Origin of the sequence: Micromonospora sp. NPDC049903, assembly GCF_044460945.1 — a bacterium.
GTDB lineage: Bacteria > Actinomycetota > Actinomycetes > Mycobacteriales > Micromonosporaceae > Micromonospora.
In genome coordinates, this window is the sequence record NZ_JBITKL010000016.1 from 81,153 (window position 1) to 138,152 (window position 57,000).

Annotated in this window: 53 protein-coding genes and 1 pseudogene (1 of these 54 cut by a window edge); 28 read left to right on the forward strand and 26 right to left on the reverse strand. The window is 70.7% G+C overall.

Features of this window, described 5'->3' with window-relative positions:
• From ACIBO1_RS22495 to ACIBO1_RS22505, 3 genes are all read left to right on the forward strand, one after another.
• Positions 1 to 298 (forward strand): GNAT family N-acetyltransferase (locus ACIBO1_RS22495; protein ID WP_396749591.1); only part of this gene is annotated, 298 nt, incomplete at its 5' end.
• Positions 299 to 389: 91 nt separating this feature from the next.
• Positions 390 to 1,001 (forward strand): YdeI family protein, encoded by a 612-nt coding sequence (locus ACIBO1_RS22500; RefSeq protein ID WP_396749593.1) that lies wholly within the window; start codon positions 390 to 392, stop codon positions 999 to 1,001.
• 46 nt (positions 1,002 to 1,047) lie between these two features.
• Positions 1,048 to 1,557 carry a YcxB family protein gene (locus tag ACIBO1_RS22505; protein ID WP_396749595.1) on the forward strand — a complete coding sequence of 170 codons (510 nt, stop codon included), beginning with the start codon at positions 1,048 to 1,050 and terminating at the stop codon, positions 1,555 to 1,557.
• Between the two features lie 7 nt (positions 1,558 to 1,564).
• On the opposite strand, the gene ACIBO1_RS22510 is transcribed toward ACIBO1_RS22505, so the two are convergent.
• On the reverse strand, positions 1,565 to 1,756 hold the full coding sequence (locus ACIBO1_RS22510; RefSeq protein WP_396749597.1) for a hypothetical protein: 192 nt from the start codon (positions 1,754 to 1,756) through the stop codon (positions 1,565 to 1,567).
• Positions 1,757 to 1,867: 111 nt separating this feature from the next.
• Complete coding sequence (locus ACIBO1_RS22515) at positions 1,868 to 2,338, reverse strand: hemerythrin domain-containing protein (protein ID WP_396749599.1); 471 nt, start codon at positions 2,336 to 2,338, stop codon at positions 1,868 to 1,870.
• A 124-nt stretch (positions 2,339 to 2,462) separates the two neighbouring features.
• On the opposite strand from ACIBO1_RS22515, the gene ACIBO1_RS22520 reads away from it, so the two are divergent.
• Both ACIBO1_RS22520 and rph read left to right on the forward strand, forming a co-directional pair.
• The gene (locus ACIBO1_RS22520) at positions 2,463 to 3,137 is read left to right on the forward strand and encodes a DNA polymerase beta superfamily protein (RefSeq protein WP_396749601.1); all 675 of its coding nucleotides are present in this window, start codon (positions 2,463 to 2,465) and stop codon (positions 3,135 to 3,137) included.
• Positions 3,138 to 3,477: 340 nt separating this feature from the next.
• The gene (rph, locus tag ACIBO1_RS22525) at positions 3,478 to 6,069 is read left to right on the forward strand and encodes a rifamycin-inactivating phosphotransferase (protein WP_396749603.1); all 2,592 of its coding nucleotides are present in this window, start codon (positions 3,478 to 3,480) and stop codon (positions 6,067 to 6,069) included.
• Positions 6,070 to 6,086: 17 nt separating this feature from the next.
• Here rph and ACIBO1_RS22530 read toward each other — a convergent pair whose 3' ends face one another.
• The 3 genes and pseudogenes from ACIBO1_RS22530 to ACIBO1_RS22540 form a co-directional block, all read right to left on the reverse strand.
• A complete protein-coding gene (locus ACIBO1_RS22530) occupies positions 6,087 to 6,887 on the reverse strand; it encodes an IclR family transcriptional regulator C-terminal domain-containing protein (protein ID WP_396749605.1) in 801 nt (266 codons plus the stop codon).
• Positions 6,888 to 6,970: 83 nt separating this feature from the next.
• Positions 6,971 to 7,752 (reverse strand): annotated as a pseudogene (locus tag ACIBO1_RS22535) (CoA-transferase subunit beta); the annotation flags it as partial.
• 35 nt (positions 7,753 to 7,787) lie between these two features.
• Positions 7,788 to 8,621 carry a CoA transferase subunit A gene (locus ACIBO1_RS22540; RefSeq protein ID WP_396749607.1) on the reverse strand — a complete coding sequence of 278 codons (834 nt, stop codon included), beginning with the start codon at positions 8,619 to 8,621 and terminating at the stop codon, positions 7,788 to 7,790.
• Between the two features lie 260 nt (positions 8,622 to 8,881).
• Between ACIBO1_RS22540 and pcaH the strand changes: the two genes are divergently transcribed.
• The 6 genes from pcaH (at position 8,882) to pobA (ending at position 13,675) form a co-directional block, all read left to right on the forward strand.
• On the forward strand, positions 8,882 to 9,601 hold the full coding sequence (pcaH, locus tag ACIBO1_RS22545) for a protocatechuate 3,4-dioxygenase subunit beta (protein ID WP_396749610.1): 720 nt from the start codon (positions 8,882 to 8,884) through the stop codon (positions 9,599 to 9,601).
• Entirely contained in the window at positions 9,591 to 10,145 is a 555-nt protein-coding gene (gene pcaG, locus ACIBO1_RS22550) for a protocatechuate 3,4-dioxygenase subunit alpha (RefSeq protein WP_396749612.1), read from the forward strand. Before pcaH ends, pcaG begins: the two co-directional genes overlap by 11 nt.
• Positions 10,138 to 11,289, forward strand: coding sequence for a lyase family protein (locus ACIBO1_RS22555; RefSeq protein WP_396749615.1), 1,152 nt, complete (start codon positions 10,138 to 10,140; stop codon positions 11,287 to 11,289). Before pcaG ends, ACIBO1_RS22555 begins: the two co-directional genes overlap by 8 nt.
• The gene (pcaD, locus tag ACIBO1_RS22560; protein ID WP_396749617.1) at positions 11,273 to 12,034 is read left to right on the forward strand and encodes a 3-oxoadipate enol-lactonase; all 762 of its coding nucleotides are present in this window, start codon (positions 11,273 to 11,275) and stop codon (positions 12,032 to 12,034) included. Before ACIBO1_RS22555 ends, pcaD begins: the two co-directional genes overlap by 17 nt.
• The gene (gene pcaC / locus ACIBO1_RS22565) at positions 12,034 to 12,414 is read left to right on the forward strand and encodes a 4-carboxymuconolactone decarboxylase (protein WP_396749620.1); all 381 of its coding nucleotides are present in this window, start codon (positions 12,034 to 12,036) and stop codon (positions 12,412 to 12,414) included. Before pcaD ends, pcaC begins: the two co-directional genes overlap by 1 nt.
• Before the next feature lie 91 nt (positions 12,415 to 12,505).
• Entirely contained in the window at positions 12,506 to 13,675 is a 1,170-nt protein-coding gene (pobA, locus tag ACIBO1_RS22570; RefSeq protein ID WP_396749623.1) for a 4-hydroxybenzoate 3-monooxygenase, read from the forward strand.
• A 92-nt stretch (positions 13,676 to 13,767) separates the two neighbouring features.
• Here pobA and ACIBO1_RS22575 read toward each other — a convergent pair whose 3' ends face one another.
• The 3 genes from ACIBO1_RS22575 to ACIBO1_RS22585 are packed head-to-tail and all read right to left on the reverse strand — an operon-like array spanning position 13,768 to position 15,837.
• On the reverse strand, positions 13,768 to 14,715 hold the full coding sequence (locus tag ACIBO1_RS22575) for a MerR family transcriptional regulator (protein WP_396749626.1): 948 nt from the start codon (positions 14,713 to 14,715) through the stop codon (positions 13,768 to 13,770).
• 50 nt (positions 14,716 to 14,765) lie between these two features.
• Positions 14,766 to 15,365, reverse strand: coding sequence for a DUF4291 domain-containing protein (locus tag ACIBO1_RS22580; protein ID WP_396749629.1), 600 nt, complete (start codon positions 15,363 to 15,365; stop codon positions 14,766 to 14,768).
• 58 nt (positions 15,366 to 15,423) lie between these two features.
• The gene (locus tag ACIBO1_RS22585) at positions 15,424 to 15,837 is read right to left on the reverse strand and encodes a pyridoxamine 5'-phosphate oxidase family protein (RefSeq protein ID WP_396749632.1); all 414 of its coding nucleotides are present in this window, start codon (positions 15,835 to 15,837) and stop codon (positions 15,424 to 15,426) included.
• A gap of 96 nt (positions 15,838 to 15,933) precedes the next feature.
• Here ACIBO1_RS22585 and ACIBO1_RS22590 point away from each other — a divergent pair, with 96 nt between their 5' ends.
• Both ACIBO1_RS22590 and ACIBO1_RS22595 read left to right on the forward strand, forming a co-directional pair.
• Complete coding sequence (locus tag ACIBO1_RS22590) at positions 15,934 to 16,932, forward strand: reductase (protein ID WP_396749634.1); 999 nt, start codon at positions 15,934 to 15,936, stop codon at positions 16,930 to 16,932.
• A gap of 109 nt (positions 16,933 to 17,041) precedes the next feature.
• Entirely contained in the window at positions 17,042 to 17,503 is a 462-nt protein-coding gene (locus ACIBO1_RS22595; protein ID WP_396749636.1) for a tetratricopeptide repeat protein, read from the forward strand.
• Positions 17,504 to 17,579: 76 nt separating this feature from the next.
• Here the strand turns inward: ACIBO1_RS22595 and ACIBO1_RS22600 are convergent, their stop codons facing one another.
• Positions 17,580 to 20,318 carry a helix-turn-helix transcriptional regulator gene (locus ACIBO1_RS22600; RefSeq protein WP_396749638.1) on the reverse strand — a complete coding sequence of 913 codons (2,739 nt, stop codon included), beginning with the start codon at positions 20,316 to 20,318 and terminating at the stop codon, positions 17,580 to 17,582.
• A gap of 344 nt (positions 20,319 to 20,662) precedes the next feature.
• Positions 20,663 to 21,592 (reverse strand): alpha/beta fold hydrolase, encoded by a 930-nt coding sequence (locus ACIBO1_RS22605; RefSeq protein WP_396749640.1) that lies wholly within the window; start codon positions 21,590 to 21,592, stop codon positions 20,663 to 20,665.
• A gap of 142 nt (positions 21,593 to 21,734) precedes the next feature.
• Here ACIBO1_RS22605 and ACIBO1_RS22610 point away from each other — a divergent pair, with 142 nt between their 5' ends.
• A complete protein-coding gene (locus ACIBO1_RS22610; RefSeq protein WP_396749643.1) occupies positions 21,735 to 22,316 on the forward strand; it encodes a TetR/AcrR family transcriptional regulator in 582 nt (193 codons plus the stop codon).
• 50 nt (positions 22,317 to 22,366) lie between these two features.
• Here ACIBO1_RS22610 and ACIBO1_RS22615 read toward each other — a convergent pair whose 3' ends face one another.
• The 5 genes from ACIBO1_RS22615 to ACIBO1_RS22635 form a co-directional block, all read right to left on the reverse strand.
• On the reverse strand, positions 22,367 to 22,606 hold the full coding sequence (locus ACIBO1_RS22615) for a hypothetical protein (protein WP_396749646.1): 240 nt from the start codon (positions 22,604 to 22,606) through the stop codon (positions 22,367 to 22,369).
• 103 nt (positions 22,607 to 22,709) lie between these two features.
• Complete coding sequence (locus ACIBO1_RS22620; protein WP_396749649.1) at positions 22,710 to 23,918, reverse strand: ABC transporter ATP-binding protein; 1,209 nt, start codon at positions 23,916 to 23,918, stop codon at positions 22,710 to 22,712.
• 10 nt (positions 23,919 to 23,928) lie between these two features.
• Complete coding sequence (locus ACIBO1_RS22625; protein ID WP_396749651.1) at positions 23,929 to 24,759, reverse strand: carbohydrate ABC transporter permease; 831 nt, start codon at positions 24,757 to 24,759, stop codon at positions 23,929 to 23,931.
• Position 24,760: 1 nt separating this feature from the next.
• Positions 24,761 to 25,753 (reverse strand): sugar ABC transporter permease, encoded by a 993-nt coding sequence (locus tag ACIBO1_RS22630; RefSeq protein WP_350699492.1) that lies wholly within the window; start codon positions 25,751 to 25,753, stop codon positions 24,761 to 24,763.
• Complete coding sequence (locus ACIBO1_RS22635) at positions 25,750 to 27,015, reverse strand: ABC transporter substrate-binding protein (RefSeq protein ID WP_396749653.1); 1,266 nt, start codon at positions 27,013 to 27,015, stop codon at positions 25,750 to 25,752. The genes ACIBO1_RS22630 and ACIBO1_RS22635 overlap by 4 nt, the downstream gene beginning before the upstream one ends.
• 303 nt (positions 27,016 to 27,318) lie before the next feature.
• Here ACIBO1_RS22635 and ACIBO1_RS22640 point away from each other — a divergent pair, with 303 nt between their 5' ends.
• The 4 genes from ACIBO1_RS22640 to ACIBO1_RS22655 all read left to right on the forward strand — a co-directional run bounded on the left by ACIBO1_RS22640 (position 27,319) and on the right by ACIBO1_RS22655 (position 29,779).
• Positions 27,319 to 27,897: a DsbA family protein gene (locus ACIBO1_RS22640; RefSeq protein ID WP_396749656.1), complete on the forward strand. Its 579-nt coding sequence runs from the start codon at positions 27,319 to 27,321 to the stop codon at positions 27,895 to 27,897.
• A 245-nt stretch (positions 27,898 to 28,142) separates the two neighbouring features.
• Positions 28,143 to 28,847: a VOC family protein gene (locus ACIBO1_RS22645; RefSeq protein WP_396749658.1), complete on the forward strand. Its 705-nt coding sequence runs from the start codon at positions 28,143 to 28,145 to the stop codon at positions 28,845 to 28,847.
• Between the two features lie 183 nt (positions 28,848 to 29,030).
• A complete protein-coding gene (locus tag ACIBO1_RS22650; protein ID WP_396749745.1) occupies positions 29,031 to 29,462 on the forward strand; it encodes a hypothetical protein in 432 nt (143 codons plus the stop codon).
• A gap of 47 nt (positions 29,463 to 29,509) precedes the next feature.
• A complete protein-coding gene (locus tag ACIBO1_RS22655; RefSeq protein ID WP_350699500.1) occupies positions 29,510 to 29,779 on the forward strand; it encodes a hypothetical protein in 270 nt (89 codons plus the stop codon).
• Positions 29,780 to 30,140: 361 nt separating this feature from the next.
• Here ACIBO1_RS22655 and ACIBO1_RS22660 read toward each other — a convergent pair whose 3' ends face one another.
• The 5 genes from ACIBO1_RS22660 to ACIBO1_RS22680 form a co-directional block, all read right to left on the reverse strand.
• Entirely contained in the window at positions 30,141 to 30,815 is a 675-nt protein-coding gene (locus ACIBO1_RS22660) for an HAD family hydrolase (protein ID WP_396749748.1), read from the reverse strand.
• A gap of 226 nt (positions 30,816 to 31,041) precedes the next feature.
• Complete coding sequence (locus tag ACIBO1_RS22665) at positions 31,042 to 33,738, reverse strand: RICIN domain-containing protein (protein WP_396749660.1); 2,697 nt, start codon at positions 33,736 to 33,738, stop codon at positions 31,042 to 31,044.
• A 110-nt stretch (positions 33,739 to 33,848) separates the two neighbouring features.
• Positions 33,849 to 35,267 (reverse strand): endo-1,4-beta-xylanase, encoded by a 1,419-nt coding sequence (locus tag ACIBO1_RS22670; protein ID WP_396749662.1) that lies wholly within the window; start codon positions 35,265 to 35,267, stop codon positions 33,849 to 33,851.
• Between the two features lie 411 nt (positions 35,268 to 35,678).
• On the reverse strand, positions 35,679 to 36,251 hold the full coding sequence (locus ACIBO1_RS22675) for a TetR/AcrR family transcriptional regulator (RefSeq protein WP_396749664.1): 573 nt from the start codon (positions 36,249 to 36,251) through the stop codon (positions 35,679 to 35,681).
• 70 nt (positions 36,252 to 36,321) lie between these two features.
• Positions 36,322 to 39,024 carry an MGH1-like glycoside hydrolase domain-containing protein gene (locus ACIBO1_RS22680; protein WP_396749667.1) on the reverse strand — a complete coding sequence of 901 codons (2,703 nt, stop codon included), beginning with the start codon at positions 39,022 to 39,024 and terminating at the stop codon, positions 36,322 to 36,324.
• A gap of 42 nt (positions 39,025 to 39,066) precedes the next feature.
• Here ACIBO1_RS22680 and ACIBO1_RS22685 point away from each other — a divergent pair, with 42 nt between their 5' ends.
• On the forward strand, positions 39,067 to 41,001 hold the full coding sequence (locus tag ACIBO1_RS22685; RefSeq protein ID WP_396749670.1) for an amylo-alpha-1,6-glucosidase: 1,935 nt from the start codon (positions 39,067 to 39,069) through the stop codon (positions 40,999 to 41,001).
• A 76-nt stretch (positions 41,002 to 41,077) separates the two neighbouring features.
• Here ACIBO1_RS22685 and ACIBO1_RS22690 read toward each other — a convergent pair whose 3' ends face one another.
• On the reverse strand, positions 41,078 to 42,991 hold the full coding sequence (locus ACIBO1_RS22690) for a Xaa-Pro dipeptidyl-peptidase (RefSeq protein ID WP_396749672.1): 1,914 nt from the start codon (positions 42,989 to 42,991) through the stop codon (positions 41,078 to 41,080).
• Positions 42,992 to 43,358: 367 nt separating this feature from the next.
• On the opposite strand from ACIBO1_RS22690, the gene ACIBO1_RS22695 reads away from it, so the two are divergent.
• The 3 genes from ACIBO1_RS22695 (at position 43,359) to ACIBO1_RS22705 (ending at position 47,278) form a co-directional block, all read left to right on the forward strand.
• On the forward strand, positions 43,359 to 44,675 hold the full coding sequence (locus ACIBO1_RS22695; RefSeq protein WP_396749675.1) for a glycosyltransferase family 4 protein: 1,317 nt from the start codon (positions 43,359 to 43,361) through the stop codon (positions 44,673 to 44,675).
• Positions 44,676 to 44,770: 95 nt separating this feature from the next.
• Positions 44,771 to 46,600, forward strand: coding sequence for a serine/threonine-protein kinase (locus ACIBO1_RS22700; RefSeq protein ID WP_396749677.1), 1,830 nt, complete (start codon positions 44,771 to 44,773; stop codon positions 46,598 to 46,600).
• A 90-nt stretch (positions 46,601 to 46,690) separates the two neighbouring features.
• Complete coding sequence (locus ACIBO1_RS22705; RefSeq protein ID WP_396749680.1) at positions 46,691 to 47,278, forward strand: DUF1707 domain-containing protein; 588 nt, start codon at positions 46,691 to 46,693, stop codon at positions 47,276 to 47,278.
• Here the strand turns inward: ACIBO1_RS22705 and ACIBO1_RS22710 are convergent, their stop codons facing one another.
• From ACIBO1_RS22710 to ACIBO1_RS22725, 4 genes are all read right to left on the reverse strand, one after another.
• Positions 47,279 to 48,682, reverse strand: a complete 1,404-nt coding sequence (locus tag ACIBO1_RS22710) for a TolB family protein (protein ID WP_396749682.1) — start codon at positions 48,680 to 48,682, stop codon at positions 47,279 to 47,281. It abuts the gene before it with no gap.
• Entirely contained in the window at positions 48,679 to 49,182 is a 504-nt protein-coding gene (locus ACIBO1_RS22715) for a SigE family RNA polymerase sigma factor (RefSeq protein WP_396749685.1), read from the reverse strand. The genes ACIBO1_RS22710 and ACIBO1_RS22715 overlap by 4 nt, the downstream gene beginning before the upstream one ends.
• Before the next feature lie 69 nt (positions 49,183 to 49,251).
• Positions 49,252 to 49,755 (reverse strand): DinB family protein, encoded by a 504-nt coding sequence (locus ACIBO1_RS22720; protein ID WP_396749688.1) that lies wholly within the window; start codon positions 49,753 to 49,755, stop codon positions 49,252 to 49,254.
• A 5-nt stretch (positions 49,756 to 49,760) separates the two neighbouring features.
• Positions 49,761 to 50,438 (reverse strand): SAM-dependent methyltransferase, encoded by a 678-nt coding sequence (locus ACIBO1_RS22725; protein WP_396749691.1) that lies wholly within the window; start codon positions 50,436 to 50,438, stop codon positions 49,761 to 49,763.
• Between the two features lie 125 nt (positions 50,439 to 50,563).
• Between ACIBO1_RS22725 and ACIBO1_RS22730 the strand changes: the two genes are divergently transcribed.
• Complete coding sequence (locus tag ACIBO1_RS22730) at positions 50,564 to 51,145, forward strand: helix-turn-helix domain-containing protein (protein WP_396749694.1); 582 nt, start codon at positions 50,564 to 50,566, stop codon at positions 51,143 to 51,145.
• A 58-nt stretch (positions 51,146 to 51,203) separates the two neighbouring features.
• On the opposite strand, the gene ACIBO1_RS22735 is transcribed toward ACIBO1_RS22730, so the two are convergent.
• Complete coding sequence (locus ACIBO1_RS22735) at positions 51,204 to 51,581, reverse strand: VOC family protein (protein WP_396749696.1); 378 nt, start codon at positions 51,579 to 51,581, stop codon at positions 51,204 to 51,206.
• 278 nt (positions 51,582 to 51,859) lie between these two features.
• On the opposite strand from ACIBO1_RS22735, the gene ACIBO1_RS22740 reads away from it, so the two are divergent.
• The 5 genes from ACIBO1_RS22740 to ACIBO1_RS22760 form a co-directional block, all read left to right on the forward strand.
• Positions 51,860 to 52,669 carry a metal-dependent hydrolase gene (locus ACIBO1_RS22740; protein WP_350700646.1) on the forward strand — a complete coding sequence of 270 codons (810 nt, stop codon included), beginning with the start codon at positions 51,860 to 51,862 and terminating at the stop codon, positions 52,667 to 52,669.
• Between the two features lie 286 nt (positions 52,670 to 52,955).
• A complete protein-coding gene (locus ACIBO1_RS22745; protein ID WP_396749750.1) occupies positions 52,956 to 54,053 on the forward strand; it encodes a LacI family DNA-binding transcriptional regulator in 1,098 nt (365 codons plus the stop codon).
• Between the two features lie 36 nt (positions 54,054 to 54,089).
• A complete protein-coding gene (locus ACIBO1_RS22750) occupies positions 54,090 to 55,385 on the forward strand; it encodes an ABC transporter substrate-binding protein (RefSeq protein ID WP_396749699.1) in 1,296 nt (431 codons plus the stop codon).
• Positions 55,386 to 55,455: 70 nt separating this feature from the next.
• The gene (locus ACIBO1_RS22755; protein ID WP_350700650.1) at positions 55,456 to 56,427 is read left to right on the forward strand and encodes a sugar ABC transporter permease; all 972 of its coding nucleotides are present in this window, start codon (positions 55,456 to 55,458) and stop codon (positions 56,425 to 56,427) included.
• Positions 56,427 to 57,000, forward strand: partial view of a carbohydrate ABC transporter permease gene (locus tag ACIBO1_RS22760; RefSeq protein WP_131053203.1) — the 5' portion only. Its footprint extends 311 nt past the window's final position; 574 of the gene's 885 nt are visible here — the first part of the coding sequence; it begins with the start codon at positions 56,427 to 56,429; its stop codon lies beyond the right edge, outside the window. Before ACIBO1_RS22755 ends, ACIBO1_RS22760 begins: the two co-directional genes overlap by 1 nt.

Below are 57,000 nucleotides of genomic sequence, written 5' to 3' on the forward strand. Positions count from 1 at the left end.
CCCGCCACGAGCTGGCCCGATGGCGGGAGCGGGCCGGCGACCAGATCGACGAAGGACACCACAATGGGTAACGGTCGACAGCCTCTACGACATCGAGGTCAAGCCGACGCATCGTGGTGCCGGATACGGGCGCAAGCTGCTGGCGGCCGGCGAGGACGTCGTCCGCCGGCATGGTGTCTCGGCCCTCGAACTGAACGTGTTCGGTGACAACGACCGCGCTCGGCGGCTCTATCAGAGCTCGGGCTACCGGGTGGTCACGCAGCAGATGCGCAAGACGCTGACCGGTGATGCGCGGTGAGCCGTTGCCGCGATTGCTCGCGGCGGTGCCGGCCGGCCCGACGCGACGGTAGGTGACGGTGCCACTCCGGCGAAAGGGCTAGCCTACTGACATGGCGAGCGCTGAGCTGGATGAGTTGATCGTGGCGGACGCCGAGGAGCTACGTGCGTGGTTGTCGGCTCACCACGCCACGTCGCCCGGTGTCTGGCTCGCCCTGACCAAGAAGGGTGGCACGGTCACCACTCTGACCTGGCAGCAGGCGGTCGACGAGGCCCTGTGCTTCGGCTGGATCGACGGGCAGGCTAAGAAGCGGGACGAGGAGAGCTCCTGCATCCGGTTCACTCCGCGCCGGCCGCGCAGCATCTGGTCCCAGCGCAACGTGGCGCACGTGGCGCGGTTGGAGGAGCAGGGGCGGATGCTGCCCGCCGGGCGGGCCGCCGTGGAGGCCGCGAAGGCGGACGGGCGGTGGGCCGCCGCGTACGCCCCGTCCTCGGAGGCCGAGGTGCCCGAGGACCTTCTCGCCGCGATCGCCGCCGAGCCCGCCGCCCAGGCCATGTTCGACGTGCTCACCAAGACCAACCGGTACGCGTTCGTGCACCGCCTCAACGCGGTAAAGCAGGCGCGGACCCGGGAACGGAAGATCGTCGAGTTCGTCGCGATGTTGGCCCGGCACGAGACGTTCTATCCGCAGAAGGCCAAGCCGCCGCAGTCGGCGTCCGCCTGAGCGCCTGCTGGCGGTGGCTGACGACCGGGCGCACTATCGTTGCGGCGTGCACATCCGTTTCGACATCCCCGCCGATCCCGCCTACCCCGGCCGCGTGGCCGCCGCGATGAGCCGTGACCAACTGCGCAGGTACGCCTCGGTCGGCGCGGTGCTGCTGACGGTCGGCGTGATCGGTCTGGTGGTGACGCGGGGGTCGTCGTGGGGCGAGCAGATCACGCCGTTGTGGATGGCGATGGCCATCGGTGGTCTGCTGGCGATGCTGTACTGGCCGTGGGTGCAGTGGCGGGCTCGACGCCGCTCCGGCGGCTACGCCGTGGACGGCAGCTACGACATCACCGACGAGAACATCATGATGCGCAGCGGCTCGGAGTCCGGTGGCATCGCCTGGGCGGGTGTCTCGCGGGTGAAGGACACCCCGGAGTTCTGGGTCGTGTACGTCGACCGGATGCCGGCGACGGTGATCCCCCGCCGCCTGATGTCCGCCGGGGACGCCGAGACGTTGCGAGCCTTCATGTCCGCCCGTGGGCTACTTGAGGACGATGCGCACCGGCGCTGATCCGGCGCTACCCGGAGTACTGGGCGTGCAGTTCGGCGTAGGGTCGACGCCGGTCGGGATGCCACCGGAGTCTCCCCATGCCGATCTCGGCGCAGCAGTGCGTCCCGGGTACGCGGGCTTGATGCGCCGGGCATTCCTCGGCCAGGGCGCGTACCTGCTCGGCTTCCCGCTCGAACGCTGCGCGGCTGCCGGTGAGCACCAGCGTCTCGGCGGCGATGTCCCACCGCAGATGATCGCGGAACTCCTGATGCCAGCCTCGCGAATGCTCGGCGGTGGACAGCGACGGCCACGGAGTTTCCCGGTCGCCAGGTCAGAGGGGACCCAGGACCTCGTCGGGTGAGGCGTCCAGGGAGAGTGTTTCGAGCACCTGGAGCAACTGTCGCTCCTCGTACCGGAAATGGCTCTCCATGATCGCGGCGACACCCTCCAGGTGTCGCTCCAGCTCGGCGACCGGCGCGGCTCGGTCGATGGCGGCCTGCAGGCCGCCGAGCAGATGCGCGATCATCGAATGATCCTGGCGGAGATAGCGCAGCACGGGCGCCAACTCCGGGTGGGCCGCCTCGATCGCCGGAAACAGGGTGGCGTCCTCGCCCCGATGGTGTCCGTCGAGCGCGGCGCAGAACCCGTGGCAGTAGAGCAGCAGGTCACGGGTGGCCGCCTCGCCGGATGTCCCGTCGGCGACCGCGGTGCGGACGAGGTCGAGCGCCGCGCGGAGGCGGGTGTGGACCTGGCGAAGCTCGTAGCTCCAGGCGACGAGCCTGGTCGTCTCGCGCTCAGTCACGCGAAGACGAAGGATGCGACGTGGACACCGTCGGCCTCCCTCGGTAGGGCGCCTCCATGCCTGACACGGTCTGCCACCGGCACGCGACGCTCACCGGAGCATAGTTCATGGGTAGCCTGCCGTCGTGATCGATCTTGTCGCACGGCACACCGCCCTCGCGGTCGTGGTCGGGTCGCGGGCGTACGGGCTACACGGCCCGGACTCCGACCATGACCGGCGTGGGGTGTTCGTGGCACCCACCCGTGCGTTCTGGCAGCTGGACAAGCCGCCCACCCACCTGGACGGACCGGCCGAGGAGCAGTTCTCCTGGGAGATCGAGCGGTTCTGCGTCCTGGCCCTACAGGGCAATCCGACGGTGTTGGAGGTGCTCTGGTCCCCGCTGATCGAGGCGATCACGGTCGACGGGGAGGCGTTGCTGGCGACGCGGCGGGCGTTCCTGTCGCGGCGGGTGGCCCAGACCTACGGCAACTATGCCCGGGACCAGCTCGACCGGGTGACGGCACGGCGGGAGCGGACCGGAACGACGAACCACAAGCAGGCGATGCACATGATCCGGCTACTGGTCGCCGGGGCGCACGTCCTGCGTACCGGTGAGGTCCTGGTCGATGTGCGGCACCTGCGCGAGGAACTCCTCGCGGTGCGGCGCGGGGATCGTGCCTGGGAGTCGGTCACCGCCTGGGCCGCAGATCTGCAGGCCGCCCTCGCCGACGCGGCCGTCGCCACCGCGCTGCCGGAGCAGCCCGACCGGACGGCCGTGGACCGTCTGCTCACCGCCATCCGGGAGAGGAACCTGCGATAAGCGCCGACACACTGCGGGTACTTCTCACCGGGCTCGACCTGACTCGGACCGGTCCCTGGAGACGCACCTCGCGGTGCGCGGGGTGCGTACCCGGCTGCGGTGAGTCCGGCGCCCGCTCACCTGGCCCTGCCGACGACGAAGGGCAAGGAGATCTCTCCATGCCCTTCTTAAAGATATAGCGCACCGGGGGGCTTGCGGCAAGGCCCCGGGTATGCCGCAGAATCGGCCGGCCGAGCCCACAAGCTGCGGAAACGGGGGCAGACGTGCGGGTGTTGATGTCGACTGACGGCAGTCACGGGGAGGTCGGGCCGGGGTGCCCGACGGTGTCGGAGGTGTCGCGATGACCGAGCAGTACGTGGTGGATCTTCAGGAGGTGGACGCGACGCAGATCGCGATGGTCGGTGGGAAGGGCGCGCACCTGGGTGAGTTGTCCCGCATCGACGGCGTCTGGGTGCCGGCCGGGTTCTGCGTGACCACGGACGCCTTCCAGCGGATCATGGCGGACGCACCGCTCGGCACGCTGCTCGACGATCTGGCGGGCCCGGCGGCGGACGACCGGGAGGTGATCGGCACGCACAGCGCGCGGATCCGCCGGATCATCGAGGGGGTCAGCGTCCCGGGCGAGGTCACGGCCGCGATCACCGGCGCCCTGGCGTGGTACGGGGAGCAGACCGCCTACGCCGTGCGGTCCAGCGCGACGGCCGAGGACCTGCCGTCGGCGTCGTTCGCCGGGCAGCAGGACACGTACCTGAACGTGGTGGGGCCGACGGCGGTCCTGGCGCACGTCCGGCGCTGTTGGGCGTCGCTGTTCACCGAGCGGGCCGTGGCCTACCGCCGACGCAACGGCATCGACCACCGGTCGGTGCGGATGGCGGTGGTGGTGCAGCAGATGGTCTTCCCGCAGGCGTCCGGCGTCCTGTTCACCGCCGACCCGGTCAGCGGCGACCGGACCGTCGCCACGGTGGACGCCGGCTTCGGTCTCGGTGAGGCCCTGGTCGCCGGGCTGGTGACCCCGGACGTCTATCGGGTACGCGCCGGCGAGGTCGTCGGCAGGTCGGTCGCCGCGAAGCAGTTCGCCGTGCAGGCCCTACCGACCGGCGGGACCGCGCAGGTGACCGTCGACGCGGCACGGTGTGCGCAGCCGGCGCTGACGGACCCGCAGGTCGTGGCGCTGGTGCAGCTCGGGCGACGGATCGAGGCGCACTTCGGTCGGCCGCAGGACATCGAGTGGTGCCTGGCCGACGACCGGTTGCACGTCGTGCAGAGCCGACCGATCACCACGTTGTTCCCCGTTCCCGACCGCGACGACAGCGGTAACCACGTCTGGGTCTCGGTGGGTCACCAGCAGATGATGACCGACCCGATGAAGCCGTTGGGCATCTCGGTGTGGCAGCGCACGGCCATGGCCCCGATGATCGAGGCCGGTGGCCGGCTGTTCGTCGACGCGATCCGGTTGTTGGCCGGCCCGGGCCGCGCCGCGTTCCTGGACATGATCGGCAGGTCCGACCCGTTGACCCGGGACGCGTTGCAGACCGTCCTGGACCGGGGCGACTTCGTCCCGACGGCGCCGGACGCCGCTGTCGCCGCTCCACCGGCCGGCGCAGCGCCCGCCCCGATCCCGACCGACCCGGCCGTCGTCGCCGAGCTGGTCGAGCGCAGCCAGGCGTCGATCGCGGCGCTGCGGCGGGACATCGCGACGAAGACCGGGCCCGAGCTGTTCGACTTCCTGCTGGCGGCCTTCGAGGAGCACAAGCGTGTCCTCGCCGACCCGTCGAGCGGGCAGGCGATCATGGCGGGGATGGAGGCCACCTGGTGGCTCAACGACCGGTTGTGGGAGTGGCTGGGTGAGAAGAACGCCGCCGACACGCTCACGCTGTCCGTACCCGACAACGTCACCTCGGAGATGGGCCTGGCGCTGCTCGACGTCGCGGACGTGATCCGCCCGTACCCGCAGGTGGTGGCGTTCTTGGAGGGTGTCGACGACGACAGCTTCCTGGACGGGCTGCCGGAGGTCGAGGGCGGCGGCGAGGCCCGCACCGCGATCGAGGCGTACCTGGAGCGGTACGGGATGCGGGGCGTCGGCGAGATCGACATCACCCGGCCACGGTGGCGTGAGCGTCCGAGCACCCTGCTGCCGGTGCTGTTGGACAACGTCCGCAACTTCGCTGCGGGCGAGGCCGGGCGACGCGTGGCGAACGGGCGGCAGAAGGCGCGGCAGAAGGAGCAGGAGATCCTGTCCCGGTTGCTGGCCCTGCCCGACGGGGAGGCCAAGGCCGCCGAGACCAAGCGGATGATCGACCGGGTCCGCACCTTCGTGGGGTACCGGGAGTACCCGAAGTACGACATCGTCAGCCGCTACCTCGTCTACAAGCAGGCCCTGCTGGGCGAGGCCGAGCGCCTGGTGCGGGCCGGGGTGCTCGCCGAGGCGGAGGACGTCTTCTTCCTCACGGTCGGGGAGTTCCACGAGGTGGCACGGACGCGCCGGGTGGACGCCGGGCTGATCCGGCAGCGCAGGGAGGCGTTCCGGTCGCACCACGCGCTCACTCCGCCCCGGGTGCTCACCTCCGACGGTGAGGCCCTGAGCGGGGCGTACCGGCGCGACGACGTGCCGGCCGGTGCCCTGGTCGGTCTGCCGGTCTCCACCGGGACCGTCGAGGGGCGCGCCCGGGTCGTCCTGGACCTCGGGCAGGCCGACCTCGCACCGGGCGACATCCTGGTCACCGCCTACACCGATCCCAGTTGGTCGCCGCTGTTCCTCGGCGTCGCGGGCCTGGTGACGGAGGTGGGCGGTCTGATGACCCACGGCGCGGTGATCGCCCGCGAGTACGGCCTGCCGGCCGTGGTCAGCGTCGAGGGGGCCACCCGGCTGATCCGGGACGGGCAGCGGATCCGGGTGCACGGCACCGACGGCTACGTCGAGATCCTGCCCTGACGCCGACCGCCGCCGACTCAGCCGCGAGCGGTGCCGGCCTGCGGTGGTAGCAGGCGAAGGTCGGCCTCGATGCGGGACGCGGCGGCCACCAGCGGCGGTATCAGGTCGCGTCGGATCGACTCGATGGAGTTGCGGCTGGCGTGTGCCGGGATGTTGACCGCTGCGACCACGCTTCCGTTGCGGTCCCGGATCGGTGCGGCCACCGAGCGCAATCCCTCTTCCAGCTCCTGGTCGACGATGGCGTACCCCTGGTCGCGAATCCGGGTCAGCTCGCTGCGGAGCATGGTGGCGGAGGCGATGGTGCGGGAGGTGGGCCGTTCGAAGGGGACACGCTTGAGGTGCAGTTCGAGTTCCTGTTCTGGCAGGTGGGCCAGCAGGACTCGGCCGACCGAGGTCAGGTAGGCCGGGAAGCGGGTGCCGACGGTGATCGACACCGTCATGATCCGGCTGGTCGGCACCCGGGCGACGTAGACGACGGCGTCGCCGTCGAGCACGCAGACGGAGGAGGACTCGTGTACCTCCTGGACCAGCCGTTGCAGGTGTGGTTGCGCGATCTCCGGCAGGCCGATGCTGGACAGGTACGCGTAACCCAGTTCCAGGATCTGGGGGCTGAGCCGGAACATCCGGCCGTCGCTCTGGACGTAGCCGAGATCGGTGAGGGTGAGCAGGAAGCGTCGGGCGGCGGCCCGGGTGAGGTCGCAGGCCCGGGCCACCTCGCTCAGCGTCAACTCGGGATGTGCGGCGTCGAAGGCGCGGATGACCGCCAGCCCACGTTCCAGGGACTGCACGAAGTGCGGCTCGCGGGCGGAGTCGGTCATCGATGGCCCTCCATGCAGTCCTGCTGATCCAGATCAGCGTAGCCGGGGGTGTGCCGGTCAACCGCCGCACCCGATGGTCGCGTGCGCCGCCCCACGGTCAGCCCTGGTCGGCACCCGGTCCGGCCGTCTGGAGTGCGCGCAGCGTCGCGAGTTCGACCGGCGTCGGCGCCGGCACGGTCTCCAGGGAGTCGGCCACGCGCAGCTCCCACCCCGTCTCGGCGCGTACCTGCTCGACGGTGACCCCCTGGTGCAGTTGGGTGAGGGTCAGCTCGCGGGTGACCGGATCGGGTTCCAGCACACCGAGGTCGGTGATCACACGTACGGGTCCACGCCCGCGCAGGTTGAGTCGCTCCCGGTCACCGGGCCCCTGCCCGTGCCCGACCGAGGTGATGAAGTCGACGCGTTCGACGAAGGCACGTCGGTTGTGGCGCGCGACGACGAACACCTCGCGGCACGAGGCGGCGATCTCGGGCGCGCCGCCGGCACCCGGCAGTCGCACCTTCGGGCGGTGGTAGTCGGTGCCGATCACCGTCGTGTTGATGTTGCCGTACCGGTCGATCTGGGCCGCACCGAGGAAACCGACGTCGATGCGGCCGGGCTGGAGCCAGTAGTTGAACATCTCCGGCACCGAGACCACCGTGTCCGCGGTCTCGGCCAGCACGCCGTCGCCGATCGACAGCGGCAGGTGGGTGGGCTTCGCACCGATGGTGCCGGACTCGTAGACCAACACCAGGTGGGGGGCGTGCACGCGGCGCGCCAGGTTGGCCGCGACGCTGGGGCGGCCGATGCCGACGAAGCAGCGGGCGCCGTCGTGAAGCGCCCGGGCCGCGGCGACGATCATCATCTCCTCGCCGGTCCAGGCCAGGGGCGGCGACGAGGGCTGTGCGGCAACTTCGAGGGTCATCTCGGCAGACCTCCGTCCATGCTGGTCGTCCCGTACATGTTGTCGTCGAGCCAGCTCCGAAAGGTCTCGCGGTTGCGGCTGACGGCGTCCCAGGCGACGTAGAACTCGTTGTCCCGGTCGCTGTGGTCGTGGGCGTAGGAGGGGTGCGCACCGCCCGGCACCTCGGCCACCATGGTGACCGCCCAGTGCGGGAGGACGACCGCGCCCGGGCGGTCCTCGAGCCGGTCGACGATCTTCTCCACGGTGACCAGTGCGCGGGTGGAGGCGAGGATCACCTCCTTGTGCACTCCGGTGATGCCCCAGAACTGGACATTGCCGGAGCGGTCCGCCCGTTGCGCGTGCACGATGCCGACGTCCGGGTTCAGCGCCGGCACCGCGGTCAGGGTCTCCCCGGTGAACGGGCAGGTGATCGGTTTGATCGTGTCGGTGAGTCCGACCAGATCGGTGCCCGAGTAACCCCGCAGCACCGCGAACGGAAGTCCGGACGCCCCGGCCACGTAGCGATTCGCCATGCCGGCGTGGCTGTGCTCCTCGATCTCCAACGGTGCGGGCCAGCCGCTCTGTACCGCGTCGCGGAACCGGTGCAGCGATCCCACCCCGGGGTTTCCCGCCCAGGAGAAGATCAGCTTTCGGGCACAGCCGGCGCCGATCATCTGGTCGTAGATGATGTCCGGCGTCATCCGCACCAGGGTGAGGTCGCGGCGGCGCTGGCGGATGATCTCGTGACCGGCGGCCACCGGGATGAGATGGGTGAACCCTTCCAACGCCACGACGTCGCCGTCGTGGACCAAGGCCGCGACAGCATCACGCAGACTCGCGATCTCCCCCACCCAAGCCCCCTGTGCGCTATATGAACATTGGTTCGCTCTGCGCCTACCGTACGACCCGTCGACAGTGACCGTCAAACCTGCGTGCCGAGCAGTGAGCACGCCAGGAGGGCGATGCACCAACGCTGAAGGGCGTCGGTCATTGACCAAACATGAGAAGACTCGTACGTTCCCTTTGAGAACGATCGTGCGGATAAAGCACCAGTAGCCATCCGCGTCGGTGTCGGTCAGGGTCTCGCCGTCGTCCTGGAAGGAATCGGCTGATGAGTTCTTTGGAGCTGCCCTCCTACGAGCGTCCCCGCGGTCTGCACCCACCGCTGGCCAGCCCCGGTTACGGCTCCACCCTGTTGCGGGCACCGACCCAGCCACTGGTGCCGCTCCCGCACAACCTGACCGAGGTGACCGGCCCGTTGCTGGGCGAGGGACGGGTGAGCGAGGCCGACGCCGATCTCACCCTCGCCGCCGGAGGAGAGCCGCAGGGCCAGCGGATCATCGTGCAGGGCCGGGTGCTCGACGGCGACGGCCGTCCGGTGCCGCACACGCTCGTGGAGATCTGGCAGGCGAACGCGGCCGGGCGTTACCGCCACGCCCGGGACAACTGGGCGGCGCCGCTGGATCCGCACTTCACCGGAGTGGGGCGGACACTCACCGACGAGACGGGCCACTACCGTTTCGTCACCATCCGGCCAGGTGCCTACCCCTGGGGCAACCACCACAACGCGTGGCGGCCGGCGCACATCCATCTCTCGCTGTTCGGCCGGGCGTTCACCCAGCGGCTCGTCACCCAGATGTACTTCCCGGACGACCCGCTCATCCCGCTCGACCCGATCGCCAACTCGATTCCCGACGAGAAGGCGCGGCAGCGGCTGATCTCCCGGTTCGACCTGGACGCCACCGTGCCGCACTGGGCCCTCGCGTACGAGTTCGACGTCGTGCTGCGTGGCCGCTCGGCGACCCCGATGGAGGAACCGCATGAGGACTGAGCTGACCGCCTCCCAGACCGTCGGTCCGTTCCTGCACATCGGCCTGCCCTGGCCTGACGGTCCGGACGTGGTGCCGGCTACGGCGGCCGCAGCGATCGTGATCAGCGGACGGATCGTCGACGGTGACGGCGCGCCGGTGCCGGACGCCCTGGTCGAGACGTGGCAGGCGGACTCCGACGGCAGGTTCGCGCATCCGGACGATCCGCGCGGTCCGGTCTACGGCTTCCGAGGGTTCGGCCGCTGCCCCACCGACGACAACGGTGTCTACCGAATCCGTACGGTCAAGCCGGGGCCGCTGCCGACTCCGGACGGTGACACCGAGGCGCCACACATCAACGTCTCCATCTTCGGCCGAGGTCTGCTCGACCGTCTCGTCACCCGGTTGTACTTCCCCGACGAGCCGGCCAACGCCACCGATCCGGTGCTCGCCGCACTGCCCGACCCGGCCCGCCGGGCCACCCTGATCGCGGCCACCGCCGCTGACGGCTACGTGTTCGACATCCGGCTCCGGGGCGAGCCCGAGACCGTCTTCTTCGATGTTTGACGCCCTGTTCTCCACTCCGGACGCGGTCTCGGCCACCGACTCCCAGGCGTGGCTACGGGAGATGCTCCACATCGAGGCCGCCCTGGCGCTGGCCGGGGCGGCCGTCGGGCTGATACCGCCCGATCGCGCCGCCGAGATCACCGCCGCCTGCCAACCGGAGCGGTACGACATCGCCGACCTGAGCCGGCTGGCGGTCGCCTCGGCCTCGCCGGTCGTACCCCTGGTGGCGCAGTTGCAGGCCCGGGTGCCGGAAGCCACTCGCCCTCTGGTGCACCTCGGCGCGACCAGCCAGGACGTCATGGACACCACCTTGGTGCTGGTCGCCCGCCGCTGCCTCGGTCCGCTCCTGGACGACCTGTGGGCGCTCGGTGACCGGCTCGCCGCACTCGCCGACCACCACCGGGACACCGTCCAGATCGGGCGAACGCTGCTCCAACAGGCCGTGCCGACCAGCTTCGGCCTGGTCTGCGCGGGCTGGCTGGCCGGGGTGACGGAGGCCGCCAGCGGCCTCGCCCGGGCACACGACCGACTGCCCCTGCAGTACGGCGGTGCGGTCGGTGCCCACGACGCGCTCGGTGCGCACGGTCCCCGGATGGCCACCGCGCTCGGCGAGATCCTGGAGCTGCCGGTACCGGCCCTGCCGTGGCACACCCGACGCGGCCCTGTGGTCGACCTCGCTACCGCGCTGGGCGCGGTCTGCGGGGCGCTCGCCACCATCGCCACCGCCGTCGTCCTGCTCGCGCAGAACGAGGTGGCCGAGGTGACCGAGGGCTCGCCCGGCGGTTCCTCGGCGATGCCGCACAAGCGCAACCCCGCCCTCAGCACGCTGGTCATCGCCTGCGCGCACCAGGCGCCGGGCATGGTCGCCACCATCCTGGCGAGCCAACCGGTCGAGTTGCAACGCTCCGCCGGGCGCTGGCAGGCCGAGTGGCCGGCCGTCACCTCGCTGCTGCGGCTGACCGCGGCGGCGGCTCGGCACGCGCGGACCGCCGTCGACTCGCTGCGGGTCGACGCCGCGCGGATGCACGCCACGGTGGCCGAACAGGCCGGCGGTGCGACGGCCACCTACCCGCCCGGCGTACCGGCAGCAGCCGGGCAGCTCATCGACGACGCGTTGGAGGCGTACCGTGCCGCTCGCCCATGAGGTCACCGGGCCGGCCGACGCTCCCGTGCTCGTCCTGGGCGGCTCGCTCGGCACCACCCGAGCGATGTGGCGTCCCCAGGTAGCCGCGTTGTCCCCGCGGATGCGGGTGGTGACCTTCGACCATCGTGGGCACGGAGGGTCGCCCGCCGCCATCGGGCCGACCGGCCTCGCCGACCTGGGCGCCGACGTGGTCGACCTGTTCGACCACCTCGACCTGGGCCGCGTGCACTACGCGGGTCTCTCGCTCGGCGGCATGGTCGGCATGTGGCTGGCCGCGCGCCGCCCGGCGCGGGTCGACCGGCTCGCCCTGCTCTGCACGGCCGCCCATCTGCCGCCCGCCGACGCCTGGCTGGCCCGGGCCGCCCAGGTCCGGGTGCACGGCACCGCGAGCCTGACCGACGTCCTGCTCGGTCGGTGGTTCACCGCCGGCTTCGCCGACCGTCATCCCGAGGTGGTGGCACCACTCGTCGCGGACCTGACCGCCTGTGACAGCGAGGGGTACGCGGCCTGCTGCGAAGCCATCGCCGCGATGGACCTGCGCCCACTGCTGCCGACGATCACCGCTCCGACTCTGGTGGTCGCCGGTGCGGACGACCCGGCCACCCCGCCCCGCGACGCCCGCGTCATCGCCGACGCCGTGCCCGGAGCACGGCTGGCGGTGCTGGACCGCGCGGCGCACCTGGCCAACCTGGAGCAGCCCATGCGGGTGAGCGACCTGCTGGCCGAACACTTTCTGGAGGAGTGATGGAGGAACGCCACGTGCAGGGGATGGCAGTCCGGCGGGAGGTGCTCGGCGACGCGCACGTGGACCGGGCCGTCGCCGACACCGACGGGTTCACCGCCGACTTTCAGGACCTGATCACCCGGTATGCCTGGGGTGAGATCTGGACCCGGCCGGGCCTGGACCGCCGTACCCGTAGCTGCATCACGCTGACCGCGCTGGTCGCCCACGGTCATCTCGGCGAGTTGGCGATGCACGTCCGGGCGGCGCTGCGCAACGGCCTCACCCCCGAGGAGATCAAGGAGGTGTTGCTGCAGTGCGCCGTCTACTGCGGTGTACCGGCCGCGAACGCGGCGTTCGGCGTCGCCGCGCGGGTGCTGCGTGAGGAGGCCGGCACCGGTTAGCCCGGGCCACTGTCGCAGGACCAGGTCGCGCGGGGCCCGACGCCCGGTGTGACGACATGTCAGGACGTCGGTTTCGGAAAGGGGAGAACAGGTGCGTACCCAGGTCGCGATCGTGGGGGCGGGCCCCGCTGGACTCTTGCTGTCCCACCTGCTGCATCGTCAGGGCATCGACTCGGTGGTGGTGGAGCGCCGCAGCCGCGAGTACGTCGAGCAGCGGGTCCGCGCCGGCGTGCTGGAGCAGAGCACCGTCGACCTCCTGCGCGAGATCGGGCTGGCCGACCGGCTCGACCGCGAGGGCCTGCCGCATCACGGCATCGCACTGCTCTTCGACGGCGTCTCGCATCGCATCCCGATGAGCGACCTGACCGGTGGACGGGCCATCACCGTGTACGGGCAGCAGCACGTCGTTCGGGACCTGACCGAGGCGCGGCTCGCCGGCGGCGGCCAGGTGTACTTCGAGGCCGACGACGTGACCGTACTGGACGTGACGAGCGCGACACCGCGGGTCCGGTTCACCGTCGGAGGGCGGTCGACAGAACTGGAGTGCGACGTCGTCGCCGGTTGCGACGGCTTCCACGGAGTCACGCGTGGTCTGCTGCCCGCGTCGGCACGAATCCTGGAGCGCGAGTACCCCTTCGGTTGGCTCGGTGTCCTTGCCGCCGCTTCGCCCGTCGACGACGAGCTCATCTACGCCTACCACAAGCGGGGCTTCGCGCTGGCCAGCCTCCGGTCGCCGACGATCAGCCGGCTCTATCTTCAGGTCGATCCCACCGAGGACCTCGCCGAGTGGCCGGACCAGCGCATCTGGGACGAACTCGGCACCCGGATCGGGCAAGATGGCCGGACTGTCAACGAGGGACCGATCCTGGAGAAGTCGATCGTCCCGATGCGCAGCTTCGTGTGCGAACCGATGCGACACGGGCGGCTGTTCCTCGCGGGGGACGCCGCGCACATCGTGCCGCCGACCGGGGCCAAGGGCCTGAACCTCGCGGTCCACGACGTGCACGTGCTGTCTGCCGCGCTGTCGCACTGGTACGCCACCGGCAGCGAGACCGGGCTCGACGAGTACTCGACCACCTGCCTGAACCGGGTCTGGCGGGTACAGCACTTCTCCTGGTGGATGACGTCGATGCTGCACCGCTTCCCACAGCACGACGCCTTCGAGCAACAGTTGCAGCGCGCGCAGTTGGAGTACGTGGTCTCCTCACCCGCCGCGGCGACCAGCCTCGCCGAGAACTACGTCGGGCTGCCCTGGAGCTGATTCCGAAGCGTCGCCGCTGGTCGTGTCGGCGGTGTCGCGGCGACCACGGAGACAGGCTGCACGACGACCGCTGCGCGGGCCCGAGCGCCCGGTCAGCTCAGGGCAGCGACGGCGGCGTGCAGCCAGGTCGACGCCGGGGCGTGTCCGACGGGTTGCGGCGTGCCGTTGATGGTGGCGGTCAGCGAGTGGTACCTGCCGAGCAGCGCGACATGTCGGCTCACCTGCGGCTCTGGGTCGGCGGCGGCGATCTGCCGCCGTACCTCGGTCAGATCCCGCTCACCGCCGCGACTCGCGGCCAACGCCACCCACCGCGTCGCCAACCGCCGGGCCTCGCGGGAGTCGACCGGTACGCCGGCCTCGGACGCGGCCCTGGCCTGCGCGAGGATCTCGACCTGTTCCGCGACCTCCGCCTCCGTCGCCGGGTCCTCCCGCTCGCGATCCGCCGCGCCGGCGAAGGTCGCCCCGAAGTACTGCCGGACCGCGTCCCGGAACCCGGCGTCGCGCACCATGTCGGCCAGCTCGATCCACGCGTCGAGCTGCTCGCCGGTGGGGTCCTCCGGCAGCCGGGGCCGCCACGGACGCAGGTAGTCGACGAACTCCCGCAGGTCGAGGCCGGCGGTGACCTCGGTCCAGAACTCCTCCACGAGTTGCTCACGGTCGTCGTCGGACATCGACGCCAACCGGTGCACGAGACTCACCTGCCCGGCCTCGCTGTCCTGCCGCACGACCGCCCGCAGCACCGCCCGCCGGGTACGCAGCTGACCCATCTGCCGTTCGACCAGCGCCAGATGAGCCGTCGCGAGATCCCGCACCGTGATCTCGTCGGCCAGCAACCGACGGATCTCGTCCAACCCCGCGCCCAGGTCCCGCAGCGTACGCACCAGTTCGAGGGCCGCCACACCCCGCGCGTCGTAGCACCGGTACCCGGCACCGGTGTACCCGGCCGGCGCGACGATGCCCTCGTCGGCATAGAACCGGATGGCGCTGACACTCAGACCCGTACGCCGGGCCACATCCCCGATCGACAACCACTCGTCCATGGCCACCACCCTGGCGTCTCAAGCCGCCTGAGAGTCAACAGCGGATCCGGCTAGCCGGTGGCGTTGACGACGGCGGCGATCGGCGCGGGCAGCGGATACACCTGCTCGACCGGCAACCGGGCGGCGGCGGCCCGGTCGTCGCCGCTGCGCACCAGGTCCCGGATCTGCCGCACGTCGGCGGTGACGTCGCGGATGGCCATCACCCACTCGTCGACGTACCCGGCGACAGCCGGACCGGAGAGCCCCACCTGCAACGACCGGTACGGCAGAGCCGCCAGGCGCAGGGACCGTTCCGGATCCCACTGCACCCGCACCGGACTGGACTTGAGCTGTCGCGACCAGGTTTCCCGGTCGGCGTGCAGCTCCGGGACGTAGTGACTCAGGCAGGCCCGCTCCAGCGCCCACTCGAAGCCCTCCCGGCGCAGGTCCACGGCGAGCACCCGCTCCTGGCCCTCCTTGGTGGCCCAGCCACAGCGGTACATCATCCACAGGAACGACGGCTTGATCCACGTCATCCGTTCCCGTTTGAACGGAGCCACGAAGCGGCCCGCCGCCACCGCCGGCTCCGCGATCTGCGGCGAGTACGCCTGGTAGACGGTAATGGTGTCGGCCGAGTATCGGGCGCGGATCTGACGCAGGGGTACGGACATCCGCCGATCGCCGCCGACCGACCCGAGCGCGAGCCACCGAATTCGGCGGCGCGGACCGTCACATCGAGAAGCGGTTCACCCGCTCGGGACGCAGCACGATCCGCACCACTCCCCCGCTGCGCCACTCGTCGACCAGGCTCTGACGCGTCGGGTCGCTCATGTCGTAGTACCGCTCGGCGAGCCGGGTCGCCAACTCCACGCCGCCGTCGTCGTGCAGCGTGACCGGGCCCTCCACCGACACCCAGTGCTCGGGCTCACCGGTCGGCGCGGCCACGACCACGGAGGCCCGGGGCCGTTCCCGGATACGGTCCAGCTTCGGCGCGTCCGGCAGCGAGAACATCTGCAGGTCCCCGTCGTCGGTGACCTCGAACCACACCGGGCGCGGCGCGGGCCAGCGATCGCCCCGGGGTGCCACGGTGAGGAAGGCGTGCAACGGCCGGGCGAGCAGGGCGAGATCCTCGTCGCGGAACATGACCACCAGCCTAGGACCGGTGGCGTACGCCCGCAGGCTTCTGCCGTCGGCGAAGAACCTTGGCGTGCCGCGTGCCTCGCTGCTTGGCTCGTGGACATGGAGATGCTGGTGTTGGGCGGGACGGCGTGGCTCGGGCACGAGGTGGCCCGGCAGGCGGTCGACCGGGGGTACGCGGTCACCTGCCTGGCCCGGGGCGAGAGCGGGACGGTGCCGCCCGGCGCGGTTCTCGTGGCCGCCGACCGAGGCGACCCCGCCGCGTACGACGGGCTGCGCGACCGCGACTGGGACGCCGTCGTCGAGGTGTCGTGGCAGCCGCGCTTCGTGCGGGAGGCGCTGCGCGCCCTGGGTGGCCGAGCCCGGCACTGGAGTTACGTCTCCTCGGTCAGCGCCTACGCCGAGCACGACACCCCCGGCGCCGACGAGTCGGCGGCCACGCTGCCCGCCACCAGCCGCGACACGGTCGACCGCGAGGAGTACGGCGAGGCGAAGGCGGCCTGCGAGCAGATCACCACGGGCGAGGTGGGCAACCGCGCACTGGTGGCGCGTGCCGGGTTGATCGGAGGTCCGGGCGACCAGAGCGGCCGGTCCGGCTACTGGGTCGCCCGCGCCGCCCGTGACCCCGACACACCGCTGCTGGTACCTCACGCCCCCGACCTGTCGACCCAGGTCGTCGACGTCCGCGACCTGGCCGCCTGGCTGCTCGACAGCGCCCGGGCCGGCACGGTCGGCACGTTCAACGCGGTCGGCCCGGCCGTATCCTTCGCCGAATGGGTCGCCCGGTCCCGGGCCGTGGCCGGCCACACCGGTCCGCTCGTGCACGCCGACCCCGCCTGGCTGCTGGCGCAGGGCGTGGCCGAGTACATGGGCCCGGAGTCGTTGCCGATGTGGATCGCCGACCCGGCCGCACGCGGCTGGGCGGCCCGCAGCGGCACGGCAGCCGAGGCCACCGGTCTCCGCCACCGCCCGCGGCCCGACCTGCTGGCCGACACCCTCGACTGGGAACGTGCCGAAGGGCTGCACCGGGATCGCCGCGCCGGGCTGAGCAGCGCCCGGGAAGCCGCGCTGATCGACGCCTTGCGGGGTGTCGCCGGATGAGCGGCGGCTCCGTTCGGGGCGTCGTGCGCAGAGCGATTTCCACTCCGCGCACGGGCACACCCGCATCACCTCACACCGAGAAAGACACCTCTGGCGGTACGGTGTGGCGGTGATCGTCGATCAGACGCTCGTTCGCATCAACGAGGGTGTCCAGTTGCACCACGGCCAGGGACGACGTGACGCCGCTCGCGGCCTGTTCGCGCAGATCTGGGACGAGATCGGCGGCGAACACGGCGACCCCCTGCACGTGTGCGTCCTGGCGCATTCGATGGCCGACGTGCAGGACGATCCACACCAGGAGTTGATCTGGGACGAACGGGCGCTGGCAGCGGCCGACCGGCTCACCGACGACCGGGCCGCGCAGGCCGGCGTACCGATGTCGGTTGCCGCCCTGTATCCCTCGCTGCACCTCAACCTGGGCGAGTGTCACCGCAAGCTCGGTGATCTCGGCCGTGCCCGCGAATGCCTCCAGCAGGCGCAGTCGGGTATCGGCGCGCTCGGTGACGACGACTACGGGCGACTGATCAAAGCCGGCCTGGAGCGCTTGACGCGACAGTTGGCCGCCGAGTAGCCGCAGCCTGTTGCATCCCGCAGCGTCGCTGCGAACCGTGCAGCATGGCTGCCTGGTGCGGCGGTGGCGGTGGCGGTCAATGCCGCCCGAGGAGGTCACCCACCTCGGTCCGGGACGAGACGCCCAGCTTCCGCAGGATGTTCGAGACGTGAACGGCGGCGGTTTTCGGTGAGATGTAGAGGCGCCGGGCCAGCTCGGTATTGGTCAGCCCGTCGCTGATCAGTACTGCCACCTCCCGCTCGCGGGGGGTCAGGGCGGTCGGACCTGTGACCGCGGGTGCCGCGTCGACCGGCACCATGCCCAGCTGGGCGCGGACGTGGGCGAGTTGGGCCACCCGCCAGCCACGCCATTCGGCCAGCAGGGGTGCGGCCGCCTCCACCTGCGCGGCAGCCTCCTCGCGCTGGTCGTTCGCGAGCAGACAACGGGCGGCACCCACGCGTACGGTGCCGCGGGTCGCCGGACCCAGGATGTGGGCCTCGGCGATGGACAGGTAGCTGGCCAGCGCCTCGACGTGCTGGCCGCGTGCCTCCGCGAGCTGGGCATCGACGAGCGTCCGGTAGGCGTTCCATACGCTGGCATCGAGTAGCGCGTCGGCCATCTGGTCGAGCCGGTGCGTCGGCAAGCCGATATGAAGCGCGGCAGAGATCAGATCGTGGGCCGTTTCATTGCTGCGCCACGGCTGCTCGGATAGGGCCGCGATGAGTTCCTCCAGGCTCGCTTCGGCGCGCGGGAGGTCGCCGCGACGGCAGGCGAGGTGGAACGCGAGGCTGGGAATCGTCGCCGGCCAGTTGTCGGGCAGCGCCGCCAGGTCCGTGATGAGCTGCTCAACGTGGTCCAGCTCGCCGGCCTCCAGATAGAGCCCAGCGAGGAAGACGCCGTGATAGTCGGCCCAGCGGCCCCGGCGTCGGTAGCTGCGGTCCTGCTCGCGTCCCTCCTCCAGCGCCCCGGTCGCGGCGCGCAGGTCGCCGGCCCGCACCGCCAGCCGGGCTCGGCCCTGGAAGTAGGTGGCCACCGCGAGTGACTCGAAGCCGGCCCGCTCAGCGTCAACCCGCATCCGCTCCAGTGTTTCGGCGTGCTCGACCGGCGAGGTGGGTGGCTCGCCGTGCGCCAGGGAGTCGAGGGCACGGGCAGCCAGCACCCACTCGCCCGCCTCTTCGGCCTCGTCGACGAGAGCGGACAGGATCCTGCGGCCGTCGGCGGCAGTCTGCGGGCGCTCGACAAGCGTCGCACCCTTCTCGATCAGCGCGGCCAGGCGTACGGCTGGCAGGTCGAATTCGTCCGCCAGCGCCAGCGCGCGGTCGGACCAGAGCAGCACGGCGTCGCAGTCGCCTTGCAGGTACGCCGACTGCGCGATCGCGGTCATCGCCCGCGCCTGGTCGGCACCGGGGGGAAGCTGCGCGATCAGGGTCCCGATGTCATGCGTCAACGCGCGCATCTCGTCGGTCTCGCGGGACTCCCACGCGATGCGGACCAGGAGGTACAGCGACTCAGCCCGGTCGGTCGTGGTGTCGGCGAGGTCGCGCCAGCGCCGGCCGTACCGCAGGGCGTCATCCAGCAGTCCGGCCAACCACGCCGCTCGGGCGGCGGAGGCGAGCAGGTCGGTGTCGTCGGGCATCTCGTCGAGGCCCATCTCCGCCAGTTGCAGGGCCTGGTAGGCAGACCCGATGGAGAGGTAGAGCTCAGAGCCGCGGCGGGCCGCGGCGATCATGTCGTCGTACCGGCCGGCGCCGCGAGCGTGGTGCGCCACCATGGCCGGGTCGGAGGCACCACCGTTCAGGAGTACGTCGAGTGCCCTCTCGTGAAGCCGGCGGCGCTGCCGGCCGAGCATCTGGTCGACGATCGCCTCGCGCACCAGTGCGTGCCGGAACGCGAACTCGTCGTCGCCGGACTCGACCAGGACGCCCTGGGTGACCAGGTCTCGCAACACGGCGATGAGCTCGTCCTCGCCCAGACCGGTCACGTCGGCGAGCAAGTCGAACGGGATGCGGTGGCCGAGCACGGTAGCCGCCTCGACGACGCGGTGGCTGACCGGGTCGAGGTCGTCGACCTGCCGGCGTAACACCTCGGCGAGACTCCACGGCAGCGGCTGCCCGACCAGCGCCTCCACGTCGTACCCGGGCAGCGCACGCAGCAACTCCTCCAGGAAGAACGGGTTGCCACCGGTGCGGTGGTGCAGTGCCGCCACGGCGCGCAGCGGCGCCGGAGCGCCGGTGGCCGCCGCCAGCAACGCTGCGGTCTGTGCGGGGGTGAGGCGATCCAGACGTACATGGGTGACGGTGTGTCGGCGCTCCATCCGGGCCAGCAGGCCAGCCACCGGTTGGCGGCGGGTCACCTCGTCCGGCCGGTACGTTCCGATGAGCAGCCGCGGCCCGCGCTGGTCGGCGATCCGCTCGAACAGCGCCGCGCTCTCCGAGTCGGCCCAGTGCAGGTCCTCGAAGACGATGACCGCAGGGGAGTCGCCGAGCAGGTCGGCCAGGATGGCGAGGCCGGTGTGCAGGCGCTCGACCGGGCTGCGCCGCGGGTCCGCGAGGGCCGCAAGCTGCTCCTCGTCGCTGCCTGGACGGCCGTCGATGGCGCCCAGGAGCACCTCGTACGGCCGGGACAGCGAGCCGGGTTCGGCCTGGCCGACCAGCACCACGGTCTCCGCCGACACGGTCGTCAGCAGCTCGTGCACCAGCCGGGTCTTCCCGATGCCCGGCTCACCCGCGATGAGCGCCACCGCCGGCTCACGTGCCGAAGCGAGCTGCGCCAACCGGCGCAGCTCGCTTTCCCGCCCGATCATCACTGGGCTGGCACCGCCGCGGATGGTTCGCATGACGTGAGGTTAGCGTCGGGCTGTCCACGGACGGCCAGGGTGTTACGGGCTCGGCGGGCCCGCCGGGCCCGCCGAGCGTTGGTGAGTAGGCGCTCGCAGTCGGCCTCGGCGATCAACTCGCGGCGACGATCGTTCGCCAGAGCCAGCATCGTGCCCGGGTCCATCAACATGGCTTGCCTCCTTGTCAACCGCTGATGGATCAATCGTCGGTTGACAAGAGTGCTGCCACATCGGGCAACGCTTACCTATCTTCACTGCTCACCGGGGTTTAGCGGAGTACGCGGGCCGCCTAGGCATACCTAGTGCCTGCAATCTTCGAGGGCGTCCACCAGGAGAGGCCGGCGTCAGCGGCCTCCTGCGCCGAGGAAGGTCGCGACGTCGGCGGCGATCTCGTCCGGGTGCTCGCCGTTGATGGCGTGGGAGGCGTGGGGATAGGTCTTGACGGTAGCGTCGGGCAGCACCCGCCGGGCGTACTCGGCGGCGTCGGCGGCGTCGTGCATCCGCGACTCACCGGCCAACAGGACCAGGGCGGGCACGCCGAGCTGGGCGAGCTGGTCCTCGCTCGGTCGGGCCGGGGCGGACAACTTCATCGCGTACGACTGCAGCCCTTGCTCGATCATGTCGGCCACCGGTACGTCCTCGACCGGGGCACCGTTCGCGGTCCAACTGGTGAAGCTGTCCCGCCAGGATCGGGGTGCCCAGCGGACACTCACCGGGATCGACCGCAGCACCACACCGATCGACAGGTTGGCGAAGGTGAGCACCGGATCGAGCAGGATGACCCCGGCCACCTTCTCCGGCCGGTGCAGAGCCAGGTTCATCGCCGTCCACCCGCCGAACGACAGACCGAACAGGTGGATACGCGGTTCCGGCAGGGCTCGCAGCACCTCGTGCAGCCACTGCGCATGATCCGCATCGGTGACGATCGGGCGCTGCTGCACGCTGAGCCCTGGCTCACCGAGCAGGTCGACCGTGTACACGTCGCGCAGCGTGAGCAGCGACGGCAGATTGTCCGCCCATACCGGGGACGCCGAGGATCGCCCGGGCAGCAGCAACAGAGGTGCGGCATCGGGCACGCCGCCACCTTCGAAGTGGTAGACGCGCACGACGCCATACCCGGTGCGGACGTCGAGCGTGCGGTCGGGAGCGGGCAGTTGCGCCATCGCCCGCTGGTAGGAGGCGATGAACCGGTCGTGGGCCTCGGCTGACGTGAAGTAGCCGACCGGCGAGGGGTCGCGCAGTGCATAGGCGCCGCCGGCCACGAGGACCGCCACCGCAGTTCCCGCCCAGAGGAGCGGACGGCGGCGCCGTCGCAGCCAGGTTCCGATCTTCCGTATCGTCACCCTAACCATACGGTCAGATTACTGACCTGTCGGTAGAATTTTCAACCGCACGGTTGTCTTCTACGGTGTAGGGGTGCCCGGAAAGCCGCTGACCATCACCGAGCAAGCCCGCCGTGCCCAGCTCATCGGCGTGACCATCGACCTGATCGCTCGACATGGCTACACCGGCACGTCACTGATCCGGATTGCTGAGGGCGCCGGCATCTCCAAGGCCGCAGTCCTCTATCACTACCCGTCGAAGGACGCGGTCGTGCGGGCCGCCTACGACTCGGTGCTCGAGGATCTGACGACCCGGGTCGCAGCAGCAGTCGAGGCGGCCTCCGGCGCGGCTGCCGTGGAGGCATACATCCGGTCCCTCACCGGATACCTGACCGAGCACCCGACGCACACTCGCATGATCGTCGAGGCCATCGGCAGCGCGCCGACCGTCGACGACCTACCGAACGCCCCCAGCCGACAGCAGTCCGTGGCGGCGTTGATCGCCGCCGCCCGCGACGCCGGCGACTACCGGCCCGACATCGACCCGGACGCCACTGCGGTGATCATGAACGGCGCGCTGGACGCGATCGTCTCGCAGAACCTGACCGCTCCGGACTTCGACACCGCACGGGCCGCCGAATACCTGATCGACCTGCTGCGCCGGTCTCTGCGCTAGTGCGGTCCGAGCGGGACGCTGGGCCGGCTGAAGGCGATCCCGTCGTCTGGTCAGTCGCGGACGATCGGGCGTACGTGGTTCTCGATCCCGAGTTCCACGAACACCTTCTGGAGACGCGCCAAGGCCGCAGTACGGTCCGCGCTCTCCGCGATCTCCAGGTCGAGATTGCCGCCGTGCTCGCCGGTGCCCGCGCCGGTGACCTCGCCGTCCAGCGCGAACTCCGCTGTCAACGCGTCCTCCAGGTCGTCCCGGTCGATCGGCAGCCCCGAAAAAACGATCTCGACGAACACTCTGGTCCCCCTTCGTCCGCCCGGCACTGTAGCGCCGAGGGCAGACACACCTCGTGCCCCCGACGGGTCCGTCGGGGGCACGAGGTGTGTCAGGCGTACGCGGTCAGGCGTCCAGGGTGCCGGCCGCGCGGCCCTCGTGGAGGGTGAGGTTGCGGCCGTTGGACGGGTCGAACAGGTGGATCTTCTCCAGGTTGAACCAGACCCGCCGGTTCTCGCCCTCGCTCACCGTCGACTCGGCCGACAGGCGGGTGACCAAGTTCGATCCGCCACCGGCGAAGTCGGCGGCACCGGTGTCGGCGGCCAACTCCTCCAGTTCGGCGGCGGTGGCCCGCTCCCCCTCGACGGTCAGGTAGACGTACTTGTCCGAGCCCATCGACTCGACGATGTCCACCGGCGCCTCGAACTCCATGCCCCGGCGGCGGGTCTCCTCGTCGATCAGTTCGGCGTCCTCGAAGTGCTCGGGCCGGATGCCGAGGATCAGGTCGCGGGAGGCGTCGGCGGCCTCCAGCTCACGGCGGATCCGATCGCCGATCGGCACGTCACCCAGGGCGGTACGCAGGGTGCCCTGTTCGAGGGTGGCGGGCAGGAAGTTCATCGACGGGGAGCCGATGAACCCGGCCACGAAGAGGTTGTTCGGGTTCTCGTACAACTCCTGTGGCGGGCCGACCTGCTGGACCGCCCCACCTCGCATGATCACCACGCGGTCGCCGAGGGTCATCGCCTCGGTCTGGTCGTGGGTGACGTAGACGGTGGTGGTGCCGAGCTTCTTCTGCAGGCGGGACACCACGGTCCGCATCTGCACCCGCAGCTTCGCGTCCAGGTTGGACAGTGGCTCATCCATCAGGAACGCCTTGGGCTGGCGGACGATCGCCCGCCCCATCGCGACCCGCTGCCGCTGCCCGCCGGAGAGGTTGGCCGGCCTGCGGTCCAGCAGCGACGTCAGTTCGAGCACCTTGGCCGCCTCGTCGACCTTGCGGTTGATCGTCTCCTTGTCCAGCTTCGCCAGCCGCAGCGGGAACGCCATGTTCTCCCGGACGGTCATGTTCGGGTACAGCGCGTAGGACTGGAAGACCATCGCGATGTCCCGGTCCCGGGGTGCCTTGTCGTTGACCCGTTCGCCGCCGATGCGCAGGTCACCGGAGCTGATGTCCTCCAGTCCGGCGATCATGTTGAGGGTGGTGGACTTGCCGCAGCCGGAGGGACCGACCAGGATCACGAACTCGCCGTCGGCGATCTCCAGGTCGACGTCCCGCACCGCCGTGGTGCCGTCCGGGAATTTCTTGCTCACTTTGTCGAGCACGATGTCAGCCACGAGTTATCACCTATCCCTTGACGGCGCCGGAGGTCAGGCCGGAGACGATGCGGCGTTGGAAGAAGAGGACGAACAGGATGATCGGTACGGTGATCACCACGGCGGCGGCGCAGATCGCCCCGGTGGGGTCCTCGAACTGCGACTCGCCGGTGAAGAACGACAACGCCACCGGCACCGTGCGCGAGCGTTCGGTGGAGGTCAGCGAGATGGCGAACAGGAAGTCGTTCCAGCAGAAGATGAAGACCAGGATCGCCGTGGTGAAGACCCCCGGCGCGGCGAGCGGGGCGATGACCCGCCGGAACGCCTGGCCCTGGGTGGCGCCGTCCATCTTCGCGGCCTTCTCCAGATCCCAGGGGACCTGCTTGAAGAACGCGGACAGCGTATAGATCGCCAGCGGCAGCGCGAAGGTGATGTACGGCAGGATCAGACCCGGCCAGGTGTCGAAGAGCCCCAGCTGCCGTTCGATCTCGAACAGCGGCGAGACCAGCGACACCTGCGGGAACATCGCGATCAACAGGGCGACGCCGACGAGCAGGCGCTTACCGGGGAAGTCCAGCCGGGCGATCGCGTACGCGGCCATGGTGCCGAGCACCACGGCGATCGTGGTGGCGATCAGCGCGATGCCGATGGAGTTGACCAGCGCTCGGACGAACTGGTCGGTGGCGAAGATGTTGCGGTAGTTCTCCAGCGTCCACTCGCGCGGGATGAAGTTGCCGTCGGTGAGCGTGGCCGGCGTCTTGAACGACAACGACATGATCCACAGCACCGGGATCAGGGCGAAGACGACCACGATCGTGTTCATCACGCCCCACTGGAGCTTGACCTTGGTGGTGTCGGCCATCTCAGCGCCTCTCCCCGTCGTCACTGCCGGGGGCAGCGGTACCGAACAGCTTCACGAAGATGAATGCGATGATCGCCACGGCGATGAAGATCAGCACCGACATGGTCGACCCGATGCCGAGGTTCAGGCCCCGGATCAGGTTGTTGTAGGCGATCATCGACACCGATGAGGTCTGGTTGGCCCCGTTGGTCAGCACGTAGATGTTGTCGAAGACCCGGAACGCGTCGAGGGTGCGGAACAGCAGGGCGACCAGGATCGCCGGCTTCATCACCGGCAGCATCACCTTGGTGAACCGCTGCCACGCGGTGGCCCCGTCCGTGGAGGCCGCCTTGAGCAGGTCTTCCGGCACCAGCGCCAGACCCGCCATCAGCAGCAGCGCCATGAACGGCGTGGTCTTCCAGATCTCCGCCAGCATGATGATCGCCAGCGAGCTGGCCCGTTCGGTCAGCGGTGCGCCGTCGGAGAAGAGGTTGGCCAGATAACCGGTGCCGGGCGTCCACGCGTACCGCCAGGAGAAGGCGGCGACGACCGTGACGATGCCGTACGGGATCAGCGCCGCCGTGCGCACGATGCCCCGGCCGACCAGCGTCCGGTGCATGACCAGCGCGAGACCCATGCCGAGCACCAGTTCCACGGCGACGGTGACCACCGTGATCAGCATCGTCACGCCGAACGCGGTCCACCAGAAGTCGTTGGTCAGCACGGTGACGTAGTTGTCCAGGCCGACGAACTCCCGCTCGTCGGGGAAGCGCAGGTCGAAGCGCTGCAACGACAGCCACACCGAATAGAGGATCGGATAACCGGTCACCGCGACCATGACCAGCGCGGCCGGCGCGCACAGCAGCCAGCCCAGTTTCCGCTCGGCCCGCTTGTTCTCGCTCAGCGGGGCCTTGCGGCGACGGTTGGACCGCTGCGCGGGCACCGTCGCGTGTCGGGGACCGTCGGTCGTCTCGTCGACCGTGTCGGTGCCGCTCGTCGTGCTTCGCTCGGTCACGGCAGCACTCCCCTCGACTCCAGCGCGTCCGCGACGGCGTCGCGCAGCTCGTCCGCGGTCGCGGGCGGGTCGATCGCCGACGGCGGCGACAGGATCGCCGACATCACCGTCGAGATGCTCTGGTACGCCGGGGTCAGCGGCCGGACCGCCGGGTCCCGCAGCTGTTCGAGGATGGTCTCCTTCATCGGGTACGCCTCGTCCATCTCCGGGTCGTCGTACACGCTCTCGATGGTCGGCGGCACGCCGTCGTTGATCGCCGAGAACTTCTGGCTCTCCGCGTTGCGCAGGCACTTGGCCGCCTCGAAGGATTCCGCCGGGTGCTTCGAGTGCGCGCTGACCGCGAGGTTGATCCCGCCGATGGTGACCCGGCCGGGCGTACCCTCGTCGATGCCGGGCACCCGCGCCCAGGCGACCTGCTCGGCCAACTGCGGGTTGGCCTCCTGCATGGCCGGATAGACGAACGGCCAGTTGATCTGGAAGGCGCCGTTACCGGCCTGGAAGTCCAGCCGGACCGGATCCTCCATGGCGTTGCTGAACGACGGCGAGGTCACGCCGGACGTGGCGAAGTCGCGGAGCTGCTCCAGCGCCCGCACCGCACCCTCGTCCATCGCGGCCTCGGTGCCCTCGGCGTTGAGGATGTTGCCGCCCGCGCTGGCCACCAGCGTGTTGTAGAGCACCACCAGGCCCTCGTACTGGGCGCCCATGGTCAGCACCTGATGCGGCTGGCCCTGCTCCTTGAGCCGCTGCGCCATCTGGATCATCTCGTTCCAGGTGGTCGGCGGCTCGGGCACCAGGTCCTTGCGGTACCAGAGGAGTTGGACGTTGGTGTTCTTCGGCGCACCGTAGAGCTTGTCCTCGTACCGGGCGGTCTCCAACGGTCCTTCCAGGGTGCCGTCCTCGACCTCGGCCCGATCCTGCCCGGTCCATTCCAGGATCCACTTCGCGCCGGCGAACTCCTGCGTCCAGGTGACGTCGAGGCCGAGCACGTCCATCCCGTCGTCGTCGGCCGCGAGCCGGCGCACCATCTGCACCCGCTGCTCGTCGGCCTCCCGGGGCAGCACCCGGTAGTCGATGCGGTAGCGCCCACCGGCCTGCGTGTTGCACTGGTCGACCACCTGCTGGAAGTTCTCCTCCGGCGGGTAGTAGAGGTTGATCGTGGGCACCCCGCCGTCGCCGCCGGAGGCGCAGGCAGCCATCGGTGCCAGCAACGTCAGCGCGGCGGTCGCCGCCGCGACACGTGCCCGAGGTCGGCGTCTGCTCATACCGGTACTCCGCCGCGCTCCGGGGCGCCGCCCGGCACCACGGCGCCGGGCCTGCTGTACGGCTGATCCATGACCCCTCCCTCGGTCTCGACCAACAACCCGGGAAGAGGTCTCGTGCCCCGGCGCACGACGACGCGGCCAGGGCTTCTGACCTGCCGGTTCGCCGCCCTGGCGCCTCGTGGCTGCAACACTGCCCGAGCCGGGAAGCCGCGAAACCCACCGCGTGACACGACTTAAACGTCACTTTGCGTGGTCCAGGTCACACCGGAGGCCGACCCGGACGGTGGGCGTTAGTCTCGGGCGGTGGATGCCACCTTCTTCTTCGATCCCGCCTGCCCGTGGACCTGGCGCACGTCACGCTGGCTGGTCGCCGCCGCCGAAGCCCGTGACCTGCGCATCGAGTGGCGCGCGTTCAGCCTGAGCATCCTGAGCGGGGGTCAGGCCCCACCGGAGTACGCCGAGGCGATGGCGGCGTCGAGCCGGGCGCTGCGGCTGGTGGAGGCGCTGCGCGCGGAGGACCGCCACGAGGATGCCGGCCGGTTCTACACCGAGTTGGGCACCCGTACCCATGACGCCGGCAACCCGCCCAGCGACAAGCTGGTGGCGGAGGCGGTGACGGCGGCCGGTCTCGACGACATGGCCTCCGCGCTGGACGACGACCGCTGGGACGCCGAGGTGCACGCCTCGCACGCGCTGGCGTTCGGCTCGGCCGGGCCGGACATCGGCTCGCCGGTGCTCATGGTCCCCGGCGCCGACCGGGGCCTGCACGGCCCGATCCTCACCGAGGTACCCGACCTCGACGACACCCTGCTGCTCTGGGACAGCCTGCTCCCCCTGTTCCGCATGTCGGCCTTTCACGAGGTCAAGCGCGGCCGCCGCTGACCTCTCCCCCGCCGCACACCCACCTCGCCGCCCCGCGCCGCTCGGTCACCCCGGGCGGCGCGGCCATTGTGCGAAACCCGCCCACCCCGCCCCGCCACGTCGATCATGGCCTTGTGGCACCCGAGATGTCCGGACACTCCGCATCGACGGCGACCTCAACTCCATGATCGGCCGGTCAGAGCAGGCAGCGGCGGAGACGGTGGGGCGGGGTGCGGCGGGGCGGGGTTGGGGGCAGGATCGGCGGCATGCTCGCGCGTTTCAAGGACCTCTGTCTCGACGCCACTGACCCGAACGCTCTCGGCGGGTTCTGGGCCGGGGTGCTCGGCGGAAGCCTGGTCGACACCGGGGACGGTGACGGCAGGGTCGACCCGCCGACCGGGCGGTCCTCGGCCGAGGCGATCTGGATCAACCGGGTGCCGGAGCCACGAAGCGTCAAGACCCGCGTACACCTTGATCTGTGGCTGGCCGAGCCGCAGCCGACGGCGCTGCTGGCGGCCGGGGCGCGGATCGTGCGCGAGCCCGACTCGGAGATCGACTGGTGGGTGCTGGCCGACCCGGAGGGCAACCTGTTCTGTGCCGTCCCGCCCGGCGAGGATGCCGCTCCCGGGCCCTTCGAGCTGGTGGTCGACTCCGCCGACGCGGCCGCGCAGGCCGCCTGGTGGTCCGGCGTCGTCGGCGGCGAGGTCCACCCCAGCGACGAGGGGTACGCCAAGATCGTCGGCGCGAGCGGGTTCCCGTGGGACTTCTGGATCTTCGACACCGTGCCGGAACGCAAGACGGTCAAGAACCGCATGCACTGGGACGTCGATCTCGTCGACCCCGAGCCGACCGCGCTGATCGCCGCCGGAGCGAGCCTACTGCGGGAGCCGGACGACACGGTCAGCTGGTGGGTGCTGGCCGACCCGGAGGGCAACGAATTCTGTGCGTTCGCGCCGCATCCCACCACTTGAGTGATACCGGGCGGCCGTCGGGTCGACTAGCGTGACTCCTGCCGTGCCGTCAGCGCGTACGCCGTCGCCGCCGTTACGCCACCGGCCCACCCCGATCCGCCGATCGGTGGGTTCTCGCGGGAACACCCCGTCACCGGTCCACCGGTTGGGCAGGATCGTCCCCAACGAGGAGGTGCCGTCGTGGTGCAGGACACCCGCGATCTCGCCCTGACGTTCGAGGTGAGCGGCCTGCCACCGGTCAAGACCGAGGCGCTGTCCATCTTCGCCGCCGGCCACCGGCAGGCGACGAGGGTCCGCGCCCTGCTCCAGGCCGCCTGCGAGGCGGCACAGAAGACCGGCTGGACCCCGCTGTCCGGCCCGATCGAGGTGGACCTGACGCTGCGTTGCCCGCCCGGGCACCGCACCTCCGACGCCAGCACCCTGCTGGGCGGGGTGTGTGCGGTGCTGCAGGACAAGAAGCGGGTGACCAGCATTGGCCTCGCCCACCTCGGTGTCCTGGTCGACGTCGCTCTCTACGACGACGACAAGCAGATCCGCCGGTTGTCGTACGTGGAGGAGCCGGGCGAGGACTTCTCGTACCAGATCCGCGTCGCGGCGGTGCCGAACGTGGTTTGACGGACGGTGGTGGTCGGGTACCGCTGCCGCCGACGAAGGGAGCACCGATGTCGGAGCCACATGTCACGCTGGAACCTCGTGACCCGGTCCAGGAGAAACTGCGCGGGCCCTTGGAGCAGCAGCTGACATCGGCACTCCAGGTGGCCGCCGACCGGATCCGGGACTCCTACACCGGCGAGCCGGTGGAGCAGGTATGTCAGCAGCTGCTCGACGAGACCCGCGCCGGTCTGCACCCGGACATCGCCGCAGCCTTCCAGCCCGACATGGACGAGTTCTGCCGAGTCGCCGTCGCCATCGTGCGCGGCGAGACCACCTGAGCCGGGCTCGACGACGACACGGGTCAGGACCGGACCCGCACGCTCCGGCCCTGACCCGTCCGGCGTGGGCAGCGCACCAGCCGCATGCCGGCGCGCGTGTCAGCAAGCCCCAGCACGGCAGCCGGCCCGCCAGCACTCAGCTCCACGGTGCCCCACGACCGGACCCGGTACCGCGACCCACCCCGGCGAGTCGCGGTACCTGGGGCCGAGGCTAGGCGGGTCGGGGCCGAGCCCGCCCGGGCCGGTACGGACTATTGCCAGCAGCGGGGAAAAGCGGCAGGAGCCTGTAACACCCGCCCGACGTCGAGCGCTGACTCGATCGGACCGGCCGACCAGCCCACCCGGCCACCGGCCCGCCGCTTCAGAAGTGCGTGAGCAGGTCGGGAAAAGCGCGCAGATGCAGTACGCCCTCGTCGCTCGGATCCAGCTCGTCGTGTTCCAACACCCAGGTGTTGGCGTTCGGGATGAACACCGCCCCCCAGCCGGCCGCCCGCGCCGGCAGGATGTCCGAGCGCGGCGAGTTGCCGATCATCCACGCCCGGGTCGGGTCGACGCCGTGCTCCCGGCTCAGCCGGTGATAGGTCGCCACGTTCTTCTCCGGCACGACGTGCGCCGCGGCGAAGTGGTGCAGCAACCCACACGCGTCGAGCTTGCGCTGCTGCTCCTCGCGCTCCCCCTTGGTCAGCAGCAGCAACTCGTGCCGCCCGGCCAACTCGTCCAGCGCGTCGGCCACCCCCGGCATCAGCTCGACCTGGTGGTTCACCAGCGCCACCGCCAGTTCGTCGATCTCGCGGCGCTCCGCCTCGGTGGCCGGTCGTTCCCGCAGTCGCTCCAGGCACTCCCGCAGGCTGCGCAGGAAGACCTTGCTGCCGTACCCGTGCGCGACGGCGTTAGCCCGCTCGATGTCGTCGAGCACCGCCCGTAACTGCGTCCGGTCGAGCGTCGGATGGTCCACCCAGGTGAGGAAGTCGTCGATCACCCGCTCGAAGACGACGTTGTTCTCCCAGAGCGTGTCGTCCGCGTCGAAGACGAGCACCCGGCCCGGCTCGATCAACCCGTCATGCGTCACGCCGCGACCCTAGGCAACCCGACCTCCCTCGGCCACCCGATTACCTTGCCCTGGAGGGCGGCAGCAGGCACCGATCGTGGACAGCTTCCGCCGCCCGCCGGAGGCTGTGCCCGAGTCCGCGCTCAGCCCGACGAGATGCACGCGAGGGGTCGGCCGGGGCCAGACCGGAACGTGCCTGGCCCCGGGATCGCTCTCAGCTGCGTCGACTCCACTGCTGGTTCGCGCCGCCGTTACAGGCCCAGAGGATGATCTTCGTGCCGTTGGCGGTGGCGGCGCCGTTGGCGTCGAGACAGAGCCCGGACTGGACGTTCGTGATGGTGCCGTTGGCGTTGACGTTCCACTGCTGGTTGAGCCCGCCGTGGCAGTCCCAGATGATGACCGTGGTGCCGTTGGTGGTGCCCGCTCCGTTGGCGTCCAGGCACTTCGTGCCGTACACGGTCAACTGCTTGCCGGCGGTGTGGGTCCAGCGCTGTTGGGTGCTGCCGGAGCAGTCCCAGAGTTGGGTCTGGGTGCCGTTGGTGGTGGCGCCGCCGGGGACCTCGACGCACCGGCCGGACTGGCCGCCCACGATCTGCGCGTCGGTGGCGCTGCCGGTGCCCTGCCGCCGGACGAGCGACGTCGACTCGGCCGACCGGCTGCCCTGGGCATCCACGACGAAGAGTCGGTAGTCACCCGAGGTGGTGGGCACGGCGATGGTGGTCGCGTTGCCGTCCGCCCTGGTCATCGTCGGGCCGACGGTGAAGGTGGTGGTGCCGGAGGGCGCCAGCCAGAGCGTCCTGCTCTGGTCACCCGTGCTGCGGACCGGGATCGAGGTCGTGCCGCTGGCGACGAACGTGCTGGCCGGCAGGACCAGGTCCGCCTGGGGCAGGTTGCGGGGTTGGGTGATGTCCCGGAACGCGGCTTCGAGCCCGGAGTTCACCGCGATCCCGTAGGCCGCCGCCGGCCAGACGTAGTCGGCGGAGACCAGGATGTCGTGGATGGTGCTGTTGGGCAGGTTCTTCTGGGAGACCTTGTTGATCGGACCGTACGTCTGCGTGATGCTCAGGTCGTGCTTGCGTCCGAAGTCGTCGGAGTTGATCATCCAGGTGATGTTCTTGTCCACGTTCAGGACGTTGTCCCGGAAGGTCATGTACGCCGAGCCCTCGTCCGGGTGGAGCCCGTACTTGTGGCCGGCCGGGACACCTTGCAGATAGTTGCTGTGGATCGCGGTGCCCGGCTGACTGCCCAGCGTGTAGATCGGTGCCGTGTCACTGAGTCGCTGCACCGTGTCGATGATGTGGTTGTGGCTGACGGTGTTGTTCTTCGCCGTCGTGGTGGGCCGGTTGGGCACGATCGATCCGGAGGATCCGTCGAAGTTCCACCATCCCCAGCCGAGCGTGATGCCCGCCCACGGCGTCTTCTCGATGCGGTTGTGCTGGATCGTGAGCGTGTCGGCGAAGTACGCCGCGACCGCGCCGTGCCCGTTGAACAGCACCGCGCTGTCGTGGATGTAGTTGTTCTTGATCTCGATGTTCTTCGGCGCTCCCTCGACCTGGGGCGGGTACTTCTCGCGGTTGGTCGAGGTGTGGTCGCCGACGTAGACGTGCTGCGGGTGTCCCACGGTGATCGCCGAACCGGCGACGTCGCTGGTGAGGTTGCCGATCGCCTGCGAGTTGACCACGTCGTTGACCATGTTGATGCCGTCGGCACCGGTGTGCTGGATCCGGTTGCGTTCCAGCCGGATCCCGTCGGCGTTCTGCACGTGGACGATTCCCGGGGTGACGTCCACGTTGCGGTAGTGATAGACGTGGAAGTTGCCCTTCGCGTACGCCGACGCCCCCAGGTTGCCCTGCTGTGCCTGCTTGAACACCGAACCGGCGACGGTGAACAGGTTCCAGTCGGAGTGTCGTACGGTGAGGCCCGAGAACGTGATGTTGCGGGCGCGGCTGGTGGTCGAGGTGCCGGCGATCCGCAACGCGGTCGTCACGTTGTTGGGCGCGAAGACCGTGGCGGTGGACATGTTGTCGGCGCTGGCCTTGTAGTAGTAGACCGTCCGGCTGGACTTGTCGAAATAGAACTCGCCCGGCGCGTCCAGGAACTCGTAGGCGTTCATCACCTTGTGGCTGCCGGCGACCTGGGCGTTGCCGTTGAACGCCCCCTGCGCGATGGCGGCACCCGGCTGCTGGAACAGCGCGATACGGCTCTGACCGTCAGCGCTCGTGGTCACCTGCCGGACTCCCACGATGGCGGTGGTCCAGGTGGTGGCCGTCTCGATCTCGATGTCCTCCTGGTTCCGGGAGATCGCCGGGAAGTCACCCTGGCCGTATCTGGCGCCGTCGCACTGCGAGCCGGACTCCCATGCCCAGTCGGCCTGCCCGGCGGTGATGGTGTACGTGCCGTGGCACCCCGCCGAGGTGATCGTCTTGGCGGCCATCTGGGCCCGCTGGCCGTTGACGTAGAGCGCCCGCAGCTTGTTGGCCCGGTCGAGCGGCGCCTTCCAGATGTTCCCGCTGTGCTGGGTCCAGCCGGTCACCTGCACACCGGCTTCGAGGACCGGCGTCTCGCCCGGGTACGCGGCGTACACGACCCGGTGGCCGTTGGCGCCGGAGTCGCTCGACCCGAACTCGACCGTGCTGTTCACCGGGTAGCTTCCACCGCGCAGGAGCACCTGGATGTCGCCGGTCATCGTCGCGGTCTTCGTGCGGACCACGTCCCGCGCGCGCTGGAGCGTCCGCAACGGTGACGCGATCGTGCCCGGGTTGGCGTCGTTGCCACCCGGCGCGACGTAGAGGGTCTCCTGCACCGCGGCCAGAGCCGGAGTGTGACCCGCCACCACGGCCGGCAGCGCGGCGGTGACGAGCACCGCCAGCGCGAGCAGGGAACCGTGAGCAGTACGGACGTGGGATCTCATTGCTGGACCTGCCACTTCTGGTTGTCGCCACCCCGGCCGGATCGGACGTCGCGGTGTGCACGTCCGGGCAGCGGCCGGGGTGGGCGGTGCCGAATGTCGCGACCGTCGGGTCAGAACCGGGCCCAGCGCTGGTTGGTGCCGCCGTGGCAGCTCCACACGATGACCGTCGAGCCGTTGGCGGTGCCGGCGGCGTTGACGTCCAGGCACAGGCCGGTCTGGGCATTGCTGATCGTGGCGTTGCCGTTGAGGACCCACTGTTGGTTCGCCCCACCGTGGCAGTCCCAGATCTGCACGCGGGTGCCGGCGGCGGCGTTGTTCGGCACGTCCAGACACTTGCCCATCACCTGCAACGCCCGTCCGTTCTGGGTGAACTGCTGGTTCGCCCCGGTGTGGCAGTCCCAGATGAGCATCTGGGCACCGTTGGCCGAGCTCGCGCCGTCGACGTCCAGGCACCGGCCGGATGCCTCGTTGCGCAGCCGGTTACCGGTCGGGTTCGGGGTGGTGCCGCCGTTGAGGGCGTCGAGGACCGCCGTGTACGCGGCCTTCTTGTTGCCCGCGCAGTCGAACAGCAGGGCGTTGTCGCCGCCACGCCAGGAGTCGCAGTCCCGTACGCCCCACACGGTGATGCCGGTGCAGCGTGACACCGCCAGGCAGGCGCGGGTGACGGTGGCGTAGATGTTCGCCTGGTTGGCCCCCTGGGTGACGTCCAGCTCGGTGATCTGCACGTCCACGCCCAGGTCGGCGAAGCGTTGCAGGTTGGCCTGGTAGTCACCGGCGATCGTGGTGCCGAGGTGGGACTGGAAGCCGACGCAGTCGATCGGCACGCCGCGCGCCTTGAAGTCGCGCACCATGTTGTAGATGCCGGTCGACTTCGCGTTGACCCCGTCGGTGTTGTAGTCGTTGTAGCAGAGCTTGGCACCGGGGTCGGCCGCGCGGGCGGCGCGGAACGCGGCCTCGATCCAGTCGTTGCCGGTGCGTTGCAGGTTGGAGTCACGGCGGGCGCCGCTGCCGCCGTCGGCGAACGCCTCGTTCACCACGTCCCACGAGTGGATCTGCCCCCGGAAGTGGGTGGCCACCTGGGTGACGTGGTTGATGGCGGCGTTGCGCAGGTCGCCGCCGGACAGTCCCTGCGCCCATCCGGGCTGCTGGGCGTGCCACAGCAGGGCGTGTCCCCGGACCGACATGCCTCGGGATCGGGCGTGGTTGACGATGCGGTCGCCGGCGCTGTAGTTGAACACGCCCCGCTGCGGCTCGGTCGCGTCCCACTTCATCTCGTTCTCGGCGACGAGGCTGTTGAACTCGCGGTTCAGCACGTTCATGTACGTGGTGTCGGAGAACTTGTACGTCCCGACCGCCGCGCCGAAGTAGCGGCCCCTCTCCGCCGCCGAGGTGCCCAACGTGGTGCCGGCGCTGGCCGCGCCGGCGGGCACCAACGCCGCGCCGGCCACCAGCAATCCGACCGTCAGTACACGCAGCGCCGGGGCGAAGGACCGCCGCCGAGGACCGCTCGGATGTCCGAGATTCTTCATGCTTCCAGCACCTCCACAGTCGCGTCGCGTCGATGAGTTAGCGCTAACACAACCGGGCGGCTGACGCCCTCGCCGGATGGAAGACGGGAGACGAGGGGACGCTACGCATCGATGAAGGTGAGATTGCCACAAAGTTACGGAGCACTCAAGAAGCTCTTTTCCGCGACTCACTAACTTAGACGTTTTCCTATGTAGATGGCCTAGCGGCAAGTCGATGACAGCGTTTTCGACCCCCCGACCCCGCCGTCAAGAGATCCACCGAAATAAATGGCTAAAGCCGCCGGGATCCGCGATGTTCACGCGAACATCGAGTGCACATGGACCGCCCCGGCCGGGCACCGGGAAGCCACCCGGGCCCGGCAGGTGGGACACCCGCGGGAACAGCGCCACGCCACCGGCGAGGTGAGCGGCTCAGCGCGGGCTGAAGAGGTGGTTACCGAGCAACTGCTCGCGTTGCTCCTGGGCCTCGGGACGCAACCGACCGCCCCGGGTGAGCATCACCATGCCGTGCAACAGGCTCCAACCGAGTTCGGCGAGCGTGTCGTCGTCCTGCGCGGCGGCGGACGCGGTCAGCGCCGCCCGCAGCTCGCCGAAGGCCGCCGCGACGGTCTCCGGCACCTCCTCGGCCCCGAGGGTGAGGTCCGGAGTGTGAGCGAACATCGCGTCGTAGATCTCCGGATGCGCGTAGGCGAAATCGAGATATGCCGCCATCACCGCCGGCCACACCTCGGCCGGGCAGTCGACCGCCGTACGGGCAGCGGTCAGCGCGGCGGCCAGGTCGGCGAAGCCCCGCACCGCGACGGCGGCGACCACCGCATCCCGGTCGGCGAAGCGTTCGTAGAGGGCCCCGAGGTCGACATCGGCGCGCTCGGCCAGCCGGCGGGCGGTCACCCCCGCCCAGCCCTCGGCCTCGGCCAACCGCCAGGCGGTGGTGACGATCGCGTCGCCGCCCGGCTCACCGTCTCCGTGCTCTGCTCCGGACACCCCGCCGAGGGTAGTCGCGGTGCCGCCCGGTGGACCCCTCGCGACGGAATGGCGACTCTGACCCGGCCGGTCAGCGCCGCAGCGTGAGGATGAGGTCGGCGACCAGCGCCGACCAGCCGGTCTGATGCCAGGCACCGAGCCCGGCGCCGTTGTCGCCGTGGAAGTACTCCGGGAAGGCGATCAGGTCCCGCCAGTCCGGATGGGTCTGGAACAACTGCGCCGCGCCGTAGATCGGCCGCCGCCCCCAGTCGTCGCGGGTGAACAACGCGATCAGCCGGGCGGAGAGATCGTCGGCGATCTCGTCCAGGGTCTTCTTCACCCCGGAGCGCGTCGGGTACTCCACCTGGAGGTCCTCACCGAAGAACGCCGCGTAGTCGCGCAGCGCGCTGATCAGCAGGAAGTTCGTCGGCATCCAGATCGGGCCACGCCAGTTGGAGTTGCCGCCGAACAACCCACTGGTCGACTCGGCCGGCTCGTAACCGACGCAGAACTCCTGCCCACCCAGGGTCACCGCGAACGGCTTGTCCAGATGCGCCCGCGACAACGTCCGCAGGCCGTACTCGGAGAGGAACTCGTCGGTGTCCAGCATCCGGGCGAGCACCCGGACCACCTGCTCCGGCCCGCACATGGACAGCAGCCGCTGCTGCCGCCCGTCCGGGCCGATGCGTCGGGCGCCGACCACCGAGGCGTACTCGGGGCGGTTGGTCAGGAACCAGCGCAACCGGGCACCCAGCTCCGGCAGCCGGTGCAGGGTCCGCGCGGGCAGCCGGGTGACCGCCGCCAGCGGCAGCAACCCCACCACCGAACGCACCTTCAACGGCACCTTCGTCCCGTCGGCCAGCCGCAGCACGTCATAGAAGAACGCGTCCTCGTCGTCCCAGAGCCCCTGGTCGTACGCGGCCGCGGCGATGTAGGTGAAGTGCTCGAAGAACTTCGTCGCGGTGTCCACCCAGGTGCGGTCGTGCTCGGCCAGCACGATGGCGATGTCCAGCAGGTTGAGCGCGTACATCGCCATCCAGCCGGTGCCGTCGGACTGCTCCAGCACCCCGGCCACCGGCAACGCCGCCGACCGGTCGAACGGGCCGACGTTGTCCAACCCGAGGAAACCGCCCTCGAAGACGTTGTTGCCGCCGGTGTCCTTGCGGTTGACCCACCAGGTGAAGTTCATCAGCAGCTTGTGCATCATCCGGGCCAGGAAGTCGTGGTCCCGGCTGCCGTCGATCTCGAACACCTTCAACGCCGCCCAGGCGTGCACCGGCGGGTTGACGTCGCCGAACGCCCACTCGTACGCCGGAATCTGCCCGTTGGGGTGCAGGTACCACTCGCGCAGCAGGAGCAGCAGCTGGTCCTTGGCGAAGCCGGGGTCCACCCGCGCGATGCTCACGCAGTGGAAGGCCAGGTCCCAGGCCGCGTACCAGGGGTACTCCCACGGGTCCGGCATGGAGATCACGTCGAAGCTGGTCATGTGCCACCAGGCACTGTTACGGCCGTGTCGGCGCCCGGCCGGCGGCGACGATCCCGGATCGCCCTCCAACCACCGTTTGACATCGAAGTGGTAGAACTGCTTGCCCCACATCAGCCCGGCGATGGCCTGCCGGGCGATCAACGCCTCGTCGGCGCTGGCCTTGGCCGGGATCACCCCGTCGAAGAACCGGTTCGCCTCCGCCCGCCGCGCCCACACCACGGCCTCGAAGCCGTCGCCCAGGTCCGCCGGAGGCGAGTCGACGGCACCGGGCGGCGGGGCCGTACGCGTCAGCCGCAGCCGGATCTGACGCTGCCCACCCGCCGGCACGTCCAGCACGTAGTGCAGCGCGCCCTTGGTGCCGGTCAGCTCCGGGTTCACCGTCTCGGCACCGTCGACCACGTGGTCGTTGATGCCGTCCTTCGGGTACGGCGTCCGGCTCGGCAGCCCCCACAGCCGCTCGGCGTTGGTGTCGTTGTCGCAGAGCAGCGGGGTCGGGTCGCCGTCGCCTTCGAGCCGGACCTGCCCGAGCACCCAGTGCTCACCGACGAGCCGGGCACCCTCCCCGACGATCTGCGGCACCCGGTCACCGCCGGGCAGTCCCCAGGCCCAGGTGTTGCGGAACCACAGGTGCGGCAGGACGTGCAGCCGCTCGGCCCGGTCCCCCCGGTTGACCACGGTCACCACCATGCACAGGTCCGTCGGGGTGGCCTTGGCGAAGTCGACGGTCACCGCCCAGTACCGGTCGTCGTCGAAGATGCCGGTGTCGACCAGCTCGTACTCGGTGTCGTCCCGTCCGCGCAGCCCGTTGACCGCGACCAGCTCGTCGTACGGGAAGGCGGCCTGCGGGTAGTGGTAGCGCCAGCGCATCCACGAATGGGTGGGCGTGGAGTCCTCGTACCACCAGTAGTCCTTGACGTCCTCGCCGTGGTTGCCGCCGTCACCGCCGAGACCGAACATCCGTTCCTTGAGGATCGGATCCCGCTCGTTCCACAGCGCGAGGGCGAAACAGAAGGTCTGTCGGTCGTCGCACACGCCCGCCATGCCGTCCTCGGACCACCGGTAGGCTCGGGACCGCGCGTGGTCATGGGGGAAATAGTCCCAGGCTGTGCCGTGCTCGCTGTAGTCCTCCCGTACCGTCCCCCACGCCCGCTCGGACAGATAGGGACCCCATGCACGCCAGTCCTGCTCGCCGGCATCGGCCTGGGCGAGCCGGACCCGTTCCGCGTCGGGGGCCGGGGCGGAGGACGAACCGTCAGTGATCACCTTTACATCTTCGACGCCGCTGGGGTACTTCACCACAGCGGCCATTGTCGTCGTGTCGTGTTACACCTCGCCGCCGGTGGAGGAAAGTTGATCGAGATTCGCTTCGGCTCGCAGGTCTGCGGAGAGCTGACCAGCGCCGCCGGCCGCGAGTGGTTGGTGCCCGACGGCCTCGGCGGGTACGCCATGGGCACCGTCGGCGGGCTGCGCACCCGCCGGTACCACGGGCTACTGGTGGCGCCCGGAGACACCCCGGCCGCCCGCAAGGTGGGGCTGGTCAGCCTCGACCCGGCGGTGCTGCTGCCCTCCGGCGCCCGGGTCCGCCTCGGCGCGCACGAGTGGGTCTCCGGCGACGTCGACCCGCGCGGCTTCGAGCTGCTGGAGCGCTTCGACCTGACCGACGGGCTGCCCCGGTGGCGGTGGCGCATCGGTGACGTGGTGATCGAGCGGGAGCTGGCCATGCTGCACGGCCGCTCCTGCGTGGCGGTGGTGCACCGGTTGATCAGCGGCGGCCCGGTCGAGCTGGAACTGGCGGCAGCCTGCACCTGGCGCGACGCCCACGGCGAGCGGCGCGCCGACGGTCCGCCGCTGCGGATGGACCCGGTCGACGGCGGCGCGGTCATCGAGGGCGCGTACCGGCTGTCCGGGCCCGGCTGGTCCCCGCAGGGCCACTGGTGGCGGGGCGTCTACCACCGTGAGGAGGCCGCGCGCGGCCTGCACCCGGAGGAGGACCTCTGGTACGCGGGCCAGTTCCGCGACGCCCTGCGCCACCCCGGCGACACCGTGTCGGTGCTGGCCTGGGCGCAGGACGCGGCTCCGACACCGCCACCGGCCACCGAGGTGGTCGCGGCGGCCCGCCGCCGCAACCGGGAGGTCGTCGCGTCGACCAAGCCCGCCGACGACGTCGAGGCCACCCTGGCGCTGGCCGCCGACGCGTTCATCGTGCGCACCACCGACACGCCCGTGGACGTGGTCGCCGGCTACCCGTGGTTCGGTGCCTGGTCGCGGGACACGATGATCTCCTACGAGGGCCTGTTCCTGCGGACCGGCTGGGCCGATCGCGGGCGTGAGCTGCTGCGCGCGTACGCGGCGACGCTCTCCGAGGGGATGCTGGCCAACACCGCCGACACCGGCCGGGTCGAGTACAACACCGTCGACGGCACGCTGTGGTTCCTGCACGCGGTCAGCCGGCACGTCACCGTCACCGGCGACACCGACCTCGGCGACGAACTGCTACCGGCGCTGCGCGGCGTCGTCGACGCCCACCTGGCCGGCACCCGCTACGGCATCGCCGTCGACCCGGCCGACGGGCTGCTCACCTCCGGCGCCCCCGGTGCCGCGCTGACCTGGATGGACGCCCGCGTCTACGGGGTACCGGTCACCCCGCGCCACGGCAAGCCGGTCGAGGTCAACGCGCTGTGGATCAACGGGGTGGCCGGGGTCGCCGAGCTGGCCGACCTGGCCGGGCAGGACTCCGACGGGCTGCACCGACTGCACGAACGGGCCGCCAAGGCGTTCCGGGACCGCTTCCCCACCCCGTCCGGCTGGCTGCACGACGTGGTCGACGCCCCCGCCCCGGCGTACCCGCTCGGTGGCGCGGCCTTCCACGACGACGACCTGCTGCGACCCAACCAGCTCCTGGCCTGGTCGTTGCCGTTCGCGCCGCTGGAGGCGGACCCGCGCGCGGTCGGCCTGGTCGGGGCCGGGCTGCTCACCCCGCTCGGCCCGCGCAGCCTCTCGCCCGACTGCCCCGGCTTCATCGGCCGGCACCGGGGCGGACCGGCCGAGCGGGACAGCGCCTACCACCAGGGCACCGTCTGGCCGTGGCTGATCGGCCCGTACGCCGACGCCAGCCGACGCGCCGGTCTGCCCGTCGACACGCTGTTCACCGGGTTGGAGGCGCACCTGACCGAGTACGGCCTCGGGTCGGTCAGCGAGACCGCCGACGGCCGGGCCCCGCACATCGCCACCGGCTGCCCGTTCCAGGCATGGTCGGTCGCGGAGTTGCTGCGCGCCCGCCGGTGACCCGGGTGGTGGGGCACCCGCGCGGGCGCCCCACCACGTCAGCCCAGGCCCACCGGGTCAGCCCAGGAACACCGGCTCAGCCCAGGCCCGCCGCCACGGCGGCCTGACGGCCACCGACCACCGGCAGGGTGATCCGGGTGCTGTCGAAGTGCACGGTGATCTGCGACCGGGTCTGCTTGGCCCGGCTGCTGTAGCCGGAGTAGGAGCCGAGCAGCACCACCCCGATCTGGTGGCCGGTCTCGAAGACGTAGTCCTCCGGCATCAGCGGCACGTCCACGCCGTACTTCGCGCCCGGCACCAGCGGCGTCGACACGAACAGCGAGTCGAGGTTCAGCCCGTCCACGACGCCCTTGGTCACCAACTCCTGCGGGTTGCTCGCCACGGTCTTGACGGTCTGCCGGTAGCAGCCCTCCTCCGCGTACCCGCCGAAGGTGGCCGCCTCGCCCCAGCAGTCCTCGGTGCTGCGGGTCTGGATGCCGTCGCCGCTGGTGCTGAACCGCTCCCGGGTGCCGTAGTCGACCAGCAGCCCGGCGAAGCTGGTGTCCGTACCGTCGACCGACGCCTTGATCCGCACGATCGGCGTACCGGAGATGTGCAGCGGCGCCGTCAGCGGCGCGGAGAGGAACACCAGGCGGTTCTCGGTGTTGGCCGACGAATCCGACGGGTGCCGGATCGCGGTGGCCTGACTCATCGTCGGGGTGTCCCGGAACGTCGCCGAACGGTTGCCGGGGCCCGAGCGCACCGACAGCCCACCAGGGCCACCGTCGGTGCCGGGTCGCAGGAACACCTGGGTGGGTCGGCTGCCCGGCAGCGGCCAGTCGGCGTGCGTCTCCCAGACGTCCGGCAGCCGCTCGACGTCGACCGCCGGCTCCCGCATGATCCCGTTGTCGATGCCGTGCAACCAGAAGTCGAACCAGCGGTGCAGGGTCCGCACCCACTCGGCGCGGCGGAAGTCGAACGGGTCGATGTGCCCGGTGCCGGTCAGCCAGAGCTTGCGCGTCACGTTCTGCTCGGCCAGCGCGTACCACCACTTGCTGAAGTGGTCCGCCCGGACGTTGTCGTCGTTGATGCCGTGCACCACGAAGACACTGGCTTTGACCTGGCCCGCGTGCGGCAGGTAGTCCCGTTCCGCCCAGAAGTCGTTGTAGTCGCCGGTGGCGTCGTCGCCGCCCTGGCCGAGTTGGGTCCGCACCGGGGCGCAGTACTGCCGCCGGTCCGGGTTGGTGACGTTGTTGGCCAGGCTGCCCGAGTAGTTGTTGGCCCGGGTCACCAGCCCGTTGCTGCGCGAGTAGTCGTACCAGTTGGAGATCGCCGAGATGGGCACGATGGTGGTCAGCCCGTCCACACCGGTCGCGGCGGCCGCGTTGGCCAGCGTCCCGTCGTACGACTTGCCGATCATGCCGGTCCGGCCGTTGTGCCAGTCGGCGACGACCTCGTTGCCCTCGGCGTCGACGCCCTTGCGGCGGCCGTTGAGCCAGTCGATGCCGGTCGGCGCGCTGATGTTGTCCGCCCGCCCGCCGGTCACCGGGCAGCCGGTCGAGTTGTTGGTGCCGATCATGTCCAGCAGGATCACCGCGTAGCCGCGCGGGACAAAGTAGTTGTCGTAGAACAGCGGCCAGCGGTCGTTGAGGCCGTCGCCGTCCAGGTCCGCCTTGCACTCGCTGTCGTTGCCCCGGCAGACCGTCGAGAAGTACGGGCTGGCATCCATCACCACCGGCACCCGCAGGCCCTGCTCACTGGCCCGGGGCCGGATGATGTCCATCGCCACGACGTCGAGCGCGCCGTCGGCGTCGGTGTCGACGTCGGAGGTCACGAAGATCCGTTCGCGGATCGCGTCGGCGTACCCGAACACCGGCTGGGTGACGCCGTCCGCGACGACCGGTCCCGGACCGGCGGACACCGGCTGCGCCGTCGCCGGGGTCACCGGCAGCACGGCCGCGATCACCGCGACCGCCACCGCCGGAACCCACCATCGCCTCGTGGTTCGCATCCTGCTTCTCCTTCCCGGCACCCGACGTCGACCGCCGCACACCGGAGCTGGCGGGCGGACCCAGGGCCCGTCGGTACACCGTCCGAATAGAACCTACGAAGCCGGACGTGGCAGGTCATCCGACACCTGTGGGACATACCGACGATCGACTCCTACGAATGTCGTAGAAGCGCGGGGCGCGACCCCACCGCACCCGGGCGACCCGTCCGCCGCGCACCCGCCGGCAGCCCTTTACACCACCGCAACGGCTACGTCTCCGCTGGTTATCCAGCCCCGACCAGGATTGGTCCCGATCCAGCCGCGACACCGACAGGCCCGCCGGGGGGCCTGATGCCGGCCGCGCGGGGACAACTCCAAGGGGGCGCGTATGTCACCGAACGCCGACGTGATCGACATCAACGCCGCACGCTCGCAGCGGGTGCTGATCCTGTCCTGGGAGTACCCACCCGTCCTCGTCGGCGGGCTCGGCCGCCACGTACACGCCCTCTCCGTCGCCCTGGCCGCCGCCGGCCACCAGGTCACCGTCGTCACCCGCCACGCCGACGGTGCGCCGCTGGAGGAACACGTCGACGGCGTACGCGTCGTGCGCGCCGCCGAGGACCCGGTCACCTTCCCCCTGGCCACCGGCTCCCTGCTGGCCTGGACCATGGCGTTCAACCACACCCTCACCCGCGCCGCCCTGCGCGCCGCCGACACCGACGACTACGACGTCGTCCACGCCCACGACTGGCTGGTCGCGCACACCGCGATCACCGTCGCCGAACACCTGGATCTGCCGCTGGTCACCACCATCCACGCCACCGAGGCGGGCCGGCACCAGGGCTGGCTGCCCGAGGAGATGAACCGCACCATCCACGGCGTCGAGCACTGGCTCAGCAACGCCTCCACCCGGCTGATCGCCTGCTCCGGCTACATGCGCGAGCAGATCACCACGCTGTTCGACGTCCCCGCCGGCCACGTCGACGTGGTCCCCAACGGCGTCGACGACCGGGCCTGGCGGGCCCGCCCCCGCGCGGTCGCCACCGCCCGCGCCCGCTTCGCCGGAGACGGCCCACTCGTCGGGTACGCCGGCCGGCTGGTCTACGAGAAGGGCGTGCAGCACCTGGTCGACGCCATACCCGAACTGCGGGATCGGCACCCCGGGCTGCGGGTGCTGATCGCCGGAGACGGCCCGTACCGGGGCGAGTTGGAGGAGCGCATCGGGCAGCACGGGCTCGGCAGCACCGTCCGCTTCACCGGCTTCCTGGACAACACCCAACTCCCGGCGGTGCTCGGCGCCACCGACGCCACCGTCGTCCCCAGCCTCTACGAACCCTTCGGCATGGTCGCGCTGGAAGCCGCGGCGGCCGGCGCGCCCCTGGCCGTGGCCCGCACCGGCGGCCTGGCCGAGATCGTCGAGCCAGGCGTCACCGGCGTGACCTTCCCGCACAGCGACCCGTCGGCACTGGCCGGCGCGGTCGGCCGACTTCTCGGCGACGAGGTCTTCGCCCGCCGGGTCGCCCGAGCGGCCCGCACCATGGTCGGTCGGCGGTACGGCTGGGCCACCATCGCCGCCCGCACCGCCGAGACCTACGCCGTCGCCCGCCGCGAACACGGGCCCACGCACTCCCGACACCCCGCCGTCGACCCGTCGCCGCGCCGCCGCACCATCACCATCCCCGACGGCAACCTGCTGGCCGTGTGAGGGGACGCCGGCCGACCGTCGAGACACGCGCGCGCGAAATAGGTGATCCCCGATCCGCTGGCTAATGTGTACGCCGGACGGTGGATGGGGGACACGTGCGAGCGTTGATCGCCGGCCGGTACCGACTGCTCGACCTGGTCGGTCGCGGCGGGATGGGCACCGTGTGGCGGGCCGACGACGAACTGCTGCACCGGCAGGTCGCCGTCAAGCAGGTCGTCCTGCCCGCCCGGCTCGGCGGTGACGAACTCGACCACCTGCGCGCCCGTACGCTGCGCGAGGCCCGCACCGCCGCCCGGCTCAACCACCCCAACGTGGTCCGCGTCTACGACGTGGTCTCCGACGGCGGCACACCGTGGATCGTCATGGAGTACGTGCCCTCGCGCACCCTCCAGGACGTCCTCGACACCGACGGACCACTGCCCCCGCAGCGCGCCGCCCGCATCGGCCTCGCCCTGCTGGACGCGCTGCGGGCCGCCCACGAGGCCGGCGTCCTGCACCGCGACGTCAAGCCCGCCAACGTGCTCCTCGCTCACGACGGCCGGGTGCTGCTGACCGACTTCGGGCTGGCCGTCTTCGACGGCGACGGGGCGATGACCGGCGCGGGCACCATCCTCGGCTCCCCGCAGTACGTCGCCCCCGAACGCGCCGCCGAGGGCGTGTCCAGCGCGCCGGCCGACCTCTGGTCGTTGGGTGCCACCCTCTACGCGGCCGTCGAGGGCCGCTCACCGTACGCCCGCAGCACCGCCATGGCCACCCTCAGCGCGCTGGCCTCCACGCCACCGGACCCGGCCCGGCACGCCGGACCGCTCTCGGCGGTCCTGGCCGGGCTGCTGCGCCGCGACCCCGCGCACCGCGCCGACCACCCCGAGACCCGCCGCCGACTGCTCGCCGCAGCCGGCCCCGACGAGACCCCACCGCAGACCGGTGACGAGACCGCTCCCCTGCCCACCGAACCGGACTCCCCCGGCCCCACCTCGCACGACCCCGCATCCGGACGCCGATCCGACGAGCGGGCGGACGGTGACCGGGCCGCTCCCACGACCGAGAAGCGGGACGCCGCTCCCGACGACCGGGACGACCTGCCGGACGAGCCCGCCCCACTCGAACTACCGACCCGCGCGGGCGACCCGGATCGTGAGCGGAGTGCGGTGGCGCGGCCCTGGGCGCTCGCCGCCGTCGCCGTCCTGGTGGCGATGGCCGCCGGCATCGGCACCGCGTTGACCGTGGTGGGCACCGGCGACGACCACCCGGACGCACCCCACGGGGCCACCGAATCGTGGCCCGGGACGGCCCCCTACGAGGCCGGCGGCCCGGACCCGGGACCGGGCGGACCGGGTCCGGGCGGCCCGGGTCCGCGCGACGGACGACGTCCGCCCCCACCGCCACCGGGCGGGCTGGTACCCCCGCCGCTGCCCTGCGTGCGGCCCTGGGTCGACGGCGGGCCGATCGAGACGGCCACCCCGGCGACCGACGACGAGACGTTCCGGCCGCCGACCGGCTGGGCCTGGCACACCGACCGCAGCGGCTTCCGGGTGGCCGTGCCAGAACAGTGGCGGTACTCCCGCGACGACGACGTGGCCTGCTTCCAGGATCCGGCGACCGGACGCGCGCTCACCGTCTCCCGGACCACCGACACCAGCCTCGGTCCGGTGGCGCGGCTACGGGCGGTCCGGGACCGCGAGCTTGCCGCCGGCACCCTTCCCGGATATCAGGAGTTCCGGCTCGGCCGGATGGGCGACGCCACCGCGTGGGAGTTCGGCTGGCTCACCCCGCACGGCGACCGGCTCCGCGCCACGCAGATCGTGCCGGACGGGCGGACCCGGGACCGCGCCTGGACGCTCGGCTGGATCACCCACGAGTACGACTGGGAGCCCTCGACCGCCCAGTTCGCCACCATCCGCTCCGGCTTCCGCCCCCGCCGCTGACTCCCCGGCGTCCGGGTCACCGGCTGTCCTGGAGGATCGACGGAGGCGGGGTGGGGTGGCCCGGTGCGCCACGCCGCTAGGCTCGGGGGCGTGGAACGGGAACGGCACGACGACACTGACCGGCTGCGAGTCTCCGACCGGGAGCGGGAGGAGGTCGTGGAAGTGCTCGGCAAGGCGGTGACCGAGGGCCGGATCACCCTCGACGAGTACACCGAGCGGGCCGGTGCCGCACACGCCTCGCAGACGCGGGGCGAGCTGGCCCGGCTGACCACCGACCTGCCGGATCACCCCGGCCGTAGCGTGCAGCCGGTGGGCGGGCACGCCCCGACCCCGGAGAAGCTCCTGGCGGTCTTCGGCAGCGACGTCCGCAAGGGCGCCTGGGCGGCACCGGAGCTGATCGAAGCACGGGCCGTCTTCGGTGACTGCCGGATCGAGCTGCACGAGGCCCAGCTCTCCGCCCGGGTGACCCGGATCGACGCGGACGCGATCTTCGGCAGCGTCGTCATCGTCGTGCCGGAGGGCACCGACGTACGGCTCACCGGCAGCGCGGTCTTCGGCGACAAGAAGTCGAAGCTGACCGGGCCGGTCACCCCCGGTTCCCCGGTGATCGAGGTGACCTGCCGGGCGATCTTCGGCGACGTGACCGTCCGGGCGCCCCGCAAACGCTGGTGGAGCTGATCACTTCCTGCTCGCTGCCGCCCGGGCCCGCCGGACCCGCCGGTCATCGAACCAGAGCGCCAGCCCGACCCGGCCCCGATAGGCGGCGATCCCGCCCCAGACCAGGATGATCAGCCCCGTCCACCACCAGAACCGGCCGCCCACCCCACCGGGCGGACTCGCCTCCCGCACCCGACCGCTCTCGATCACACCGTCGGCCACGTCGATCGCGAGAATCTGATCCGGAGCGGTCAGCACGGTACGCGGCTCGGCAGCACCCGGAGTCAGCGCGAGCACCCGAACGCCCCGCACGCTGCCGGACGAGGTGCGCTGGTCGATCTCCAACGGCTGGTCGAACCGGGCGGGCGACAGTGGGTTCGGGATGAAGCCCGCGACCAGCGCGGACCCGTCCGGTCCCCAGCCGAGCAGGCGGATGGTGGTCACGTCGGAGACGGCCGGCAGGTCCAGCGCTGCGGCGTCGCGGCCGGTCAGCGGATCCACCCGCCGCAGGTGCCATTCACTGCTGTCCACGCGACGGGTGGCCAGGGTCAGCCACCGACCGTCCGGCGTCCACGCTCCCTTGCCGGCCAACGTGGATTCGTAGGGCAGCGCGAACGACGACAGCCGCGTACCGTCCCGCGCGGCCACCCAGACCGTGTTGCCGACCTGGTAGGCGAGCCGGTCGCCGGCCGGCGTGAACGCGACCGGGTGAGCGAAGATCTGCTGGTGGGCCGCCTCGCGCACGCGGGTCCGCTCGCGCCCGTCGACCGAGACGATGCTGAGCACCGACCGCAGGCTCGACCGTTGCGCGTCGACGAACACGAGGTCCACCATGGCGATGTGCCGGCCGTCCGGTGCCCACCCCGCCGGGTACGCGAACGTGACGTGCTCCGAGGTGCTCTCCACATGCCGGGTGCGACCGGTGACCAGGTCGATGACGTCGACACCCGGCCGCTCCGGATCGTCGGCGGACCGGGCGATGTACCGGCCGTCCGGGGACAGCAGCACCTTCTCGCCGGCCGGCGAATGGGCTCCCATCCGCAGGATCCGATAGCGATCGGAGTCGGCACCGACCGCCCCGACGTAACCCGTCGGGTCCGGCCCGTTCAGCCGCCCTCGTTCCCCGCTGAACAGGACGGCGGCCGGGCCGAGGCGCGGTCGGTCGGTGACGTGCAGCGCACCGATCGGCGGGAGGCCGATCCGGTCCGGCAGCACACCGGCAACCCCGTCGGCCGGGTCCACGCTCGGGGCGCGCCCCACCGGCGCCACTGTCACGGCGAGCGCGACCAGGGCCAGGACCAGCGCTGCCGCGCCCCGGTTCCGGCGTCGGGTGCGTCGTGCGGTGGCCAGCGCCCGCTCGTACACCGGGTAGACCGGCGCGTCCTCCGCCGTGTCCCGCAACGCCTCACGCAGTCGGCTGGTCACCGTGCACTCCTCTCGGCCGTGTCGTCGACCAGGTCGGGGGCGATCTGCCGGAGCCGCCGCAATGCGTCATGGCCATGCCGCTTGACCGTGCCGACCGAACAGCCCAACACCTCGGCGACCCGCGCCTCCGTCAGGTCCTCGTAGAACCGCAACACGATCACCACCCGCTGACGCGGAGTGAGCTGCCGCAACGCAGCAGCGAGGCTGAGACGCAACGCGCTGGCCTCGGTGCCGTCACCGGCCGACCGCTCCGGCGGCTGCGCCTCCAACCGCTCCACCAACCGACGCCGCCGCCACCACGACACCTGCTGGTGATACATCACCCGACGCACGTACGCCTCCGGGTCACCATCGGCAACCCGCCGCCAATGCCGATACGTCCGCGCCAACGCCACCTGCAACAGATCCTCGGCAAGTTGGTGGTCCCCGGTCAGCAGATACGCCGTCCGCGACAACCCCGGCGAACGATGCACCACGAACTCGTGGAACGACTGGACCATGCCCACCCCCTCACCGCTCTAGAACGTCAGAGGGCACACCGATGGTTGGGGTCGATGGTGACGGGCCGGTCAGCGGCCGGTGGATCCGTCGATCCGTTCGCGGAGGATGTCGGCGTGGCCGGCGTGCCGACCGGTCTCCTCGATCATGTGCACCAGCACCCACCGCATCGACGGCGCCGGTCCGCGTCGAGGCGGTCGCGGGGCGGGATGGGACAGGTCCGGGCAGGCGTCGATGACCTGGTTGGCCCGCTCGACGGTGGCCCGGTATTCGGCGAGTACGCCCTCGACGGTGTCGTCGGCGGACGGCCGCATGGTCGCCCGCCAGTTGTCGACGGTCTCGCCCAGGAAGTAGAAGCGTTCGACGTGCGTGAGATGCGTGATCAACCCGAGGAGGTTGGTCCCCGAGGGCACCCCGGCCGTACGGACCTGCGGTTCGTCGACGCCGGTGACCTTGTCCGCTATCGAGGTACGCAGGTAGTCGAGGAAGCCTTGCAGGGTGGCCTTCTCGTCGGCGCCGGTCCAGGCCGGTCCGGTGTCCCGGGCGCGGGTTCGTCGTGGGCGGTCGGTCGGCACGTCCGTCACTCCGTTCCGGTGGCACGTCGGATGAGCAGGACGTGGTCGAGGACGGTCGCGACCTGCCCGGCCGGTCCGGTCGCCCGACGACGGGGCGCGTCGGCGCGCAGCACCGTCCAGTGCGCGGGGTCCAGTTCGAGGTCGGCGGCGACCTCGTGCGGGGCCGGGTGGTGGACGTCGGGGTCCTGGTTCCAGGACCAGGGGGCGGTGGAGCCGTGGTCGACGATCAGCAGGTGTCCGCCGGGGCGCAGGGCCCGTGCGGCGGTACGCAGGATCCGGCTGCGCAGCATCGCGAACGGCGTGTGGAAGTACTGGGCGGAGACGAGGTCGAACCGGCCGGCCGGGAAGCCGGTGGTCAGGTCGTGCCGTTCGGTGACGACCCGGTCGCCGAGGCCGAGCTCGCCGGCGCGGGCCCGGACCCGGTCGACGGCGGTGGCGGAGATGTCCACGGCCGTGACGTGCCACCCGTGGCGAGCCAACCAGAGGGTGTCGCCGCCGGCACCGCAGCCCAGGTCGAGGGCGTCGCCGGGACGCAGTGGCGTGGCGGTCTCGGCGAGCAGCGGGTTGGCCCGTCCGCCCCAGGTACGCCGGGAGCGGTAGTGCCGCTCCCAGAACCGAACGGCGTCGTCCGGCCCGTTCGGGTCCGATGCTTCGTGAGCGGTGCGTGCTCCGGTGGCGTCCATTGGTGCCCTTTCGTCAGGTCGGCGCGCCCGCGTCCGCCAGGACGATCGCGCGGTGCGGTGCCTCCAGCATCACCAGCACCGTTGCCCGGTTGCAATTTCTCTTGCGGATCCGCAATCATCGGGACATGGACGACTCTGCCGGGGACGTGTTGGCCGGTGTCGGGCCACGACTGCGGGCACTGCGCCGGGCGCGTCAGACCACGCTGGCAGCGCTGGCGAACGAGACCGGCCTGACCGCGAGCACCCTGTCCCGCCTCGAGAACGGCAAGCTGCGCCCGACGCTGGAGCAACTGCTGCCGCTGGCGCGGGCGTACGGCGTACCGCTGGATGATCTGGTCGCGGCGCCGCCCACCGGCGATCCGCGCATCCACCTCCGGCCGATCCGGCACGCCGGGTTGGTGCTGGTGCCGCTGACCCGGCGGGCCGGCGGCGTCCAGGCGTACAAGGTGATCCATCCGCCGGCGGGACGGGCGCCGACGACGAAACCGCAGACCCACGAGGGATACGAGTGGTTCTACGTGCTCAACGGCACCGTCCGGTTCGTCCTCGGCGATCAGGAGTTCCGGCTCGGCGTCGGCGAGGCGGCCGAGTTCGACACCCGCATCCCGCACTGGATCGGCAGCGCCGACGAGCGGCCCGCGGAACTGCTCGCGCTGTTCGGTCCGCAGGGAGAGCACGCCCATGTGACACCGGCGCACCGGACGTAGCCGGCTCGGCGCGGCATGTCGTGCGACGGTGCCGACGGTGGCTGGCCCGCCCGTCCGGTCAACCCGACGCGGGAACGGGTGAGCCGATGCGGTGCAGCGTGCCGTCCGGGTCGACGTAGGCGAACTCGCGCAGACCGTACGGGGTGTCGTGAGGCTCGCCCAGCCGGCCGTCGACACCCGAGGCGGCCCAGGCGGCATGCAGCGCGTCGGCGTCGGAGACGTACAGGTAGAGCGCCGACGCCGTGCGGGTCGGGTCGTGTTCGGCCCACTCGGTCAGGTGCCACGAGACCGAGTCCCGCTCGACGAATCCGTACCGCTCGGGCCCGGTGTGGGCGCGCACGGTGAAGCCGAGCCGCCGGTAGCGGTCCAGCGCGGCGTCCAGGTCACACACCGGCACCACCGGGGCGATCCTGTCGAAAGTGATCTCTGTGGGCATGCGGGCACCCCGTTCGGAAGCGCCGATGTGCGGCGACGACGTCCCGGAGACCGTACCGCCGGGTTACGACAGGTCGGCGGTACGCCGCGTCCCATGGCCGACACAAGCGGTTCGGTGAGCCCTTCGGCGCTGCCATACTCCCTGGTGGTCGGGCCGTTCCCCGGGCAGCGCCACGGTGCTGTCCCTTGTGGAGGCCAACGGCGCTCCCCCTGCGGCGTGGCGGAGAACTACAGTGACGTAGTTTTGGCGCTCAAGATCCCTGGGGAGGGCGAGCCGAGATGATGGGTCCGTCGCACGCGCTGTCAGGCGCGGCGGTATGGCTGAGCGGGTCCTGGGCGCTCCAGCACTTCTACGACTACGAGCAGTCGCCGCTGGCGTTGGCCGTCGGTACCGCCGTCTGCGCCGGTGCCGCGCTGCTGCCGGACATCGACCTGTCCGGCAAGGTGACCCGCAACCGGGGCGGCGCGACCGTGGCCCGCACCTTCGGTGTCTTCTCACTGTTCGTCGCCGAGGTGGTGGAGAAGATCTCGCTGGGCGTCTACTACGCCACCAAACTTAGCCGGGATCCGAAGCGCAACAACGGCCACCGGACGCTGACCCACACCATCCCGTTCACCGTGCTGGTCGGCTGGGGCACCACCACGCTCTGCGTCCAGTACGGCAAGTGGGCGGTCATCGGCATCCTGTTCTTCATGATCGGTCTGGCGCTGCGCGGCCTGTTCGACAAGTGGGCCGCGCGCGCCGGCTGGGTCATCGTCACGCTGGTCTCGGCCGGCGCCGCCGTGTTCACCGCCGTCAACCTGCCCGGTGACCGCGGCTATCCGATGATCGGGCTGGCGGTCGGAGTGGGTTCGTTCGTGCACATCCTCGGCGACATGATCACCCGAGCCGGCGTACCGATCCTGTGGCCGATTCCGATCAAACGGCGGATGTGGACACCGATCAGCCTGCCCGACAAGATCGCGATGCGGGCCGGCGGACGGACCGAGACCGTCTTCGTACGCACCGGGCTCATGGTCGTCTCGGCACTGGCCGCACTGGGCCTGGTCGCCCCCTCGGTGCTGGAGAAGTTCCACCTCGACATCTGACCGCCCGTGCGGGACGGGAACCACGCTTACTTCTCCGCCTAAGGGACGTCACCGCCAGCGCCCGCCGATCATGAAGTTGTGGCTGACGAGTCGCCCCAACACGTGGCATTTATGAGCACCACAACTCCATGATCGACGGGGAGGTGGGGGCTCCGGCGAGCACTCGGGGCCTCGACGTCGGTTTGTCATGGGGTATTGACGTGGCTGTAACACGTGACCTACCTTCTGTCGAACCGCTTAGTCGAAGCGTTTCGACGGGCTCGTGTGGGGAGGTGCCGTGGCCACCATGCAGGACGTGGCGCGCCTCGCCCGGGTCTCGGTCAGCACCGTGTCGTACGTGCTCACCGGCACCCGCCCGATCTCCCAGGCGACCCGGGACAAGGTCCTCGCGGCGATGGCCGCGCTCGACTACCAGCCCAACGCCATGGCCCGCGGCCTGGCCAGCCGCCGCAGCCGCATCCTCGGCCTGCTGCTGCCGATGGACGAGCGGGGCCTCGGCGCCACCGAGACCGCCTTCGTCACCGGCGCGGCGGCCGCCGCCGGCGCGGCCGGCTACCACCTGGTGCTCTCCCCCATCGGCGTCGGCGACCTCGACGAGCTGCGTCGGCTGGCCAGCCAGCGGATGCTCGACGGCGCGCTGCTGATGGAGGTGCAGCTGCACGACCCCCGGGTGGACGTGCTGCGGGAGGTCGGCGTACCGCTGGTGCTCATCGGCCGCACCGCGGACACCACCGAGCTGTCCTACGTGGACATCGACTTCGAGCAGACCGTCCAGGACGCCGTCGCTCACCTGGTCGACCTCGGGCACCACCGGATCGTCTACGTCAACCACTCCGCCGACACCCTCGCCGAGGGCTACGGTCCGGCTCTGCGGACCCAGGACGCGTTCACCGCCGCGATGACCGGACACGGCCTGGAACCACTGATGATCCCCGCCGAGGACAGCGCCGCCGGGGGCCGGGCCGCACTGGACACCGCGCTGCGACAGGCACCCGACCTGACCGCGATCCTGGCCATGAACGAGAACGCCGTGTTCGGCCTGCTCGGCGAGCTGGCCATCCGGGGCCGCTCGGTCCCCGACGACGTCTCGGTCGTCTCGATGGTCACCTCACCTCAGGTCGCCGAGCTGGCGACGCCCGCGCTGACCGCGATGAGCTCGCCCGGCTCCGCGGTGGGCCGGATCGCCATCGAGACGCTGCTGCGCCACGTCGACGGCGGTCGAGGCGAGATCCACCAGCAACTGCTGCCGTGCGCGCTGGAGGTCCGGGGTTCCAGCGCTCCGCCGCGCACGGCCGACACGAGTGACACGGGGGCCGGCGGCGACCAGCCGGCTCCGGACAGTGAAGCAGCCCGCCGTCGCGCTGCCACGCGACGACGGGCTTGAGGAGTACCGGCTCGATACTCAACAGGGAGACTAGCAATGCGACGATTCCGCAGCGTAGCCGTGGCGGCCACGGTGGCCGCGCTCACGGCGACGAGCCTGGCCGCCTGCGGCGGTGACGGGGACGACAGCGGGGCGAACGTCCTCAAGCTCTGGCACTACGAGAGCGCGAACAGCGCGATGGGCATCGCCTGGGACCGGGCCATCGAGATCTTCAAAGACGAACACCCCGGCGTCGAGGTGCGCTTCGAGCGCAAGGCGTTCGAGCAGATCCAGCAGAACGCCGGAATGATCATCAACTCGGCCGAGGGCCCCGACATCATGGAGTACAACAAGGGCAACGCCACCGCCGGGCTGCTCTCCTCGCAGGGCCTGCTCACCGACCTGACCGCCGAGGCCACCGAGCGCGGCTGGGACAAGGCGCTGAGCCCCAGCCTGCAGACCACCGCCCGGTACGACAAGGGAGTGATGGGCTCGGGCAACTGGTACGGCGTGCCCAATTACGGCGAGTACGTGATGGTCTACTACAACAAGGAACTCTTCACCGAGCACGGCGTCACCGTGCCGACGACGCTGGCCGAGATGACGGCCGCGATGGACACCTTCGTCGCCAAGGGCGTCACGCCGCTGGGCATGTCCGGCGCCGAGTACCCGGCCGGTCAGCTCTTCTACCAGCTCGCGCTCTCCCGTGCGGACCGCACCTTCGTGAACAACTACCAGCTCTACGCCAACCCGGTGGACTTCAAGGCCGACCCGCTCAGGTACGGCGCGGAGACCTTCGCCGAGTGGGTCGGCAAGGGCTACATCGCCAAGGACTCCGCCAGCCTCAAGGCCGAGGACATGGGTACCTCGTTCATCTCCGGCAAGGTCCCGATGATCGTCTCCGGCAGCTGGTGGTACGGCCGCTTCAAGAGTGAGATCTCCTACGACTGGGACAGCTTCCTCTTCCCCGGCAACACGATGCACGCCGGCTCCTCCGGCAACCTCTGGGTGGTCCCGGAGACCAGCAAGGCCAAGACCCTGGCGTACGACTTCATCGACATCACCATGCGGCCCGAGATCCAGGCGCTGATCGGCAACAACGGCGGCGTGCCGGTGGCCGGTGACCCGGCTGCGATCAGCGACGAGAAGGACCGCAAGCTGATCGAGAACTTCAACACCATCAGCGGCCAGGACGGCCTGGCCTTCTATCCGGACTGGCCGGTCCCCGGCTACTACGACGTGCTGGTCTCCGGCTTCCAGGGCCTGATCAACCAGTCCAGGTCGCCCGAGCAGGTCCTCGACGCGATCGCCAAGCCCTACCAGGACGGCGTCGCGGAGATCACGCGCGACTGAGCGGCGGCCGGGGCGGGCGTACCCGTCGGCGTCACCCGGTGACGCCCGCCCCACCCTGGAAGGACCTCCCATGGCAGTGCCCGACACCGTCGCCGCCCGCCCGGGGGCGACCACGTCTCCCCCGACGGGCAAGACCCCACGCCGCCCCCGACGCCCCGACGCCGGCTACTGGCTCTACCTGTTGCCCGGCGCCGTGCTGTTCCTGCTCGTCATCGGCGGCCCGCTGATCTACACCGGCTACCTCTCCCTGACCAAGTGGTCCGGCGTCGGCGACCCCAGCTTCATCGGCCTGGACAACTACCGCACCCTGCTCACCGACGACGTCTTCTGGACCTCGTTCAAGAACACCATCGCGATGATCGTCGCGATGGTGGTGCTGCCCACCCTGATCGGCCTGGTCCTGGCGGCCGTCCTGTTCGACACCATCGGACGCCGGTTCCGCCCGCGTACCGCCGCCGCCCTGCGGGCCGCCTTCTATCTGCCGCAGGTACTGCCGGTCGTGGTGGCCGGCATCGTCTGGGGCTGGATCCTGCGACCCGACGGCGCGCTCAACGGGCTGCTCGACGCCATCGGGCTCGGCACGCTGAGCCACGACTGGCTCGGCGACCCGGACACCGCCCTGCCGATGGTCATGGCCGTGATGATCTGGGTGCAGCTCGGCTACCCGGTGGTCGTCTTCATGGCAGCGCTGGAACGGGTCAACCCCGAGCTGTACGAGGCGGCGGAGATCGACGGCGCCGGCTGGTGGCGACGGTTCCGCGCGATCACCCTCCCGCAGATCCGGCCGGAGACCTTCGTGGTCGGCCTGACCTGCACCATCGCCGCGATGAAGGTGTTCGGCCCGATCTACGCGCTGACCCGGGGCGGGCCCGAGAACGCCACCAACGTGCCCTCCTACTTCGCCTACTTCACCTTCTTCAAGCGGCTCAACGTCGGCTACGGCTCGGCGATCTCGATGGTGCTGACACTGATCATCGTCGTGGTGGCGGTGCTGTTCATCCGGGCACAGAACCGCGCCGAACGCCGCGACGGAGGGCTCTGATGGCCGTCACGCTCACCCCACCCCGCACCGGCGGCCGCACCCGCCGGGTGCCCGACCGGCACCACCGGGGCGTCACCCGCTGGATCGTGCTGGCCCTGGTCACCGTCGCCGCGCTGGTCATGCTGGTGCCGTTCGCGTTCATGCTGCTCAACGCGTTCAAGTCGCCCGGTGACTACTCGACCAACGGCCCGCTGAGCTGGCCGACCGAGTTCTACACCACCGGGCTGCGCACCTACTGGGAGCAGGTCGACTTCCCGGTCAAGCTGTGGAACTCGATCCTCATCTCCGGCTCCGTCGCGGTGCTCGCCGTGGTCGTCTCCCTGCTCAGCGCGTACGCGCTCGGCATCGGCCGGGTCCGCGGCCGGCTCTGGATCATCGGGCTGTTCCTGCTGGCCAACATGCTGCCGCAGGAGGCCCTGATCTATCCGCTCTACCACTTCGCCAAGGAGGCCGGGCTCTACAACACCCGCCTGGCGGTGATCATCATCTTCACCGTCATCCAGGCCGCCTTCGGCACGTACCTGCTCGCCTCGGTGCTCAGCACCTTCCCGCGCCCGCTGCTGGAGGCCGCCG

Bases quoted from the DNA above. Each gene is read 5' to 3' on its own strand.
- rph (WP_396749603.1), top strand. From the start codon at position 3,478: ATGACCGAGCAGTACGTGGTGGATCTTCAGGAGGTGGACGCGACGCAG.
- pcaG (WP_396749612.1), top strand. From the start codon at position 9,591: ATGAGGACTGAGCTGACCGCCTCCCAGACCGTCGGTCCGTTCCTGCAC.
- pcaH (WP_396749610.1), top strand. From the start codon at position 8,882: ATGAGTTCTTTGGAGCTGCCCTCCTACGAGCGTCCCCGCGGTCTGCAC.
- ACIBO1_RS22585 (WP_396749632.1), bottom strand. From the start codon at position 15,837: ATGTTCCGCGACGAGGATCTCGCCCTGCTCGCCCGGCCGTTGCACGCC.
- ACIBO1_RS22530 (WP_396749605.1), bottom strand. From the start codon at position 6,887: ATGACCGACTCCGCCCGCGAGCCGCACTTCGTGCAGTCCCTGGAACGT.
- ACIBO1_RS22635 (WP_396749653.1), bottom strand. From the start codon at position 27,015: ATGAGCAGACGCCGACCTCGGGCACGTGTCGCGGCGGCGACCGCCGCG.
- pcaC (WP_396749620.1), top strand. From the start codon at position 12,034: ATGGAGGAACGCCACGTGCAGGGGATGGCAGTCCGGCGGGAGGTGCTC.
- ACIBO1_RS22695 (WP_396749675.1), top strand. From the start codon at position 43,359: ATGTCACCGAACGCCGACGTGATCGACATCAACGCCGCACGCTCGCAG.
- ACIBO1_RS22625 (WP_396749651.1), bottom strand. From the start codon at position 24,759: ATGGCCGACACCACCAAGGTCAAGCTCCAGTGGGGCGTGATGAACACG.
- ACIBO1_RS22600 (WP_396749638.1), bottom strand. From the start codon at position 20,318: ATGCGAACCATCCGCGGCGGTGCCAGCCCAGTGATGATCGGGCGGGAA.
- ACIBO1_RS22645 (WP_396749658.1), top strand. From the start codon at position 28,143: ATGCTCGCGCGTTTCAAGGACCTCTGTCTCGACGCCACTGACCCGAAC.
- ACIBO1_RS22730 (WP_396749694.1), top strand. From the start codon at position 50,564: ATGGACGACTCTGCCGGGGACGTGTTGGCCGGTGTCGGGCCACGACTG.
- ACIBO1_RS22680 (WP_396749667.1), bottom strand. From the start codon at position 39,024: ATGGCCGCTGTGGTGAAGTACCCCAGCGGCGTCGAAGATGTAAAGGTG.
- ACIBO1_RS22735 (WP_396749696.1), bottom strand. From the start codon at position 51,581: ATGCCCACAGAGATCACTTTCGACAGGATCGCCCCGGTGGTGCCGGTG.
- ACIBO1_RS22500 (WP_396749593.1), top strand. From the start codon at position 390: ATGGCGAGCGCTGAGCTGGATGAGTTGATCGTGGCGGACGCCGAGGAG.
- ACIBO1_RS22740 (WP_350700646.1), top strand. From the start codon at position 51,860: ATGATGGGTCCGTCGCACGCGCTGTCAGGCGCGGCGGTATGGCTGAGC.
- ACIBO1_RS22745 (WP_396749750.1), top strand. From the start codon at position 52,956: ATGCAGGACGTGGCGCGCCTCGCCCGGGTCTCGGTCAGCACCGTGTCG.
- ACIBO1_RS22555 (WP_396749615.1), top strand. From the start codon at position 10,138: ATGTTTGACGCCCTGTTCTCCACTCCGGACGCGGTCTCGGCCACCGAC.
- ACIBO1_RS22725 (WP_396749691.1), bottom strand. From the start codon at position 50,438: ATGGACGCCACCGGAGCACGCACCGCTCACGAAGCATCGGACCCGAAC.
- ACIBO1_RS22690 (WP_396749672.1), bottom strand. From the start codon at position 42,991: ATGCGAACCACGAGGCGATGGTGGGTTCCGGCGGTGGCGGTCGCGGTG.
- ACIBO1_RS22750 (WP_396749699.1), top strand. From the start codon at position 54,090: ATGCGACGATTCCGCAGCGTAGCCGTGGCGGCCACGGTGGCCGCGCTC.
- ACIBO1_RS22590 (WP_396749634.1), top strand. From the start codon at position 15,934: ATGGAGATGCTGGTGTTGGGCGGGACGGCGTGGCTCGGGCACGAGGTG.
- ACIBO1_RS22575 (WP_396749626.1), bottom strand. From the start codon at position 14,715: ATGGACGAGTGGTTGTCGATCGGGGATGTGGCCCGGCGTACGGGTCTG.
- ACIBO1_RS22580 (WP_396749629.1), bottom strand. From the start codon at position 15,365: ATGTCCGTACCCCTGCGTCAGATCCGCGCCCGATACTCGGCCGACACC.
- ACIBO1_RS22665 (WP_396749660.1), bottom strand. From the start codon at position 33,738: ATGAGATCCCACGTCCGTACTGCTCACGGTTCCCTGCTCGCGCTGGCG.
- ACIBO1_RS22755 (WP_350700650.1), top strand. From the start codon at position 55,456: ATGGCAGTGCCCGACACCGTCGCCGCCCGCCCGGGGGCGACCACGTCT.
- ACIBO1_RS22670 (WP_396749662.1), bottom strand. From the start codon at position 35,267: ATGAAGAATCTCGGACATCCGAGCGGTCCTCGGCGGCGGTCCTTCGCC.
- ACIBO1_RS22655 (WP_350699500.1), top strand. From the start codon at position 29,510: ATGTCGGAGCCACATGTCACGCTGGAACCTCGTGACCCGGTCCAGGAG.
- ACIBO1_RS22715 (WP_396749685.1), bottom strand. From the start codon at position 49,182: ATGGTCCAGTCGTTCCACGAGTTCGTGGTGCATCGTTCGCCGGGGTTG.